This window comes from Rheinheimera hassiensis (assembly GCF_022436675.1).
Taxonomy (GTDB): Bacteria; Pseudomonadota; Gammaproteobacteria; order Enterobacterales; family Alteromonadaceae; genus Alishewanella; species Alishewanella hassiensis.
The window spans coordinates 1-57,671 of record NZ_JAKUJZ010000013.1 but is presented as its reverse complement, the minus strand read 5'-3'; the positions used below and the strand labels follow the sequence as shown (position 1 = coordinate 57,671).

The window sequence follows — 57,671 nt, the reverse complement described above, 5'->3', positions numbered from 1 at the left end:
AAAATATGCATGCCCAGATAGTGGCCAGTATTGCCTCGCCATCCGTGCTGCACCTTAAAAACATAGCGGCTTTGATAGTCTGGGTGCAGGTAGTTAGCTTGCTGCACTGCGCTTAATTGCTGCCTGTCTGCAACATTAGCCCAGGCGATGGCATGGCTACCTTCTATCAAGGCGAGTGTCTGTTGTTGCGCCTGCTTGACTTGCGATGCACTAACCGAGCTTTTATCACTAAGAGGCTTACTCAGTGGTGTGGCTATTTCAAGCGAAAATAAGGCTAAGTCATAGCTATCCTGCAGCGTTTGAAATGCTACAACGTCAGCACAATTTTTCAGCGTTAATATATTTTGCTTAAGATCTGCTGTCAGCTTTGGATCGGCATTAAGTAAATATTGGATATCTGCACTATGCACTTTTTGTTGCAGCAATTGTTGAAGCTTTAGGCGCTGATTATCCGGGGGCAATGCTGCATCAGCCAGGTCTGTATCTGCTTGCTTGCACTGCTGATAAAACCGGCGAAGCTCTTCTGAATAAAGCGCACTGCTGATAGCGGATTGTAGCGTTCTTCGCTCTGAACCAGAAAAAGTTGCCGTAGTAACAGGCATGGATAAAATGCCCAGCAGCGGAATAATAGAGATCATCTAGATAAGTACCCATTACAGAATATCTGCACCTTAGCCTGATTGACAGAAAAAAGGAAGCCGAAGTAGCTTCAGCTAGCGGAGGGGGGCAGTTTTTTGGGCTGATATAAATTCTGTAATATGCTGGCGAAACAGTGCCAGCGCGGAATTTTTGTTGTTAAAACCATATTGTGTAAGTAGATCAGGCCAACTGCTATGTTGCCAGTAGAGGCTACAAAGTGGCGCTGCCAACTCTGGCTGCAAGACGCGGTAGTGCCTGCAAAACCAGCGCTGCAGAATAGGGTCAATCAACTCGTAGGGCCTTTGGTTACGACAAAAGAGTGCTAACTGCTGCAATTCGGCCTCTGTTAGTGCCGGGATATCTGGCAAAGGTGTTGCCAATTGTAGTGCAAGACTGGCACTTAGCTGCGGATATTGGCCTGATAATGTCAGAAACAGGTTATGGCCAAACTGCCGGTTAAGTTGTGGTACTACCTCGCCATCTGCGGTAACGGGTTTTAGCATCAGTATGGAGTATTCTGCGCTGGCTTTATCTGAGCTGACCCCAAGGCGTATGGCCACATAGTCATTGAGCTGCCAGAACTGCAGCAGCTCTGTGCTAACGCCAAAGCTGGTACCAAGAAAATGGATGTTTTGCTGTTTGGCTTGTTGGCTAACAAACACAAGCAGTTTTGTTCCCAGGCCCTGCTTTTGTAACACCGGCTGCACAGCAATCCGCATTATGCGCCATAAGCTCAAGCTGGCAAGTTTAGGCTGAGCCAGGTGAAACGCCAGGCTTTGTGCCAGTAAATGGCCTTGTACACGGCGTTCACCGAGGTATATCTGATTAGCCAGCTCTGGCGGAATATCGCCCTCACTACTGATTAACACACAAGCCAGCACCTGGCTGTGTTGCTCCAGTGTCATGACCTGTAGCTGGGGGTTATCCAGCAGGGCGGCTAGATCTTTAATCTGAGTTTGATAATGTGCCAGGCTTAGCAGGCTAAATACTTGCTGCAGCTTGTTGGTGTTGTTCAGCCAATCTTTGGCCTGATAAGTCACCGCGCAGAGTTCATTATTCGCGGAATAGGTCAGTTCATTGCTGCTTTGCCGTAACAAAAAACAATTAAAGACTAATTGCTCCAGCGGGTCGGCCTGTTGATAGCGGATGGGCTGTTGTATTTGTAGTTTGCGCCAGCCGGGGCATTGCTGATTAAGATACTGCTGGAAGCGCAGCTGAAAGCCCCTGCCTGTGCCCTCATACCCATGCTCTGTAGTAGCAAATACGATGCGGCTAAAACGTTGCAGTAATTGTTGCAACACCGGCGTGGGTATAGTGGCCGCTTCATCGACTAATAACAGGTCGGCGGTTTGAGTACTACGCAGCAGTTCATCAAACGGAATAAACTGCAGGTTACTCTGTTGTGCTGCAGGAGCGAGCTGCGAAAAATGCGTTAAGGCAGTAGCCGCAGCTTGCGGTGACGCAGCAGTAATAAGCAGTTGTTTACCCTGTGCTGCCAGTTGTGCCGCAGCAATACCCAATGCTGCCGATTTTCCGCGGCCACGATCAGCTGCCAGCACCAGTGGGCGGCGGCGATGGCCACTAACAACGTGTAAGATTGCCGCAATTGCACCTTGTTGCTCTGCGGTAACGCAGGGTGCTGGGGCCTGATTGGGCTGTGCCATGGCTGGCCAGCTTAGCGGATCTGTAACATGTTGCTCATTAATAAAAAGCGCATTTTGCTGTTGTAACTGAGCAAGCAAGAATGACAAAAAGCCGCCCTGATGCGTAGCGGCATCCAGAGGGTAAGGTAACAGACTCTTATGCGCCGGATTAGCTTGTTGTTGCCACTTTGCAAACGGTGGGCAGAGCAGCAACCAGATACCGCCGGCTTTAACGCAACCGGCTGAAGCTGCTACCAGATCGGCGTTAAAGCCGCTGAACGCATTGATCACTAAAATATCGCATTCACTGCCTAGCAACTGATAATTGTGTTTGCCGGTTAAGTTAACGGCATCGGCAGGCGCCTCAGCACCAAGCCAATACAGCTTGTCATAGCCAATAGTGCTCAGCAGTGCCGTAGTGTGCGCCAGCAGAGACTCTGCTGTACCCTGCCAAATAACCGGCAAACGGATATGCAGCTGCGCGGCTTGTTGCTGCCACTGTTGTAGCTGAGCCAGCAGCGCAGTTAGCGGCATTTAGCCAACCGCCTGCAGCCGGGCATAAGCCGTGACCAGCCACTTGCTGCCCAGATCGTCGAAATTCACCTGAATGCGCGACTGGCTGCCGGTGCCTTCATAGTTAAGCACGGTACCTTCGCCGAATTTATCGTGCAACACCCGCTGGCCCAGCTTAAATCCGGTATTTTCAAAAGCGACGTGCGAGGCGGCGCTGCCAAAGCGGTTAAATTGGGTGGGCCGGCTAACCTGAGTGGTCAGGCGGATTTCTTCTACGTATTCCGCCGGAATTTCACGGATAAAGCGTGACGGCTTATGGTATTGCTCCTGACCATATAAACGACGGCTTTCGGCATGGGTTAAGTACAGCTTTTTCATTGCCCGCGTCATGCCGACATAACACAGCCGGCGCTCTTCTTCTAACCGGGTTGGGTCGTCGCCACTTTGCTGGCTGGGGAACATGCCTTCTTCCAGGCCGCAGATAAACACCAGCGGAAACTCCAGCCCTTTGGCACTGTGCAATGTCATCAATTGCACAGCATCCGAGTGCTCTTCGGCCTGGTACTCACCGGCTTCCAGCGCAGCTTGAGATAAAAAAGCCGCCAGTGGTGTCATATCTTCAGCGCGGCGCTCATCAAAGTTCTGACAAGCGGTAATCAGCTCGTTTAAGTTTTCAATCCGCGTTTCGGCTTTCTCGCCCTTTTCTGCCTGATACATAGCATATAAACCAGACTGCTTAATGGCATGTTCGGCTTGCTCATGCAGCGGTAACTCTTTCACCTGAGTATCTAACTGCTCAATTAACTGCATAAAGTTATCGATGGCAGAGGCGGCGCGCCCGGTAAGCAGCTTTTGCGCCAGCATTTGCTGCAGGCTTTGCCACAGTGTTTGCTGCTGAGCGCGGGAGTGCTCACGTACTTTATTTAACGTGGTATCACCAATGCCGCGCACCGGCGTATTAATAACACGTTCGAGGGCGGCGTCATCCTGGCGGTTATGCAGCAGGCGCAGGTAGGCCAGCGCATCTTTAATTTCCTGACGCTCATAAAAGCGCAGGCCGCCGTAAATACGATAGTGCAAACCTTCCTGAATTAACGCTTCTTCCAGTACCCGCGACTGGGCGTTGTTGCGGTATAAAATTGCTGCTTCGCTTAAGCGATCGCCCTGTTTGTGCCAATCGCGGATACGGCCGACAATAAAGCGCGCTTCGTCCAGCTCGTTAAAGGCGGTATATAAGGAAATAACTTCGCCCTGAGCGCCGTCAGTCCATAAGTCTTTGCCGAGGCGACCAGTGTTATTGGCAATCACAGCATTAGCGGCTTTTAAGATGGTTTCAGTAGAGCGGTAGTTTTGCTCCAGCCGCACGGTTTCAACGTCCGGGAAGTCTTTTAAGAAGGTTTGGATATTCTCTACCCGGGCACCACGCCAGCCATAAATAGACTGGTCATCGTCACCCACAATCATCACTTTGGCAGTGCTGCCGGCTAACAGGCGCAGCCACTGGTACTGAATGGCGTTGGTATCCTGAAACTCGTCGACCAGAATATGGCGAAAACGCTGCTGATAATGGCCGCGTACTTCGCTGTTTTGTTTTAACAGCTCAAAGCTGCGCAAAAGTATTTCGGCAAAGTCGACTAAACCTGCGCGGTCGCACATATCCTGATAAGCGGCGTAAATTTTTACCATCTGCTGCAGACTGAAATCGCCGGCGGCGTCGATCATGCCAGGGCGCAGGCCATCGTCTTTGCGGGCATTAATAAACCACTGAATTTGCTTTGGCGGCCAGTGTTTTTCATCCAGGTTCAGTGCTTTTAATACCCGCTTTACCAGCCGGTACTGATCGTCGCTGTCGATGATTTGAAAGCCCTGCGGCAAGCCGGCTTCCTGATAATGCGCCCGCAGCATTCGGTGCGACAAACCATGAAAGGTACCCATCCACAGGTTGTTTAAACTGACGCCTATGGTGCTTTCAATCCGGCTGCGCATTTCTTGCGAGGCTTTATTAGTAAAGGTTACCGCCAGCAAGCTGTAAGGCGCCACCCGTTCTACCTGCATTAACCAGGCTAATCGATGCACCAGCACGCGGGTTTTGCCACTGCCAGCCCCGGCCAGCACCAGCATATGTTGCGGTGATGCTGCCACCGCATCGTGTTGTTTATCGTTCAGCCCGTCCAGCAGGTAAGATACATCCATCAGAAAGTCTCGCTAAGCACAATGGCGGCCATTATAGCAGCCCTACGCCTTGCGCCAAGTAAAGTGAACTGCTTTTAGTGGATAAATAACCAGTTGTACTAATAAGAGAATAAGACTAAATGTTAAATATGTGTTTTTATTAGGTTGATGTTTTGCAGTGAGGTTTTTATACTGAGTTTCTAAAATTGAGGGAGTATCGAAAATGGCAGGGATTGAAGAGTGTAAGGCGTTGTGTGAAGACAATAAATTTTTGGCAGTGTTAGATGTTGCCAGAGGTAACCTCGGTATGCAGACAAGGTTAGCGCATGATCCTTTAACTGCAGATCCAATCAGAAAGCACAGATTTATCGGCCTTGTTGTTAGAAAGGACAAAAATGGTGAATATAAATTAGGGACGATAGGGACTGACGCATGGGATGGGCGCGAGTGCTTTCAAAATGGACTGGTTTGTACTTGGCGGGATATTTTCCAAGAAGTTGCTATTGTTGTCGCGGCACCGCCAAGTTATAGATTGACCAGTATTATGGGGCGAGTAACTGTCCATGACTGCAAACAGCTTTCCAGAAAAACTCAAACTCCCGTTTTTCTCGTTGGTACAGGTATGGATGCACTAAAATCTGTTTTTTACTGTGATGAGAGTACTTTCAAAAGGTTTAAATAATAATGAAATCGTTATATCTGGCTGTGTTAATTTTGTTGTCAGGATGCATTCATGCAACTGAAAAGTTTGACGCGGATGCATTTTACGGTAGCTCTGAGATACATCCCTCAAGTCTGATACAGTTGATTAGCAACCCTAATAATTTTTTAAATAAAAGAGTTACGGTTAACGGTTACTTTGCTAGTGCCGGTGATAGTTGGTTATACCTGACTTCTGAGCACGCCACAGTGCGTGACATACTGTCAGCAGTGAACATTTTAGATGACACTGAAACCGGTGAACTTAATGACACGGAATGTAACAATGGTTGGGTAGAAGTACACGGGTACTATCTTGCGGTGTTTAATAAAGAGCGCCGGGAGGTTCAAGGACGGTTAATTGTTGACCGGATGTACTCTTATACTAAGGGCAAGCATTGCTGGGAAAGAAAAAAGGCGTTTCCCTTAGAAATGCTCAATTGAGTGGTAAAAAGGTAATATGAATCAGATTCATACCTTATCAGCTGCTTTAGTGCTCGTTGGCGCACTCTTTCCTGTGTTATATGCTGCTTCAGAGCCAAAAACCTATCAGTTGCAAACTTCCGTCATTAGGTTAATTGCGGCGCCGGAAGAGCATTATGATAAAAATATTGTCGTAGATGGTATCTTTATTGGTTACAGTGAAAATAATCTTTTTTTCGACGAGCGGCACGCAGAATATTTATTACGCCCAATGAGTATTAATGTTCTAGATGACTCTGAAGACGAAGAGGGAAGTTTGTCTGTTTCGACGTGTAATGGTGAGTGGGTTGAACTATGGGGTACTTTTATTAAAGCCGTAGATCCAGACATTAGTTACTTTAAAGGTCGTTTAGTTGTTGATAAGGCCGTGTTACATAAAAATGGCGATACCTGCTGGCAGCGCACAAAGCCTTCATTTTTGGAGCAGAGAAAGTAGGCTTTTCACACCCTAGTTGGATAATAAATGCTTCAACTGCTGCACATCAGTAAGGCGGATATGCGGCAGTACTGGCACATTACTTTGATAGTGATCCAACCATGCCGCCTGACAACCGGCGCTTAGCGCGCCCATCACATCAGCGCGGTGGCTGTCGCCAATATGCAGTATTTGCGCAGGGGCTACCTGCAAGCGTGCAGCGGCTGTCATAAATAAATCGGTATAGGGTTTCATCCTGCCATCAGGGCCAGCCTGCAAACTGAATGCAAATAATTCGCCGATCCCCATTTTATTAATACAGGCATTACCATTGGTAATGGCGATTAAACGATACTGTTTTGCCAGCACACAGAGTAGCTGCGTTACTTCGGGCGACACGGTTATCCTGGTGCGGGCATCAAGAAAAGCAGCGTAACCTTGTTCGGCAGCGCGCCGCGCTTCAGTGCGGGGCAAGCCCAATTCAAGCAGACCGGCTTCAATACCCAGCAGACGCCAGCGGCCAACATCATGACGGATCTCAGGCTCAATACTGGCCAGCTTTAAGCGCTGCTGCCACCAAAACGCACTGTCTGTGGCTTTACTGGCCGGAGCCTGTTGCGCCAAAGCGTTCAGCATAGCCTGTTCGGCTGCGTCGATAACCGGTTTGTTGTCGTACAAAGTATCGTCTAAATCAAACGACAATACGCTAACCGGGCTTAGTGCTTTAAATAATTGCATATTCGCTACCATGTTGATGGCTGAAACACCTGCTGCCAGTTTACTGCCGCCAGATACTGGCTAAACCAGCTTAACGCCTGGCCATGGCTGTGTTTTTGCCACGCCATATACACCGGCACTTTGTCTCTGGGTATACTGCTGGCTTTGGCGATTAGTTCACCGCGTGCCAGTTCTTCGCTGATCAGATGGCGTGGCACAAAGCCGATACCCAAGCCTTGTTTTTGCGCGTCTATTTTTGCCTGCATATTACTGACAATAACGCGCTGCCGGGTATCGAACAAGCCGGACGATCGCTTGGGCGCGTCCAGTGCCGAGTCGGCTACAACAATGGCGGCAAACTGTTGTACATCTTCGATGCCAACAATGCGATCCAGCGCCGCCAACTGATGATGCGGCGCTACGACAAACACAAATTCCGCTTCACCCAGCGGCAGCAAATTAAACTGGCCCTTGGGTAAATCGCCGGATACACCAACGGCAATATCAGCCCGACCGGTTTGCAATGCTTCCCAGCCGCCGGCCATCACTTCTTCTTTTACCAGCACCTGGGTAATTTTGCCCAGCTGCAAAAACTGACCAATTACATCCAGCAGCGGAGCATTCGGAATAATGCTGTCTTTGGCAATCATTAGCTGGGTTTCCCAGCCGGTATCCAGCTGCTTTACCGCATTTTGCAGCTGGTTAGCGGCATGCAACAAGGTACGGCCCTGCTCCAGCAGCAACTGCCCGGCCGGGGTTAACTGGGCCCGCTGTTTGCTGCGGTCAAATAAAGCTACGCCTAAATCAGACTCCAGCTTGGCAATGGTGTAGCTCAAGGCTGAAGGCACCTTGTACAGCGCTTCAGCTGCGGCGGCAAAGCTGCCCTTGCGCTCTATCGCGTCCAGTGCGCGTAAAGCGTCTAAACTCAGTACGTTATGCATAGCAGGCTCATTTAAAGCTAAATTCAAATATTTTGAATAGTGTAGTCAAAACATTGCGCTTTTGCCGCAAAAATTATTTGGCTATAGTGACTACATCGACGCAAAGTGTGCTGTCGAGAGGCAGTAAACTTAACTTTAAACAATTTGACAGGTGACATTATGGCTACTTCAATCGTAAACAAAATTTTAAGCTCAAACGCCGGCATAGCTGCTTTAGCATTACGGGTTCCGGTTGGTATTATCTTTGCCGCCCACGGTGCGCAAAAATTGTTTGGCTGGTTTGGCGGCTACGGCCTGGAAGGTACCGGTGGCTGGATGGATAGCATAGGTTTATCACCGGGTATTGTAATGGCGTTTTTGGCCGGCGCAGCCGAGTTTTTCGGCGGTATCGCGCTGGTTCTGGGCCTGTTAACCCGCCCGGCCGCGCTGGCGCTAAGTATTGCCATGGTAGTAGCAATAGTGGCCGTGCATCTGCCAAACGGTATGTTTATGAGCAGTAACGGCTACGAATTTGGTTTAGCCTTACTGGCAGCCAGCGTATCGCTGCTGTTTAGCGGCGCCGGTAAAGCCTCAGTAGATAACTTGCTGGCGAAGCGGTTTAGCTAAGACTAAGTAATAAATAAAAGCGCCCGGTTCTGCCGGGCGTTTTTATTGGAGAGCTAAAAAAGGGAATCGGCTTGCCCTAAACCAACCGTTGAAGGCATGGATGCCTGAATCGAGCCTATAGGGACATATTCATGGCGTGTTGGTGTGGGCAAACCGGTTCCCGTGCAGGAGGCATAGCAAGATGTTGTTAGTTGGATTTCTTCTTTGCTCTTGGATGGGCGTTATCGTATACCTTAGCCAGGTGGGCGAAATCCAAGTGAGTGTAAACCTGGGTGGTGCTCAGGTTGGCGTGGCCTAAGAGTTCCTGCACGGCGCGTAAGTCCTGGCTGGACTCCAGCATATGGCTGGCGAACGAGTGGCGCAGCATATGCGGGTGTACGTGCTGGTTTAAGCCTTGTTGTTTGGCCCATAACTGTACCCGCTCGCGCACATGGCGGGTGCTGATACGTTTATGCTGCTTGCTGATAAATAGCGCATTGGCATCCTCTTCTGGCAGCTTGGCGCTAAACGCCGGCCGTTGTTTTAACCAGTCTTGTAAAGCGGCCAGCGCAATTTTACCTACCGGTACTATTCGTTGCTTACTGCCTTTACCTGTCACCCGCAGTAACTGCTGTTGCCAGTCGATATCGCTGATATCGGCATTGACCAGTTCTTCCAGCCGTAAACCGGATGAATAGAACAGCTCCAGCATGGCTTTATCGCGACAGGCGAGAATATCGTCATTGCTGTCAAAACTCAGCAGGTGGTTTAGCTGATCCACATTAAGGTTTTTTGGCAGGCTGCGTGCGGCCTTGGGTACTGATAAATACTGCGCCGGGTTATCACTGCGTTTATCTTGCGCCTGCATAAAGCGGTAAAAGCTGCGTAGCGCTGCTACTTTTAACGCTATGGTGCGTGGTTTGGCACCGCTGCGGCGTAGGCTAACAATATGCTGTTTTAACTGATCTTCTGTGATATTAAGCCAGTGGGCATCCGCATCAGCGATACTCAGCGCCAGTTGCTGTAACTGGCGCTGATAACTGTCCAGCGTTTTGCTGCTGTAGCCGCGCTCAAATTGTAAATACTGTAAGAAAGCCTGCAGCGGCTGTTGCCACTGCGGCGATAACGGGGTGTCAGGCTGCGTCATAACCCGGTAACAGCTGGGCTAAAATGCTGGCCAGATGGCTTATAAACAGCTTATCCATTGATGGCTGGAAGTGATCGTCCTGCTCGCTGCCAAAGGCCAGTAAAGCCAGCGGTTGCTGCTGGCTACTGATCAGGATCAGCGCCACCGAGTGAATATGCGAGGGAAACAAACCCTGTTGTTCTTCTTTATTTAACCGGCCTAAATAAATACCGTGCTGGTTAAGCCGGCGTGACAGCAACAACTGAAACGGGTTACGGCTTTGCTCGTCACTAAAGCGCAGTAACCGGCATTCCTGTACATAAGGCATGGCGGCAGCAAATTGTTGCAGGCTGTCTTGCGCATCCTGCAGGTTAGTTGCCTGATGCAACTGTGCCTGCAACTGGTTAAACGCCAGAAATATTTGTTCATTTTGCCGTGCGACTGACATTAACCGGGTAATGTCGTCTTCCAGCGCCTGAATTTTCTCGCGCTGCAGCTCCAACTGGCGCTCTACCAGCGACACACTGCCACGTTGCTGATGCGGTAAGCGTAGGTTGGCCAGCAGCTGTGGGTATTGCTGAAAAAATTCCGGGTGATCCTGCAGGTAGTCGTACACCACATGGGCGGCCAGCAGGTCTTTGTCCTTGGTAAGGCTATCTGTCATAGCTGTATTTGTCCGTCATAAACATGTTCTGCCGGGCCGGTCATTTTTACCGGTTGGCCCGGGCCATTCCAGCGAATTTGCAGGCTGCCGCCGGGTAAGTCTACCCGTACCTGCTGCTGTAATTTTTTTTGTAACTGGCCTACCACTACGGCAGCGCAAGCGCCTGTGCCACAAGCCAGTGTTTCGCCAGCACCGCGCTCCCATACTCGCAGTTTAATATGGCCTGGGGCGACTATTTGCATAAAACCAATATTGGCGCGCTCAGGGAAGCGTTCGTGGTGTTCAAACAATGGCCCTTGCTGGTGTACCAACGCCGTGCCGACATCGTCGACTTCTACCACAGCATGCGGGTTGCCCATCGATACTACGCCACAAAGAATAGTGTGTTCTTCTGCGCGCAGTATGTAGGTAATTTCCTGTTTTTGTGCTTTAAACGGCACCCGTGCCGGGTCCAGCTGTGGCACGCCCATATTTACTGTAACCTGGCCATCAGCCTCAACATACAGCATTATTTTGCCGGATTTGGTGCTAACGCCAATTTTATGCTTATTGGTTAAACCCCTGGCGCGGACAAACTTAGCAAAGCAGCGTGCGCCATTACCACATTGTTCTACTTCCGAGCCGTCGGCGTTGAAAATGCGGTAGTGGAAATCCAGCTCCGGATCATAAGGTGGCTCTACCATCAACAGCTGGTCAAAGCCAATACCGGTATTACGGTTTGCCAGTGCTTTAATCTGCTCTTTGGTCAGAAATACATTCTGGCTTACCGCGTCGACCATCATAAAGTCGTTACCCAGGCCGTGCATTTTGGTGAAATGTAGCAACATCAGCGCCCTTAATTAGTCGGTAATGATCTGTTCGCCACGCCATAAATCCTGCCATTGTTCGCGGGCACGGATTAAATGCACTTTTTCGCCATCAACCAGTACCTCGGCGGCACGTGGGCGGCTGTTGTAGTTTGAACTCATGGTAAAACCGTAGGCACCGGCTGAACGCACGGCGAGTAAATCGCCCTGAGCTATGGCCAGTTCGCGGTCTTTACCAAGAAAATCACCGGTTTCGCACACCGGGCCGACAATATCGTACAGTGCCGGTTTCGCCGTGGTGTTAATTTCCAGCGGCACTATCGCCTGCCAGGCACTGTATAGCGCCGGGCGGATTAAGTCGTTCATGGCGGCATCAACAATGGCGAAGTTTTTTTCCTGCCCCGGCTTTAAAAATTCTACTTTGGTCAGTAATACACCGGCATTGGCCATAATGGCGCGGCCGGGTTCCATTATCAGTTCCAGCTGTGGGTAGCTTTTTAGCCGTTCTACCACTTTACCAAGGTAATCGGCCGGCGAGGGCGGAGTTTCTTTATCGTAAGTTACGCCAAGGCCGCCGCCGATATCAATATGCTTTAACGCTATGCCATCAGTGGCCAAATCATCAATTAACGTCAGCAGCTTTTCCAATGCATCTAAAAACGGTTGGGTTTCAGTTAACTGCGAGCCAATGTGGCAATCTACACCTACTACCTCAAGGTGGCTGTAACCGGCGGCTTTCCGATAAATATCGCGGGCCAGCAGGATATCAATACCAAATTTATTGGCTTTTAAACCGGTAGAAATATAAGGGTGGGTTTTGGCGTCGATATCCGGGTTAACCCGGATAGAAATGGCAGCTTTTTTATCAATGCGGCTGGCCACCAGTTGCAGGCGGTCCAGTTCGGCAATAGATTCCACATTAAAGCACTTAATACCCAGTTCCAGCGCAAAACGCATTTCATCTTCCGTTTTAGCCACACCGGAGAACACCACTTTTTTCGCATCGCCACCGGCGGCAATTACCCGGCGCAACTCTCCGCCGGATACAATGTCAAAGCCGCTGCCCAGTTTGGCCAGCAGGTTTAAAATAGCCAGGTTGCTATTGGCTTTTACTGCGTAACACACCAAGCTATGCGGATGCTTTGATGCTGCGCTGGCAAAAGCCTGATAATGCTGGGCAATGGTAGCGCGTGAGTAAACATAGCAGGGCGTGCCAAATTCGGCAGCAATGCTGCTTAAGGGTTGGTGTTCCGCAAACAGGCGGTTTTGCTGATAATTAAAATGGTCCACGTTGTTCATCCGTTGGTTGGGTTGGATTAGCGTTGTTTTGCTGCGGTTCTGCCACTTCAGGTGCCGGTTGTGGTAAGGTAAGCGGACCTTTTTGACCACAAGCACTCAGCATGCTGCACAGCATAATGGCGGCAGCAACAGTTAACAGCGGACCTTTGGTTGTAAAAGCGTGCATGATGTTATTTTTTTATGGTGGTTGCGCTCTATAATCGCATCCTTGGCGATAAAAGCAAACAGGTGAAGCAGATGAATGACCTAGAATATGATGAATTGGCCGACAATACGCTGTTGGCAGTAGAGCAGGCGGTAGAAGATGCCGATGCTGATCTGGATTATGAATCGCATGGCGGCTTGCTTAGTATCAGCTTTGCCGACCGCAGCAAAATTATTATCAATAAGCAGCCGCCGCTGCACCAGCTGTGGGTGGCAACAAAATTTAACGGCCACCATTTTGAATGGCATGGCGATAAGTGGATTGATAACCGCACGGGGGCCGAATTCTGGCAACTGTTGAATGATGCTGCTGCTAAGCAGGCGGGTAAGCCTCTTGATCTGGCGCCTTAAGCGCGCTGACGTTTTGGAATGGTGTAATGGCGTTACTTCCTTTTGTTGATGTTAAAGCGCAGGGCGACACCCGCTCTGCAGTAGTATGGCTGCATGGTCTGGGCGATTCCGGCCACGGTTTTTCGCCTATAGTACCCGAGCTGCGGTTACCGGCAGATGCCGGTGTACGGTTTTTATTTCCGCATGCGCCAGAGCGCCCGGTTACCGTTAATGGCGGCATGCGGATGCGCGCCTGGTACGATATAAAAACCATGGATTTAGCCAACCGCGCCGACGAAGACGGCGTGCGTGAATCTGCCGCTGCAGTGCAGCAATTGCTGGATAAACTGATTCGCGATGGTATCAGCAGCGAGCGCATTATTCTGGCCGGTTTTAGCCAGGGCGGCGTTATAGCGCTGCATTTATTACCGCGTTTGCCGTATAAGCTGGCTGGCGTAATGGCGTTGTCTACCTATATGTGCGCGCCAGACAAGTTAAAACAAGAAGCTAGCAGCACAAATAAAGCCACTCCGGTTTTAATCGCGCACGGCAGCCAGGACCCGGTAGTGCCCATGGCAGCAGGGCAGCAGGCATTTCATACCCTGAAAAATACCGGTTTTAATGTCAGCTGGCACGAATACCGGATGCCGCACAGCGTATGTGCGCAGGAAGTGGCCGATATCAGCAGTTTTATTCAGCGGCGTTTACTGAACCCGATAGCAGGTTAATATGAACAACATTCGTATCGCAACGCGCAAAAGTGCGCTGGCGCTTTGGCAGGCAGAGTATGTTAAAGCTGAGCTGCTTCGCCATCATCCGCACCTGACAGTAGAACTGGTGCCGATGTCGACGCAGGGCGACAAAATTCTTGATACCCCGCTGGCCAAAATTGGCGGCAAAGGCTTGTTTGTTAAAGAGCTGGAACAGGCCATGCTGGAAGGGCGTGCTGATATTGCTGTGCACAGTATGAAAGATGTGCCGGTGGATTTCCCGCCTGGCTTGATGCTGCACACTATATGCCCGCGGGAAAACCCGCAGGATGCTTTTGTTTCTAATCATTTTAAAAGCTTAGATCAACTGCCGTACGGCGCCGTGGTGGGTACATCCAGCTTGCGCCGGCAGTGCCAGATAAAAGCCTGGCGGCCAGATTTAACTGTGCGCGACTTGCGCGGGAATGTTAATACCCGCCTGGCGAAGCTCGATAACGGCGAGTTTGCCGCTATTATTCTGGCCGCAGCAGGTTTGATCCGGCTGGGCTTTGAGCAGCGGATAGCCAGCTTAATGCCGGTAGAAACCAGCCTGCCAGCCAACGGCCAGGGCGCAGTAGGTATTGAATGTCGCAGCGATGATATTGCCGTGCAGCAACTGCTGACACCGCTGGAACACGCGCCAACCCGCAGTTGCGTGCTGGCCGAGCGCGCCATGAACCGTAAACTGCAAGGCGGTTGCCAGGTGCCTATTGGTGCTTTTGCCGTAATAGAAGGCGATAGTCTGTGGTTGCGTGGCTTAGTGGGGGCCGTGGATGGTAGCGAAATTATCCGCCATCAGTTGCGTGGCCCGGTAGCACAGGGCGAACAGCTAGGTGCCGAACTGGCAGAATACCTGCTGTCACAAGGTGCAGACCGTATTTTACAGGCGGTATATCAGGCTGCGCCATGACAGAGCGCACAGCAACAGAGGCCATACCGTTTTTAATTACCCGGCCGGCCGGTAAGGCAGATAACCTGCTGGCCTCGCTGGACGAAAGCGGCATTGCCTATTTGTATCAGCCGCTGATCACCACTGCCCAGATGGCGCTGAAATCGCAGGATCAACAGTTTTTGCAACACGCCGATATGCTGGTGTTTGTTAGCGTCAGTGCGGTAAGTTGTCTGCAAAATCAAACTGATGCTGCTTTACTTAACGCACCTTTATTTGCCGTAGGCCACACTACTGCATCGGCGTTACAGCGCTGGCTGGCGCGTGAAGTAATAGTACCTGAAGATCAGCGCAGTGAAGGCTTGTTGCAATTACCGCAGTTGCAACAGGTGGCAGGTAAACAAATAGTGGTAGTGCGTGGCAATGCCGGTCGCGAACTGATTAAGCAGGGCCTGGTAGCCCGCGGCGCAACAGTACGCTATGTACAAAGCTATAAACGCGTGCCGCTGCCGCTGGACGGCGCTTTGCTGTGCCAGCAGTGGCAGCTGGCGGGCATTCGTTGTATTGTGGCTACCAGCAATGAGATTTTACAGCAGTTATTCAGTGTGATCAGCGCCGGGCATCACCACTGGTTGCAACAGTGTGACTGGGTGCTGGTTAGTCCACGGATGCAAGACAGTGCTTTAGCGCTTGGTATCGCTGCTGAGCGTATTACGCTTGCCGATAATGCCAATGACAGTGCGTTACTGGCTGCAATAAGCCAGCTTAAGAGGGAATATCAATGAGTGACACCTTAGAGCGTGCAACAGAAGGGCGCGCAACAGAAATGGACGCGCCATTGCAGCAGTTAAAGCAACAAATAGAAACCGAACCTACTGTTCGCAGCAAGGGCAGCTTTACTGGTGGTTTAAGTTTATTGCTGGTACTGGCGCTGGGGGGCGGTTTAGCCGCAGGCGGTTACTACTGGGCATGGCCTCAATGGCAAAATTTGCAGCAGCAAACGCATACTTTGCAACAAAATCAGCAACGCTTAACCGATCAAAGCCAGCAACAACAAGACAGCAGCACACAACTGCAACAGCAGTTGCAAACAGAACAACAGCAGCGGCTGGCGCAGCTTGAGCAAAACCTGGTGCAACAACAGCAACAACTGGCAGCACAAAGCCAGGCACAAATTCAGGCGCTACGGCAGTTAGTGCAAGAGCGTGACAGTGCACCACCAAGACACTGGTTACTGGCAGAAGTAGAATATCTGCTGCAACTAGCGTCACAAAAAGTCTGGTTAGAGCAGGATTTCGCCACCGCCCGTTCATTATTGGCCAGTGCCGATGAAAAGCTGGCTAATCTGGACGACCCATCATTGTTACCAGTGCGCCAGGCTATAGCAGCAGACAACGAGCAACTAAGCCATATTACCCAGCCAGACCTAGCTAAAGTACATATTCAGCTGCAGCAAATGCGTAAGTTAACTATGACATTGCCGTTAAAGCAGCAGGACAAAGCCGCCCAACCTGAGCTTAAACCAGACACCGATATCCAGAACTGGCGCCAGACGCTGGGCTATTATTGGCAGCAAAGCTGGAGCAAATTAATTCAGGTGCGCACCGCAGTACCAGAAGATTACTTTAGTTTAACCGCCGAACAACAGCTGATGCTACGTGTGAGCTTAAATCAGCAGTTGCTGCTGGCGGAGCTGGCGGCAATGCAAAAACAGCCGCCGGTATATGCTGCAGCATTGCAGCAAGCCAGTGATCAGCTGCAACGTTATTTTAGCAGCGAAGATGAAACTGTGATGCAGTTAAGCCAGCAACTGGCCTCGCTGGCAGCGGTTGACATTGCAGTACCGCAGACATCGCCGTTAACCAGCCTGGCACAACTGCAGCAATATCAGCAACAACTGACGGAGAGCGGCTTATGATCCGCTGGCTATTGCTCATTCTGGTGCTTGCAGCAGCAATGCTGCTTGGGCCTTCGCTGGTAAACAACCCCGGCTATATCAAAGTGATTCTGGCCGGGCGGGTATTTGAAATGACCGCGCTGGGTTTAATCGTCGCGCTGGTATTAGCGGGTGTAGTAGTGTGGTTAGTGACTATGCTGCTGCGTAAATTATTGCGTTTACAGCATCTGTCATTTAACTTTTTCCGCTGGCGCCGCCAGCGTAAAGCCCAGCAGGCATTTGAGTTAGGGCTACAGGCTTATGCCAAACAGCAATGGCAACTGGCCAGCCAGCATTTAACCAAAGCCTGTGCCGATGACTTTATGCACAGCGAAAAGCGCCTGATGGCCGCTTATGCTGCGTTTTATGCCGGTAATGTCGCTTTGGCCAACAGCCATATTGAAACCATGACCGAAGACAACAGCAGTACGGCTTTTATCCAGGCTGATTTACAGCTACAGCAAGGCCAGGCCGCGCAGGCGTGTGTTTTGCTTGCCGAGAAAGTTAAAGCCGATACCGAAGATAAAGGTCTGGGCCAGTTGTATTTATATGCACTGCAGCAAGCCGGACAATGGCAGCAATTATTGCAGATGATACCGGCGGCGATTAATCAACAATGGTTTGATAAAGATAAATGGCAGCAACAGCGCTTTAATATTTATCCGGCGGCAATAAGCCAGCTAAGCCAGCAACAGCGTTTTGATGAAAGCGCAGAGTACTGGCAAAATTTACCGGCCAAAGAGCGTAAATCTACTGCCGCCAATATTGGCCGCGCCTGGGCACTGGCGCAAAGTGGCCAGAATGATGCGGCCGAAAAGCTGTTGCTAAGCCATTTACAACTGGCCGAGCTGCCGCAGTTGTTGCCTTACATCCGGCAAATACCGCTGGGTAAGTCGGTGCTGAAATTACGTAAACAAACCCAAAGCTGGTTGCGTGATCACGGCAGCAATGGCTATTTATATGCGCTGCTTGCCTATTTAGCACAGCAGGAAGGCGAGCTGGAGCAAGCCGAACTGGCACTGCAAAAAGCCCGGCAATACGAGCCCAAACTTGGTTGATAGTCCATGGCGGGTAACAGCCTGATCGGGCTGGCGGCGCTTAGCCCGCCACAAGCCAGGGTATTGCTGCTGGGCAGCATGCCCGGCGCCGCCTCGCTGGCGCAACAACAATACTATGCTCACCCGCGCAACCTGTTCTGGCCAATAATGGCAGAGCTTGCCGGGTTTTCTGCGCACTTACCTTACCCTGAAAAAGTCCGTGCACTTAACACCAGCGGCATTGCTTTGTGGGATGTAATTGCCAGTTGTCAGCGTGCAGGCAGCCTCGACAGCGCCATTCGTGATGAGCAGGTAAATGACTTTGCCGGTTTTTTTGCCGGCCAGCCCAATTTAGCAGCAATTGGCTTTAATGGCGGCAAAGCCTGGCAAAGTTTTAAACGCCATGTTTTACCATTACAAATTGTACCTGCGGCTACTAAGCTGATTGTGCTTCCCTCTACCAGCCCGGCCCATGCGGCGCTGGGGTTTAACGAAAAATTACAGCAATGGCAGCAGCTTAAACCTTTTTTACTTAACGTAAATTAGCGCTATGGCCACGGAATTAATTGCTGCTACCCTGGTCTGATATCAACTTAACCACCGCTGCATGGACTGCTAATTTTTGCCAGGTGTTATTTCTGCTGTAAAACGTTGGGCTGCCGATTATACCGGCGCTGCGCTGTTGGCTTTGCTGCTGCATGCGTTACTGCTGGCCTGTTTGTTACGGCTTGAGTTTACTCAGGTATCGCCGCCAAAACCTGCTGCGCCGGTAGTGTCGTACTTATACCAGCCACCACCAGTACAAGCTGTTGCAGCGCAGCCTGAAAGTAACGCCCCTGAGCCAGCGCCTGCTGTGTTACCCTCTGCGCTATCCGTAAAACCAGCGCCGGAAGTTGCTGCACCAGTTGGCACAGATAACCCCGCTACTCAGGCTGATGCTGTGAGCGAAAAACAGCCTTCAGCGGCTGTAGCACCCTTTTTGGCACCTTTTTCAGCACAGCCAGAGCAAAGCAGTGCTGCCGGGCTGGCTCAGCGCGCCTTAAGCAGTGCTGCAACACCGTCTGCCCGGGCGATAGAAGATGCCGCAACGGCCAGTTATCAGCAGTTTTTGCAGGCACAGCAGCAGCCGAAAATAACAGTAGAAAGGCGGCATCAGGAGTTAAGCGCCGATCCTGCGCAGCAGGTGATGGCACAAATGAATGACGGCAGACAGATTATCCGCACCAGGGACGGCTGTCGCATCGCCGACCCGACTAAAGACGGTTTTGACGGCCTGATGGCCTTAAAAACCGTACCGTGCGGTGATGAAGCAAAAACCAGCGAACTGTTAAAACAGGCGCTGGAAAAACATCTGAAGCGCTGATTATTGCTCTGCGATATGCTGCTCTAAACGGGCTTTCAGCTCGCCTTCAATGGCCACTGCTTTACCGGTTTTCTGATCCAGACAAACAAAAGTAACCTGAGCATCAGCAGCAATAGCATCTTTACCAGCAATGCGTACTTCTTGCGTTACCACCGCGCTTTTGCCGCCGACTTTGCTAAAGCGGGTGAGTACTTCCAACTGATCGCCCATCGTGGCCGCCACGCGGTAGTTAATATTAATATTTACAATGACCCAGGCCAGACCGTGTTTGGCAAACCAGTCGATATCGCCGCTGTCTTCCAAATAGCCCCAGCGGGCTTCTTCTAAAAACTCCAGATAACGGGCATTGTTTACATGCTGGTAAATATCTAGATGATATCCGCGTACTTTGATCAGGGTTTTGTGGCTCATGTTTGTGCTGTGTACTTATTTAAGATGCAATAATTGTGGCATAGTTTGACTGGCCAAACCAGTGATCCGTTGAGTTGATAAATGATACAAAGCATAAACAACGTTACAAATATTGATGCTTAAGGTAAAGTTTGATGCATATTACTTACAAAGAGGTTAGGGATGAAAAAGTGGCTATGGTTGGCATTATTGAGTTGTACCGCTGCGCATGCAGATATGCTCGAAGCGTTAAAAGCATATGATCAGAAAAATTATACTGAAGCGCAGCAGCAGTTTGCTGAGTTATTACCCTTAGCTAACGAGCTGGCAGCTTTTAATCTGGGGGCAATGGCTTATCAGGGCGAAGGGCAGGAAAAAGACCTTACCAAGGCTCTGGCGTACTTTATGCTGGCGGCAGAGTTAGATCACCCGCAGGCTAAAGATTTACTGGGCAAGATTAGTGCTAAAGCCTCTGAACAACAATTGGATTTGGCTACCCTGCAATATGAGCAATTGAAGCAACGTTTAGTGATTATTGAGCCGGCAGAGGAGTCACCTGATGATATCAATTTGCCGCAACCGGTTAAACGTGTACCTCCGGAATACCCCAGAAGTGCGTTAGCGAATGGTCTCTTTGGTTATGTAAAGCTGCGCTTTCTGGTAAACGAGCAAGGCGAAATTGTCGCTGTCGACACGCTGGATGCATATCCTGAAAATACCTTTGAAAAAGCCTCGGTAAGAGCAATAAAAAGGTGGCGTTATGAGCCAAGCGACCAGAAGCACTTGCTGCATGTGCGGCTGGATTATGCAATAGATGGCGGGGTTAAGCTGTCTACTGTTGAGAAAGTAATGGAAGAGCATAAACTTTGGGACTATGCGGTAGCTGGTGCACCACATTATCAGTTTGTACTGGGTACTTTGTTATCTTTGATTGGCGTGCAAAGTACAAATAGCTTTTGGTACGATTCTGGGCTGCCTTTGGCTACAACACCAGACTTTAGTATTTACAAGAGCAGAGCACGGTTAAAGGTCGACTTTGATGGCTTCTGGGGCAGTGCCGTTGTCCGTGTAGCAAAGGATGGCACCATCACAGAGCAAATTAGCTCAAGTATTGAGGATAAGAGTGAAATAACCAGCCTGGTAGGCTTAACGTTGAAAGGGAAGGTTGAAACAGATATTTATCGTATTGAACGGCTTTCGGTTAATGGCGTTTCTAAAGTAGTTGCTACGCCATCAATCCATACATCCCGCTCAATGTCCGGGATGTTTTGGTGGGAGCAGGCCGCCAAGAACGGCAATATTGAGGCGCAGCGTATTATGGCCGCTTATGATAAACAGTGGGAAGATTATTTACTGGGCAAAGATGATGCTGAAGTAATGGCCTGGACAGGAACCCGGCTTATTCTGGAAGGCCAGCGTGAGCAGGGTATGGCACTGTTAGAGCAAGCAATAGCAAAAAATTACGCGCCGGCAAAAGAAATGAAACAACAGTTTATGTAGCGTTAAGCAGGTTGAAAAAACGCCCGTTATGGGCGTTTTTTATGTCAGATATAGGCAAAGGCATCGGCAAACATATGCTCGCGCTGGGCGCCTTGTTCAATAAAGGCATTGCGCACTACGCCTGCCATAGCAAAAGGCCCGGCTACGTATATGTCGTAGGCATCCAGTGAGACAAAATCATTTAACACGGCTTCGTGTACCATGCCGCTGCGGCCTTGCCAGTTGTCATCCGGGTTTTGTACCACCGGAATAAAGCGGTATTTGCTGTTTTGTGCTGCCCAGGCCTGCATAATATCGGCATGATATAAAGCGTTTTGCTCACGCACGCCCCAATACATAAATACCGGCCGGTCAATATTTGCTGCTGCTATCGTTTGCGCAATACTGTAGATATAAGAGAAACCGGTACCACCGGCCAGTAAAATAAGTGGCCGCTCGCTTTCGGCGCGAAACTGGGCATTGCCTAAACCGATCTCAGCCTGCACCGGCTGTTGCAGCTGATGTTGTTGTATCAGATGTGCCAGTGCCTGGCTGGCGTAAGCATCGGCAACTGCGCCACCAATATGCAGTTCCAGCTGGCGCTGGCCCGGTATACTGGCGATGGAAAATGGCCTTTTATCGCTGTCGCTTAAACACAGCTGCAAATACTGGCCACTGGCAAAGCTGACCGGTTGTGCTGGCGTTAATAACACCCGGTTTACGGTTGGGGTGAGGGCTTCAATTAAATCTACATTACAGGAAATTGTTGTCATAGTGCTCTTCGCAATGGCCTTACGGCTTAGCCACGGATAAAAGGGTGGTGTAAAACCAGATCAGTTTTTGGGTAGGCTAAACAACAGTAGGTAAACTGCTGTTGTTTGTCCAGTTCGGTTAGCGGTTGCGGTTCGTTGTAGCGCACCTCACCACTTTTTAGCTTACAGACACAGCTGGTACACACACCCTGGCGGCAACGATGTGGAAAATCTATCCCATTACGTAGCGCTGCCGCAAGGATAGTTTCATCTTGCTGCACAGCAAAGCTCAGCTGTGCCGGTGTGATAGTAACCAGATAACTCACAGCGAGGTGTCCTTTAGCAACAGTGTAATACCCAGCGTTGGCCAGATATCGTCTATGCGTTGTTTTACTGCCGGGTCCATTACTATCGGTTCGCCCCATTCGCGCGTGGTTTCACCCGGCCATTTATTGGTAGCATCCATACCCATTTTTGAACCTAAGCCTGATACCGGCGAGGCAAAATCTAGGTAGTCAATCGGTGTGTTCTCTACCAGTGTGGTATCGCGGGCCGGGTCCATCCGGGTAGTGATAGCCCAAATGACATCCTGCCAGTCGCGGGCGTTAATGTCGTCATCGCAGACAATGACAAACTTGGTGTACATAAACTGGCGCAGGAATGACCATACCCCCATCATCACGCGCTTGGCATGGCCTGGATATTGTTTTTTCATCGTCACTATAGCCAGCCGGTACGAGCAGCCTTCGGGCGGCAGATAAAAGTCGGTAATTTCCGGAAACTGCTTTTGCAGTATCGGCACAAAAACTTCGTTTAGCGCAACGCCCAGAATGGCGGGTTCATCTGGCGGCCGGCCGGTATAGGTGCTGTGATAAATAGGATCTTTGCGCTGGGTAATATGGGTAACGGTAAATACCGGAAAGTTATCTACTTCATTGTAGTAACCGGTGTGGTCGCCGTACGGGCCTTCAGGTGCAATTTCGCCCGGTTCAAGGTAGCCTTCCAGCACAAATTCAGCGCTGGCCGGTACCTGCAAATCATTGCTGATACATTTAACTACTTCAGTATTATCGCCACGCAACAAACCGGCAAAGCCGTACTCTGACAATGTATCCGGCACCGGTGTTACTGCGCCTAAAATGGTGGCAGGGTCCGCGCCCAGCGCCACCGCTACCGGAAAACGCTGGCCAGGGTTGGCTTTTTGAAATTCGTAAAAGTCCAGCGCGCCGCCACGGTGCGACAGCCAACGCATAATCAGTTTGTTTTTACCCAGCAACTGCTGGCGGTAAATACCGAGGTTTTGCCGCTCTTTATGCGGCCCCTTAGTCACGGTTAAACCCCAGGTAATTAAGGGCGCGGCATCGCCGGGCCAGCAGGTCATAATAGGCAGTTGAGTTAAATCAACTTCATCGCCGCTAAGTACAACGTCCTGGCAGGGGGCTTTTTTCACCTGTTTGGGCGACATATTCAGCACCTGCTTAAAAATAGGCAGTTTGCTAAAGGCGTCTTTTAAACCTTTCGGTGGTTCGGGCTCTTTTAAAAATGCCAGTAGCTTGCCTACTTCGCGCAGGGCGCTGACGTTTTCCTGGCCCATACCTAAGGCCACCCGCTGCGGTGTACCAAACAGGTTGGCCAGTACTGGAATACGGCTGCCTTTGGGGTTTTCAAATAAAATGGCCGGGCCGCCAGCGCGCAGGGTGCGATCGGCAATTTCGGTCATTTCCAGTACCGGGTCTACTTCAGCGGTTACCCGTACCAGTTCACCACGTTGCTCCAGCTGTGCAATAAAATCACGTAAATCTTTGTATTTCATAGCGGCCTTTTAACAGCAAAAGGGCATAGTTACGCCACAAATGCCACTTAGATCAGAATGATGACATTATACAGCTCTGTGCTGCTCATGCCAGTTTTAGCCTGCTATGCGGCAGCGATGCTTAAACCGGGTATTGGCAAAAGTGCATATCGGGACAATATCACTGGCAAGATAGCGCTAACAACGTTAAAGTCAGATCATCAGATGGCTAAAGTTAACTAACAGTTTATGCAGTTTCCCGACAGTATTAAACAACAAACCTGCCGTGATTGTTTAAGCGGCGAGGCGCTGGGCTTTCAGATCCGTATGGCATTTCAGCCGATTATCGACTGGCAAACCAAAGCCGTATTTGGCTATGAAGCGCTGGTGCGCGGGCCGCAGGGCGAGGGCGCTGGCTGGGTGTTTCAGCATATTAATGACAACAACAAATACTACTTTGATCAGGCCTGTCGGGTAAAAGCCATCGAAACTGCGGCCCGCTTAGGCTGCAACACCTTTTTGCATATCAATTTTTTGCCTAACGCAGTATATAACCCCGACACCTGTATCAAAGCCACCATCGAGGCTGCCGATTTATACGGTTTTGACCTGCGCAGACTGATTTTTGAAGTAACCGAAGGTGAGCAAATCCCGGATAAAGCACATTTAAACCGTATTTTTCGCAGTTATGCCAGGCGTGGTTTTCAAACCGCTATTGATGACTACGGCTCAGGTTTTGCCACGCTTGATTGGTTGATTGAACTAAAGCCACATATCTTAAAGCTGGATATGCAGCTGATCCGCAATATAGAGCAAAACCCGGCCAAGCAATTTATTGTTGAGCAAACCATAGCGCAATGCGAATTGCAGGGCACCAAAGTGTTGGCAGAAGGCATTGAAAGTAAAGCAGAACTAGATTATCTGACATCAGCGGGTATTCGTTATTTGCAGGGCTATTATTTTGCCAAACCCCAGTTGGAAGTGCTGCTGGAAAGCTGGCAGATTAATAACCTGCAATAAGAAAGGCGCCTTCAAAAGGCGCCTTAGTTTGTCAGACAGGTGTTATCAGAAGTTGTAGCTTACTTTGGCATATATTAACCGGCCCGAACGGCCATACGGCGAGTAGTTCGAGTACGGGGTATTACCCGTGCTGTTTAACGACACCGGGAAGGCTTCAGGGTATTGATCAAAGATATTATCCATACCTACCGCCAGCCGCCAGCTGTCAGTGATATCCAGCCGGCCTTCAATATCTACCAGGGTTCTGGCACCCAGTGTAAAGTCAGTTGCTGCTGTGGTACCCGGTGTCAGTACTTCGCCATAACGGGTGGCCCGTAAGGTGGCACCAACCCGCTCGTGGCTCCAGTTTACAATAGCGCCCAGTTTGTCTTTCGGGTTGCCTTTTTCAAAGGTTAGCACGTTTACGCGGCCAAACAACTCAGGTGCCGGGTCCAGTGCGGCCAGTTCTTCAGTTTGTGGCGTGCGGGTAACTTTGGTTTCGTTGTAGTTAGCCACGAAGGTTACGTCAAAATCGCCCAGCGCATCGGTAGGTAATGCCCAGTTGACAACCAGGTCGATACCTTTGGTTTCGGTGTCTACGCCGTTAATAAAGAAACGGCCGCCACCTATGCCGATAAAGCCCTGATCAGTAAGGTAATCGCGCACATTCGCTGCGGTAAGGTTTTCTGACAGTACGATACGATCGTCAATATCAATCTGGTAGCCGTCAATAGTGATCGACACAGCACCTACGCGAAATACGGTACCTAATGACAGGTTAACCGACTCTTCGGCATCCAGAGGTTGAGCACCTAATGCCACTGCAACCGGGTCATTAACCGGAAAGGTCGTGATATCAAACGGCACGCCATTGATAAAGTTGGTAGAGGTGCTGGTAAAAAACTGCTGCTGCAGCGACGGAGCGCGGAAGCCATTCTGTAATGAACCGCGTAGCGCAAAACTGTCGGTAATATCGTAGCGCAGCGCCAGTTTACCGGTAACGTTGCTGCCAAAGTCTGAGTAATCTTCAGCCCGCACAGCTACAGAACCTAACACGTTATCAGTAAGGTTAGCTTCCAGATCGACAAACACACCTACCGATTCACGGCTTTCATTTACCTGATTGGCAGGCCTGAACCCCGGAAACACCTGGGCACCGGATTGGGTAGGGTTGCCGTTGGGCAGTAATACACCACCGTTGAGGTAAGAGCCGGGCTCACCGGCAAAAATAGTGTAGCTTTCACGGCGTAGTTCAACCCCTGCTGCCAGGTTAACGGGTGAGGCAAAAGCGGGTACATCAAATGACGTTACGGCAGAAAAGTTACCGACAACCTGGTCATAGTTAAAACCACCGGCATCAAACTCGGTTGCACTGCTGGGGCCAATTGAGCGGTTAACGGTGTTTTCAATGGTAAATTCCATTTCATTAAAGCCGTATACCACTGAAGCATCAAAGCTCCAGTCGCCCATATCCCATTCATAGCCTAAAGCCGAGCTGGTGTCGGTAACATCTGGGGCAATAATCGGCAAAAAGCCATCTGGGTGTACTTCAATAACGTTGCGATCGTCCTGTGCCCGGCGAAAGAAGCCGCCTGATTTTGCCGCACGGTCCTGATAACTCAGCCAGCTGTAAAACTTGCCCGGGCCAATATCAATGCCGGTATTTATAAACAGAGTAAATTGCTGCACTTCCGGTTCGCCATACCAGGCGTTAAAACGTTCTATGGTTTGTTCACGCGGGTCAAACTCACCATTTACCCGCGGGTATTGCTGGCGGTGATCATAACCACCGCGCTCGGTGCGATCAGCATCTTTATATTCAACGGCTACCGTAACAAAACCCTGATCGGCCAGATTAAAGCCTTTCCAACCCGATAAATTCATCGTTTCGCCATCGCTGACACCACGTTCTATCCGATCCGGCGCGCTCCAGTTGGCACCCGTTGGCGGCGGTGTAGTGGGCGTGGTGTAGTTACTTTCACGGTAACCATAAGAGGCGGTAAAATTGCCGCCTTCACTGGCTTCGCGCAGGCGTACGTTTAACACCCCGGCAATTGCATCCGAGCCATACTGGGCTGAAGCGCCGTCGCGCAGTACTTCAATAGCACTTACCGCACCCATTGGAATGGTATTCAGATCCACCGCTGACGAACCCCGGCCGACAGTGCCGTTTACGTTAACCAAAGACGCTGAATGGCGCCGCTTTGAATTAACCAGCACCAGTGATTGGTCTGGGCCAAGGCCGCGTAAGGTTGCCGGGCGGATGGTGTCAGTGCCATCGGCAAGGCCGGGGCGGGGGAAGTTAAATGACGGTAAAGCCACCGACAGCGCCTGGTTCAGCTCTGTAGTACCAGAGCGCTCCAATGTCACCGCGCTGACAATATCGATAGGTACGGCAGTATCCGATACCGAGCGGCCGGCTACCCGGGTGCCGGTTACCACAATTTGCTCTATTTTTTCGTCTTCTGCTGCGGCTGATCCAGCTTGCTGCGCAGATAACCCTGGGGTAATAAAAACTGCGGCAATAGCCAGTGTTAAGGGTGTAAGGGTAAAGTTGCGCATCTGTTTTTCTCCTGATTATTTTCAAAACCCTAGATGCCGTTGTAACCTTTGTCAAACAAGGCTTAGCGAGATCCAAAGTTGGCTACGCGCTTCAACTATTACTGCAGCAGACGACAAGCGTTTAACCTTATGGCAATATAGCAGTTATATTACAGACATCCAGAAGTCTTTATACCCGACTTAAATTGAAATGGTTTACTGACAAGGGCAGAGAAATGAAAAAAGATACCCGGCTTATTCATGCTGGCCGCAGCAAAAGTTATACCGGCAACGTAGTAAACCCGCCAGTGGTACGCGCCTCCACCATAGTGTTTGATACCTTTGCACAGTTAAAACATGCCACGCAAAATCGTGGTAACAGGGTGCCGTTTTATGGCCGTCGTGGCACCGATACCCATTTTGCCTTGCAAGAAGCCATCTGCGAGCTGGAAGGCGGCGCCGGTTGTGCGTTGTATCCGTGTGGTGCCGCAGCCATCAGCGGGGCACTGCTGGCATTTTTACAAAGCGGCGATCACCTGTTAATGGTTGACAGCGCCTACGAGCCAACACGCGGCTTATGCGACAAGCTGCTGGCCGGGCTGGGAATTGACATAAGCTATTACGATCCGCAAATAGGTGCGGCGATTAGCAGTTTAATAAAGCCCAATACCAAAGTAATTTTTCTCGAATCGCCGGGCTCGCTAACCTTTGAAATGCAGGATATTCCGGCCATTACCGCTGTGGCGCGCCAGCACAATATCGTCACTATTTTGGACAATACCTGGGCCTCGCCCATTTTATGCCAGCCATTTGAGCTGGGTGTAGATATCTCTGTGCAATCGGCCACCAAGTATATTGTCGGCCATTCTGATGTGATGCTGGGCACCGCCAGTGCCAATGCAAAACACTGGCCGCAACTGCGTGAACACAGCTATTTAATGGGTTATTGCGCCTCAGCCGATGACGCCTACACCGCACTGCGCGGTTTACGCACCTTGTCGGTGCGGTTAAAGCAGCACGAGCAAAGTGCGCTTAAAGTAGCCAACTGGCTGGCGCAAAGGCCGGAGGTTGAAGCCGTGCTACACCCGGCACTACCAACACACCCCGGCCACAGCATTTTCCAGCGTGATTTTAGCGGCAGCAACGGCTTGTTTTCCTTTGTGTTAAAGCAGGGCAGCCAGCAGCAGGTAGAAGCTTTTGTTGAAGGTATGGCGCATTTTAAAATGGGCTTTTCCTGGGGCGGGTTTGAGAGCTTAATTACCGCCACAATGAAAGTGCAAAACCTGCGCAGCGCCACAACTTGGCCCTACAGCGGGCCATTAATCCGCCTGCATATCGGCCTGGAAGATGTAGACGATTTACTGGCAGATTTGGATGCGGCTTTTGGACGGTTTAATCAGGCAAGCTGAGCCGGCGCTTGCACTGCACAATAAGCTGGCCGCGAACGCGGCCAGAAGAGTGGCTTTACCTAGTGACTCCGGGAAGACTTATATGTATGTTAGGCAACTTAGTCATCACTCAACAGTTGCTCAATTCTACGTGGATAATTATTAAGAAAATCTCTTGTTACAAAATAGTGCTCGGTTTCTTCATATGTAATTTCTGATATACCAGATTCACTGAACTTTAAAATCTTTGCGTTTGGATATGCAAGAAGAATTGGCGAATGCGTTGCAATTATGAATTGTGACTCATCTTTAACAAGATTATGAATTGCAGCAAGAGCTGCGAGTTGGCGCATTGGTGAGAGTGCTGCCTCTGGCTCATCTAATAGGTATAAACCATTGCCACGCAATTTATCTAAGAGCAAAGACATAAATGATTCACCATGTGATCTGGCATGAAGGGATTTATTGCCAAAGCCTGCTAAATAACCGACATCATCCATGTATGACGCAACATTAAAAAAACTTTCTGCACGTAAAAAATAACCATCTTTCGGCTTTTTAAAGCTTTTGATTGATTTTATATGGTCAAACAAGTCGGAAGTAGTTTTAGCTGTTTCTAGGTTAAAATTTTTTGTCCCACCTTCAGCACTAAAGCCGAGATTTTTAGCTATTGCTTCTAATGCCGTTGATTTGCCTGAGCCATTTTCACCTACAAAAAAAGTAACGTCAGAATGAAATTCAATTTTATCGAGGTCGTTTATTGCAGGGATTGCAAAAGGATATACAGACCAATCAATTTCATCTGAATTTTTAAATTGAATAGATTTCAAGTAAGGACGTGGATTCATATTTATCGCCTAAGACCTTTAACATCCGAAAGCCTGCTAACGTCCGACTGCTGCCGTTTGATGCTCATTGAGCCTTCTCCCCAGCCCGGCCAGATTAGCTAGCCATGGACCCCGACGCTTTTTTCAACTCAAGCATACCTTGTTCTACAGACTTCACAGGGATGTAATCCAGCTCTCTTCTCGCTTTATCTATTGTAAATGTCACTTCGACAGCGGATGTCGCAAACACCTGCCTATTCAACGAACTTTGTAAACGCCCCCCCGATAGTCTAAAAGCGAGGTCGCCCAGTTGCGCAAGTGCTTTGACCAGCCAGCGTGGAACTGTTTTATCCGGTGCTGCTATATCTTGAGTGGCTAAGAGTTGGCTTACAAAATCACGAAAACGCTGCGGCTGCTCGTCACTGATAAAGTAGATCTCCTTATTGCTGCCGAATTCGGCTGCACGACTGATGCCCTGGCAAAGATTGTCTATATGAGTTGTCGACGATAAATAGTCTCCTCCTGCTATCCAAGCAAATTTATCGGATTTCACAGCAGCAACCAGCTGAGGTAAGGCTGTAGTGTCACCCGATCCCCAGACAAATCTCGGCCGCACCACAACAACTTCAAACTGATCTCCCGCTTGTTCAAGTGCGCTCTGCTCTGCTACAGCTTTAGTGTACGAGTAAGCACCGGCAAAACGACGAGGTAAAGGATGCGTTTCATCGGCCATCACCAGTGGCTTTCCTGTAAGCAAAACAGATTCCGTACTTATGTACACCGCTCTTTTTACCCCAGCTTCGCGGGCAGCTCTAAAAAGACCTGTAGTTCCTTCGACATTTGTCTGCCACTGCTGTTTAGATCTATAGGCATGTGAAGTATCTGCCGCGGCGTGGATCAACAAATCGCAGCCTTTTAAAGATGAGAACCAACCGGACTCAGATAAATCGCCTTTGATTGGCCTGGCGCCAAGTTCTTGCACGCGACGCTCTGCATCACTGCTCCTGACCAGTGCCAAAACCTCGGCGCCTGCGGCCAGATAATGTCGAATAATATTCTGGCCCACAAATCCACTGCCGCCGGTAATAAACACAGAACGTTTGCTCATTGCCATCAGTAAATTTTTTTCACTTTTGTTCATTGCCGGTCTCTCCGCTCTGTGGATTCTGCTCCGTTAGCCAACTAATTTCTTGCAATATTTGTTGTCTCTCCTGAGATGACCATTTATAAAAATCCAGGAAATCCAGAAATTTAAACCCTTCGAGCGCCAAATACGCCAGTAGAGCCCCCCGAGGTTTTTCAGAGGAGGCAAGGATACGACCAATCATTTGGCTCTGATGACTTTGCATTGTTTTCCTAAGCTCAGTGTTCAGGATCATTGCCGAACTGAGATTGAGGGCTACGGGCCTGAATTCTTCAGGTGGAGGGGTCTTAGCCACTTCAATTCGCCCTTTCAGCGCGATATTGTGGATATCCCCAAGACTCTGTTCAGCCTGGCGATGAATTTCATCGTCGCGCAGCATAGCTCGCGTAACCAAAGCTTCTAATAGCGCCTGCTTGGTTTTATGCACATACAGTACGCTCGCCTTACTAACATTGGCCTGTAAAGCCACAGCATCAATAGTCAGTTTGGCAACGCCGATCTGGCTCATCACCTGCTCGGCAGCATCCAGAATGCTATCGGTACTTATTACTTTTTTTCGGCCCATCAGCTCCTCCCTTATTTTTAACCATCCGGTCGGATATTAACAGGGGGATTGCAAAGAAACAATATTTACAGCCACTTAGATATGTCGCAGATATTAATTAACAGAGATAGTCTTTAGCGTGAGGGGGGCATCAGGTTTACCCGCTTCAATGCAGGAAGGTTTTGCCTGTAAAAAATCCAGTGCTGAAGTGATGGTTGGATAATTTCGATCTGCCCTCGTTTATTAGAAGCAGCGTTTAGCCGGTTTAATCGGGCAAGCTGAGGTAGATTATTGAATTAACAAGGGAGTTTAATTTTCTACTAAACAGGCTAATTCAAGCAGCAGCGGTGATTTAAGAAACCGCTACTTTTACTTAGCCACGTTCTAAGCTATTTCACGACTTTGAATTTCGACAATCGCTGTTCTTTATCAATAGCGATATCTTCAGCCACCGTTTTTTCTGGCATTAAGTCACTGGCTTTTTCCGGGCCGACAGATCTTCCAACACCAACATCGTGACATTCTTCAGGAATATCAGCGTTAAAAAGCTCTTCAGCTCTTTTTTTTAATTTTTCCAGCAGCCATTCGTCAAATTCAGGCGTACCTACAGGCGGTTTTTCGATATGCATCAGTTACCTCACAAATTACGCCACAAGTACGTTGGCACGTTGCTAGCCTTGCCTTGTCGCAACGTAAAGCCAAAGCTTTCGTAGTACTTTACAACATTAGCATTCACAGGCCGCATTATGCGAATTTGTTCAGCACCAATAAGAGACGCATATGCTTCACATGCTAAAACGGTAATTTCAACAACCTTGCGCTTTAATGGATGATTTTCAGGAGCCCCCTCTAAAACGTCAAGCCGCATTTTAGAACCGTTGTACGTTGGTTTGCCGACAGATAAACCGCATAGCTGTGTATTGGCATACCAAATTGCCAAGTCGAATCGCTTGGGGTGGCGATAAGCATATTTTCTAAAACCTGTGTCTCCGCTCCAGCTCCACACGGCATCATCGCTGCGAGCCAGGCTAGCCTCCCACCTTTCAGCATGAGCAAGTGATAAAGAGTCTATTTGCCTTAGCGAGACTCTGTCAGCGTAGGTTGGTGAAATTACTTTCTGCGCCATTTCCAGGCTCTTTGCTCTAAATTCATCATAGTGTTTTTCAGTAAGTGCATGCGAGGCTTGCATATGTATTTATCCTTTGATTTAAAATTTAGATGGTTTTTGGTTTGCATTTAAATTTCAAAAAATAAACTCATAAATAACTTTTGACTTTGGTTTGGTCTTATAGCAACGAAATAGCTGTTTCTATTGCATAACCGCGAAGGTAACGGTTTGATACTTATCGAGCAGGTACAGCAGGGGGGCGTTTGATGAGGCAGGCGACTGGCAGATAAAGCAGTTTATCTTGCTGATGGACAACAGACTGGCCGCCAACGCGGCCAGAAGAGCGGTTTTACCTATTGACTCGGAGAAGGCTCATATGTGTTATGTGCTTAAATTTACATTCCTAAATCATTCCTTGCATCAGCTATATCATCGGCTGTTGGCCAATTATGGCCTCGTTCTACAGCAAACCGAGCCGCCAATTGTTCTAATCTATCATTAGCTGATACAGGTATAGATCTTGGTGTAGTGCCTTGCATATACGTTACGTCTTGCATTTGCCCCATCATCGCTACGAAAGAACTACTAGCTTGCTGTCCCTCAGTAGTTTGTGCGCTCCCCTGAAAACTAGGTTGAAACGCATATCCTAAAGTGTTTAATTGTCCTGCTGCACTTGGGTTCCCGGATTCGAGAAGTGCCCTCTGATCATCTCTGTATGTATCTGCAGAAAAGCCTGATGCACCAACGGTACTGCTAGTACCAGTACCAACATGAGCCCGATGAGCCCCATGGACTTCTTGATAAGCGTGTGCTTCTCTTTCAAATCGACCAGATTCTCTGCGAGACTGCCCGGATGTTTCATTTAAAACTGCAAATCCATAATAATGTTCAGATTGATGGGTGTCGCCACTTACCGCTTGTCCAAATTCATCAGTTAATCTTTGTTGTTCACTACGACGAGCCCCATGCTGTCCGATACCATAGGCTCGACCATTATAATTACAAATGCTGCCATCATCACATGCAACGTTATCGCAGTGATCACACTGACGTTGTATTACCGATTGCAATGGGGTAGTTTGAGAGCTGGTGTGAGTTAATTTCTGAAAAGCCCTTAATTGCTTTACTCGTGAACTACTATTCGCCATCTCATGCAGTTTTCGCATTTGACTAGCTTCATGTCGATTATCTACAAAACGAAAAGTCGACGTGCCGCTGGTTTCTCTTTTGGCGTCAGTATTTACAGCAGATTTGTTTTTATTTTCATGCATTTTGTCAGCGTGAGTTTTCATTTCCAAATGCTCCCATATTAAGTGCAAAACCAAGAGTGCGACGGTACACGCCCAGCTCAGCGGGCAATTGGAGCGCAGCGTTAATTGATTCGCTGCAGCTGTTTGTTATAAACCGTTTACTTTGCAGTCGAAAATATTACTTGTTCCGCTAAATATTTTACCAAAGGTATGTATTTTAGTATGACATCTGAATCGCCACCCGCAAGTTGTTGATAAAAAACTCAGGCGTAATTACTGGAGCGTTAACCAGTTATATTTACTTGGTTTGATGGCCGTTTTATTTGTCGCCTAGTACTGAGGTGTGGGCAGTTAAGCAGGCGACGTTGGCCGCCTGCTGCTTTGGTTAGAAACTACATTTATTTACGCCGGCGTTGGCCAGTACGTGGGCTTTTACCTGGTTGGTGGCTAACAGGTTAAAGCTGTACGGCAGGTTTAGTACGGCTGTGGGCTGTACATTTGGCCCGGCGATAATGCCGTCGCTGGGGTATTCCTGCCAGGTAATATTGCTAAAGCTATTACCGCGGGTGTCCCAGTAACCGTAGCCGCTGGAGTAAAACGACACTATCGGGTTTTTCGCGTTTTCAAACACATTGTTTTCAATGCGAATTACCGCACCCATCCGGCTGTTAATACCGGTGTCCTGAATGTCGTTGTAATAGTTATTGTAAATATGGCCCTGGCCAAAGCGGAACAGCGGCAGGCGTGAATTTACCTTATGCCAGTAGTTGTGGTGAAAGGTAATACGGCGATTGTAGTTGTCGGAATCACTGTTGCCCCAAAGCGAGGTTTTCCAGCTGTCGTGCAGGTAGTTGTAAGAAATAGTTACGTTATCAATATCCTTTTTACCGCTGATTAGCTCGTCGTAAAAATCTTTACCCACATCCAGGCTGTTGTACACTTCGTTGTGGTCAATCCAGATATTACGCGCCGGGCCTTCAATGGTAATGGCGTCTTTATCGCCGGTGTTAACGTAGCGTAGTTTAAGGTTGCGGATAATCACGTTATTAGCGCGGAATATTTTAATACCGATACCATCAAACAAGGCATTGTTGCCCACACCGATAACACTAACATTATCCATGTCTTTTATATCAAACTTACTGACCCCGCCAGAGTTACCCGGCGTAATAGTGCCGTTAACGCGGATCGTTAGTGGCCGGTTTAAATCACGGTTTTGCAGTGCCGACACTATCTGAGCGCCGGTGCTTACCGTCACGGTAACTGCATTGCTGCCGCTACCGCCGGTAGTGCCGCCGTTAAGCGAGGCATAGCCTTGTGGTGATGCAGCACAAGAGGTGACCGGGCCTGGTTCAGGATCGGTAGGGTCCGTTGGGTCAGTAGGGTCGGTTGGATCTGGCGGGTTGCCGCCACCGCTGTTCATATAAACTTCAAACTCTGCGATACGCGGCGTACCGCTGGCGGTCAGTATTTCCAGGTTGAGTTTTTTCGTGCTTACTGTGCTGAAGTTAACCGTTCTGTTGCTGCCTATGCTGGTACCGGTAGCCAGTACCGCGCCGTTGTCATTATTCACCAGCCGCCAGCTGGTTACATTGCTACCTTGCTCACGCAGTATCACCTGATTAGCGCTGATAGCGCTGCTCCATTTAACCGACACCCGTTGCCCGCTATTGCTGGACGGTTGCCAGTAGCTTTGCAGATCGGCGTCTTTTACATCACCATAACTGACACCGCTGGCTTTGCTGGAACCGTCAGCACCAGCACCCGGGCCGGTAATTGCCAGATTATTTGCCTGTGCCACAGTGCTGAATGCCAGCGCAGTAGTTAACACCGACAAGCGTATTGCTTTGCCATATTGCATTTGCCTTATCCTCTGTTGATTTATTTTTTATAGCACCGCTGTTATTGCCGGTGCGGGTTAAGCCTGCAACAGAGGTCTGATACTGGCTATTCCATATCTGGAAGCTGGAGTGGATATCAGAATTTTTCCGCAGGGCTAAAACCAACACCTTGATCATAAAAGGTAAATTAAAAGTAATTTTTAGCATGTAATAAATTTATCAGGCAGGTTTTTCTGCTGATGCAGGCCCTTGGGTAATTGATCTGCCCATTGGCTGACATACAATGGCGCAGCGATTAAATTTGAGGTGCAGCATGAGCAGTGAAGTAGTAACAACAGCGCCGTCGGTACACCAGCGGTGTAAGCAATTTATTGAAAACAATACCGTGCAGCGGCTGTTGTTGGCGTTGATTTTAATTAACGCTGCCACACTGGGGCTGGAAACTATGTCGGGCGTGATGGCCGTAGCGGGGCCGGCAATTTACCTGCTGGACCAGGCCATTTTAACGGTGTTTGTAGTGGAGATTCTGCTGCGGCTGTATGTGCACCGGCTGGCCTTTTTTAAAGATGCCTGGAGTATGTTTGATTTTATCGTGGTGTCTATTGCGTTGCTGCCTGCCAGCGGGCCGTTTTCGGTATTGCGGGCGCTGCGTGTGCTGCGGGTACTGAGGGTGTTAACTTTTGTGCCATCAATGCGCAAAATTGTCGGCGCTTTGGTGCAGTCACTTAACGGCATGTTGTCGATTGCTATGGTGCTGGGCCTGGTGTACTACGTAGCAGCAGTGATGGTGACCAAACTGTTTGGTGAAGCCTTCCCAGCTTGGTTTGGCAGTTTAGGGGCATCACTTTATACGCTGTTTCAGGTTATGACGCTGGAAAGCTGGTCTATGGGCATTGCCCGGCCGGTGATGGAGCAGTTCCCTTATGCCTGGCTGTTTTTTGTGCCCTTTATTCTTATTGCGACCTTTACCATGCTGAATTTGTTTATCGCAGTAATTGTTAATGCAGTACAAAGTATGCACGATGAAGAGCATCAGGCCGAACACGACGCCGATAAAGCCACGCAACAGCAACTGCTGCTACAGATGCAGCAATTGCAACAGGAATTGGTAGCACTGCGCTCGCAGTTAAAAGCACCTACTGCAGAATAAAATCTTCCAGTGACTGGCCGGTTAATTTGCCGATCTGCCGGAAAATATACCAGACGGAGCCCAGCAGCATAATCATGCTGGGCACCACTATTACCGGGTAACTAAGCCAGGTCATCCGGCCCAGCTCTTCAGCATAAGCGGTGGTGCCTGGCTGGCTTACCACTATGGCTTTAGCCAGCACATAATTCAGTACCGATGACATAAAGAACGACGCGGCAACAATATAGCCTGCCCTTGCCATGCGCCGGTCAAACTCTGCGCTGTTATTTTGCGCTGCTAAAGCCTGATGCAGTTTATCGGTATCCAGCAGTTCGGGGTTGATCAGTAGCTTTTTTACAAAAGGATAGGGCGTGTATTGGCTTACCAGCACGATAATGCCAATTAAGCCCGGGATCAGTGCTTCTTTAATAGCAATATAAGAAGGGTCGAGCTGCAGTAAACTAATACCACCGGTCAGTAATACGCTGACAATACCCAACACCGAAAAAAAGTTAACCTTGCCGGATTGCTTTAGCTCCCACACACCAAACAGCAGCGGAAATGCCAGTGCGATCACCACTGCCCATACCGGCCCCAGCGCATCTTCACCGCTAAAGCGGCTTAAAACTACCGCCGGGATCACAACGTTAATCAGTAAATTGCTAAAAAAGCCTGATTTTTTCTGCTTAGCAGGTGCGGTTGGGTATTGCTCAGTTGTCATGGTGCTTACCTTAATCTGTATTGTCGGCAGTATACCAAGGTTTTACCTTTTGCCCAGCAGCTAAGCTGTCAGGCTATCTGGCCAAACAGCTCTGCCAGTGCCGCGCGGTGGCGGCGTGACATGGTAAGCAGTGTGCCGCATTTTAACACTACTTCGGCATCGCCTTTATCGCCGGGGCGTAATTCAATGATGTCGCTTTTACGGACGATAGACGAGCGGTGAATACGCGCGAAGACGGTTGGGTCCAGTTTGCTTTCTATCGTAGCCATGGTATCGCGCAGCAGGTAGCTTTTTTGCTGTGAATACACATGAATATCGACATAATTACCGGCACTTTCAATCCAGCTGATATCGTTAACTTCAACAATACGCAACCGGCCCGGATCACGTATCGTTATACGCTCCAGATATTCAGCGCTTGGCGTTATGTTTTCAGCACTGCGGCTGAGTTTGCCAATAATGATGCCACAGGCTTTAAATAAAGCCTGTTGAAACCGCTCAGCACTAAAGGGTTTTAGCAGGTAATCTACTGCGCTTAGTTCAAACGCGGTAACAGCGTGTTCTGCATAGGCACTGCAAAAAATAACCGCGGGTTTACTGGCCAGTTGTTTAAATACATTCAGGCCATCCAGCCCCGGCATTTGGATATCAAGAAAAATAATATCCGGCTGAAGCAGCTCTGCTAAGCGCAGGGCATCGTTGCCATTATCTGCCTCCGCGGCAATTTCAAATTGCTGCTGCTGACTTAAAAGGTGTCTTATGCCAGCCCTGGCTAAAGGTTCGTCGTCCACTATTAAACAGCTTAGTTTCATATCCGACTCGGGAAAATTAACAGCGTGGAACAGCTCTGACCAGGTTAATGAGAGTCAGTTCCCTGTCCCATGGGGCTTAAAGGGCGCGCAGTGTAGCAGAGGCCGTTAAGTTACCAAATAGCGTTGGCCTTAATTTCTGTGGCTTTAGCGGCAATTTTTACAAATTTATACAGCATAGTGTGCCGGCACTGCATTTCCCTCTGTTTGTCACAGTAAACCCCGTATTGGCGTATTTGTGCTGGTATCGGCAACAAAAGCACAGTAGCGTCAGCGCCGGAAAAACCACCACTTATAACAACGGCAGCCTCATTGAGGGCTTCCAGGGGGAATAACATGAAAAAATCTATCATCGGCAAAGCAGTGCGCTTTGCTTTACTGGCTGCGCCAGTATCTGCAGTTGGTTTCAGCTCTGTGGCAGTAGCACAGGAAGAAACAGCCAAGGTTGAACGTATTGAAGTAACCGGTTCGCGTATTCAGCGCCAGGACATGGAAACCGCATCACCTATTACTGTAATTGACGCAGCAGCTATCCGCATGGAAGGTTTTACGTCGGTTGATCAGCTGTTGCAGGCGCAAACCTCTATGGCAGGTGCTGCAGTGGGCTCAACCACCAACAACGGTGCTGACGGTGTTGCTCAGGTAGACTTACGAGGTATGGGTTCACAACGTACCCTGGTATTGCTGAACGGCCGCCGTATGGTTAACTCTGGCTCAGGTGCTGACAGCGCAGTAGACTTAAACTCAATCCCGGTAGCGATGATCGCCCGCGTTGAAATTTTAAAAGACGGCGCTTCTGCAGTATATGGCTCTGACGCCATTGCCGGTGTGGTAAACATTATTACCAAAAAAGATTTTGAAGGCTTTCAGGTTGATTTAAACGGCAGCAGCACAGACAAAGGCGACGGTGAAACCGGTGAGTTAAGTGCCTTGTATGGCTTTAGCACTGACCGCGGTAACTATACCTTTGGTGCGGCTTACTCAGACCGTAAAGGCGTGATCCAATCTGATCGTGACTGGACCAAGCCAGGAAATAGCTCATTTATTCCTCAAGGCGGCTTGGTCGGTGATGCGTTCGATGAAAATGGTCAGCGTATACCTAATGGTTCCGGTGGTTTTGAACAAGAAGTGAAAGCGAACGTTAATGGTCAGTGGAAGCCGGTTAGCGGTTATGACTTTACTCAAGATAGCTGGTACCAGACACCAAGTAAACGTTACAGCCTGTTTGCCAATGCTACACAAGAGCTGGCTAATGACTTAGTATTTACTGCCGATGCGCTGTACACCAAACGTAAGTCAGATCAGCAATTGGCTGCTCAGCCAGGCGATATTCTACTGGATGTCTGCGGTGCGCCAGGTGCTGATCTGGTTCAATGTATTACGCTGACACCAGGCATGATTGCTGGTGGTATTACAGCAGATGGTACTGGCCGTGTGAACTACCGTCGCCGCACTAACGATGTTGGCCCGCGGGTATATGAGCAAGACACTGATACCTTACGTTTATCGGCTGGTTTAGCCGGTACGCTGGATGTTCACACCGGTATGAACTGGGACGTGTCTTACACCTTTGGTAAAAACGAAGCAGACACTTCAGTAGCTAATTCAATTAACGCCGTAAATATGGCTGATTCTGTGTATGCCAATCAGGCTGCCTGGTTTAGCGGTGCGCCATTAACACCGGCTATTGTTGATGATATCGGCTACTTTGAGCAAGCCAACGGTGGCAATAAGCAGCATATTGTTGCCGGTGTATTAAGCGGTGATTTATTTGATTTAAGCGCGGGTGCAGTGGGTTTTGCTGTGGGTGCTGAATACCGTCGTGACAGCGGCTTCTACAACCCGGACCCTGTAATTGTAGCCGGTGAAGGCACTGCAGCCCAGCAAGATCCTACTAATGGCAGTTACGATGTTGTGTCGTTCTATCAGGAAGTTAGCGTACCATTCAGTGAAAAACTGACCGGTGAATTTGCGCTGCGCTTTGACGATTATTCTACCTTTGGTAAAGCCAGCACCTGGAAAGTGGGTTTAACCTATGAACTGTCAGACGAGATCATGTTCCGTGGTGTAGCCGCTACCGGTTTCCGAGCGCCTAATGTTAGCGAGCTGTTCGGTGGTAACACAGGTTCTTATGATTATCTGGATGATCCATGGGGTAATGAGCAAGACCCGCAAATTCTGGTGAACTACACTTCTGATGCCAATATTCAGCCGGAAGAGTCAGAATCTTTCACTGCTGGTGTGGTGTTATCACCTGCAGAAATTGAAGGTCTGTCAATGACAGTGGATTACTGGCGCTTTAAAGTATCAAACGCTATTACGCGTTTAGATGCACAAGCCGGTTTAAATAACTGTTTTGCCGGTGATGTTACTGCCTGTGAAACCTTCCTTATTACGCCAGAGGGTGATTTATCTAACTTCACCAACCCGTTAACGAACGTAGGTGATCAGGATACCAGCGGTATTGACGTAAATATTGCCTATCGCTTTGAAGGCTTAGGTTTAACCTGGAATATCAACAACGACACCACCTGGTTACTGAAGTTTAAGCAAGACGGTCTGGATTACACCAACACCATCGATGGTAACTTCGGTGGCTATGCCGAACTGCGTAACAACTTCAGCATTCAGGCAGGCCAGGGCGACTGGAACGTAACGTACTTTAACCGTTACATCGGTAAAACAGAGTACTTAGCCGACGGTTCACGTATTGACGCCGTGCTGTACCACAATATTGCTGCCAGTTACTTTATTACTGATGGCCTGAGTGTATCGCTGGGTGTGAAAAACCTGACCGACGAAGAGCCTTCACGTGTTGCTAACGGCAGCGACGGCGGCACAGTGCCGGAAGTATTCGACACTATCGGTCGTCAGATCTACGGTGGCGTAACTTACAAGTTCTAATTTTGTTGTAATACCAAACCCGCCACAATGGCGGGTTTTTTGCTTTCAACTTTCTGGTTATTTGGTATTACCAATTCTGTTGCCGCTTTTGTAATCAATCATTGTTGAGTACCAGTGCATAACGCGCTAGGGTGGTGCAACATGGGTAACAGAGGCAACGAGAATGGATCATTACGCAGCATTAAAAGCCAATGTGGGCTTGCTGGGGACAAAGCTGGGCGACACTATCCGCAGCCAATTGGGCGATGCACTGCTGGAGCGGGTAGAACAGATCCGGTTGTTATCCAAGGCGGCACGCCAGGGTGATGAATCACAGGCCGACAAGCTGAAGCAGGTACTGCGCAGTTTAACTGATGACGAATTATTGCCGGTAGCACGTGCCTTTGCCCAGTTTCTGAATTTAGCTAACCTGGCTGAACAGCACCACACCATCAGCCGTATTGGCCACACCAGTATTGAAAAACCTGAGCCGCTGCAGGAGTTATTCAGTTTGTTGCAACAGCAGCAACTGGACAGCAGCAAAGTTGAGCAGGCAGTAGCCAATTTATCAATTGAACTGGTGCTGACTGCACACCCGACGGAAGTGTCGCGGCGCACACTTATCCATAAACTTACCGAAATTGCCGCCTGTTTAACTGAGTTGGAGCAAGAGCTAAGTGCAGCGCAGCAACAAAAAGTAGAGCTGCGTTTAAGTGAGCTGATTGCCCAGGCCTGGCATACCAATGAAATTCGTGAACAACGGCCAACCCCGGTAGATGAAGCTAAATCGGGCTTTGCTGTAATAGAAAGTTCGCTGTGGCAGGCGATACCCGACTTTTTGCGTGAGCTGGATACCAAGCTGATCGATGCTACCGGCAAGGGGCTGGCGCTGGACGCCGCGCCGGTGAAGTTTTCCTCCTGGATGGGCGGTGATCGCGACGGTAACCCTTTTGTTACCGCTAAGGTTACCCGTCAGGTGTTGTTACTCAGCCGCTGGAAAGCGGCAGACTTATTTGCTAAAGATCTGGATTTACTCAGCAGCGAATTGTCGATGTATCAGGCTAATACAGCGCTGCGCGAAGTCGCCGGTGATGCCAGTGAGCCTTACCGGCTGGTGCTGAACAAACTGCGCACCGGTTTATTGCACAGCCGCGACTGGTTAACTGAAGCGTTAAAACATGACCGTTTGCAACGGCCTAACGATTTAATCTGGCATAACCAGCAGTTACTTGAGCCCTTGCTACTGTGTTATCAGTCGTTACTGGATTGCGGTATGGCTGTTATTGCCAACGGCAAGTTACTTGATACCCTGCGCCGCGCCTATGCTTTTGGCTTAACCCTACTAAAACTGGATATCCGCCAGGACGCTGGCCGCCATGCGCAAGTGTTTGGCGAATTAACCCAGCATCTGGGGCTGGGCGATTATGCCGCCTGGGACGAAGGCGCCCGCCAGGCGTTTTTACTGGCCGAGCTGGCCAACCGGCGGCCATTATTTCCGAAAAGCTGGCAGCCGTCTGCTGATGTGCAGGAAGTACTGGATACCTGCGATATTGTTGCCCGCCATGGCAGCGAAGCGCTAAGCACCTATGTTATTTCAATGGCCGGTAAACCGTCTGATGTACTGGCTGTGCAACTGTTGTTAAAAGAAGCTGGTATCAGCTTCCCGATGCCGGTAGCGCCATTGTTTGAAACCTTAAGCGATTTACAAAATGCACCGGATTGTATGCGAAAGCTGCTTAGCATCGACTGGTATCGTGGTTACATTAACGGCAAACAGGAAGTGATGATTGGTTACTCCGATTCTGCCAAAGATGCCGGGGTATTTGCTGCTGCCTGGGCGCAGTACAGTGCTCAGGAAGCGCTGGTAGCCATTTGCCAGCAAGCCAAGGTGCAGCTTACGCTGTTTCATGGCCGCGGCGGCACAATCGGCCGTGGCGGCGGCCCGGCACATGCCGCTATTTTATCGCAACCGCCGGGTTCACTGGCAGGTGGTTTGCGGGTAACTGAGCAGGGCGAGATGATCCGCTTTAAATTCGGCTTGCCGCAATTAGCCGAGCGCAGCCTGGCGTTGTATGCAAGCGCCGTGCTCGAAGGCCTGCTATTACCTCCGCCGGTGCCAAAACAAAGCTGGCGCGACTTAATGCAACAACTGGCAGATGATTCCTGTGAGGTTTATCGCGGTGTGGTGCGGCACGATAAAGACTTTGTGCCTTACTTCCGTGCAGCCACGCCCGAGCAGGAGTTGGGCCAGTTACCGCTTGGCAGCCGCCCGGCCAAACGCAACCCCAGCGGTGGGGTGGAAAGCCTGCGGGCAATACCTTGGATTTTCGCCTGGTCGCAAAACCGCTTAATGTTACCAGCCTGGCTCGGTGCCGGCGGCGCCTTAGCCAACGCTGCCAAGCAGGATAAAGCCGCTTTGCTGGATGAAATGCAGCAACAATGGCCGTTTTTTGCTACCCGCATGTCGATGCTGGAAATGGTGTTTTTAAAAGCCGACAGCGAAATAGCCGCTTATTATGACAAAGTGCTGGTGCCGGACGAGCTGAAGCATTTAGGCCAAAGCCTGCGCAGCCAACTGGCCGATGATCGGCAGTTGCTGCTGAAGCTTATTCATAGCGATACGTTAATGGCAAAAGAAAGCTGGATCCGTGAATCAATAATGCTGCGCAATACTTATGTTGACCCGCTGCATATACTGCAGGCTGAGTTGTTATATCGAGTGCGGCACCAGCCCGAGCGGGTAAACCCGATGATCAGCCGGGCGTTAATGGTTACCATCGCCGGTATTGCCGCGGGTATGCGAAATTCCGGTTAACAGGCTCGTCAGCAACGTAAAAAACCGGCATATTTGCCGGTTTTCTTTTTTCCGGACCGGACGCTCAGTTGTAATTGGCCGGCTGCTATAGTTAGAGTGCTGTTATCTAAAGCAAAACCGGAGAACGAATGAAAGCACTGCTAGTAGCCGTTATATTGTTTTGGCTGCCAGGTTATGGCATTGCCATGCCCCAGGATGATACCGAAGCGGCACCCATTAAGGTGGTTAATGCCACTCAGGATCAGGCGATAGCTGAGCGCCTGCGCGCTATTACCACCTCGATAACCGGTATGGAACATATTGAGATCAATGTGCAGGCCGGTGTGCTGACACTGAGCGGCGAAATCGGCAATACACAATTGAAAAGTGACGCTGGCGCCATTGCCAGCCGGCTGGAGGGTGTGGTGTATGTGCAAAACCAGTTGCAGGAACAACTGGCCGTGCGCTCCCGCCTGGAGCCTGCCGCTGAGAAATTCCGCGAAATGCTCAGTACCACGGTACAAATGCTGCCTTTGTTATTGCTGGCAGTGTTAGCGGTATTCGTATTTGCGCTGGCGGGTAGTTGGCTGTCTGACCGCGGTGCTTTGTTGCGTCGTTTCGGGCTAAGCGAGCTTGCCACCAATCTGGGTATGCGCTTTGTCCGCTTAATTATCACCAGTATTGGCATTCTGATCGCCCTTGAGTTACTGGATGCTACCGCGCTGGTCAGTGCCATGCTGGGAGTAGCCGGGGTTATTGGGATTGCGCTGGGTTTTGCTTTTCGCAATATTGTAGAAAACTACCTGGCCGGTGTTTTGCTAAGCACCCGCAATCCTTTTGCCATTGGTGATGCTATTCAGGTAAACGATATGACCGGCAAAGTAATGCGGTTAACATCGCGTGATACCGTGCTGATGACACTTGATGGCAACCACTTACGCATTCCTAACAGCCTGATTATTACCTCGCCGATGACTAATTTCTCCCGTAATCCTTTGCGCCGGTTTGAATTTAACGTTGGCGTGTCAGTTGATCTCGATTTACTTGTGGTGCGCCAGCTGGCTATTGCAACCTTGCAGGCTATGCCGGGTATTTTAACGGAGCCCAGGCCCCGGGTGCTGGTGCAGGAGTTAGGCGACAGTGCCGTTACCGTGCGCGTATTTGCCTGGATTGATCAGCAGGAAACTGACTTTTTAAAAGCCCGCAGTGAAGCTATCCGGCTGGTTAAAGCCGCCTTCGATCACGCCGGTATTGAAATGCCAGAGCCGATTTACCGCATCCATATGGCTGAAACTAACGCTGGACAAGACATAAAACCCGTGCAGCCGCTGGCTGCAGCCCCTGCTAAACCTTTGCAGCCTGAAGCGATGGTAGACGTTAGTACTGATGACAGTATTGAGCAGCAGTTTAATGCTGAATTAAGCCAGTCAGACGAGGAAAACCTGCTACCGGCGGCCAAAGAAAGTGGCGCCGGTTAGCAGCTAGATTAACCTTGTGTGCGCGGCACAAAGTCCAGCACGGTAGCGTTAATGCAGTAGCGCGGGCGGCCATTGGGGCCGTCGTTAAACACATGGCCTAAATGAATGCCGGATACTTTGGCGCGAATTTCTGTGCGGCGCATACCATAGCGGTTATCCGCTTTTTCAATGACCGCACCGTTAACGGCTTTGGTAAAGGACAGCCAGCCGGTGCCGGAGTCAAAGCGGTCGCGGGTGTCAAATAGCACTGCGCCACTGAGTTTATCAATAAAAACGCCATCGGGGGTGTTTTTAAAAATTTCATATTGCTGACAAAAGCGGCCGTCGGTACCTTCATCAAAGGCGACGTTAAAAGCTTCGCTGTCACCGAGTTTAAACTTACCCAATAACAGGTAAAACTCGGCCGGGTTTAAATAGCCCTGACGACCAAACACTTCTTTGCCGTTCTCAAGCAATATAATGGTCGGTGTAGCCCAGGTAGCGGTTTTCAGCGTTAAACCGTCCAGCTGGCTGGCATAACGAAACTGCAGCGGAATATCGCCGCTATAACTGTTAGCGACGTCAGCTTTAAATTTTTCACAGTACGGGCAATAGTTTTCAGAATCTATCACCAAAATGTGCTTACCGCTTAGCAGCGCGCTGTTATCCACCGCTGCTGTTTGCGGCTTGTTGTCGTTGGCAAATCGCACACCGGTGCTATGATCCGGGCAGTAGCCGTTAGGGTTTTTCGCGATATAGTCCTGATGATACTGCTCTGCCGGGAAAAACGCGCGTAACGGCTTTATTTGTGTGGTAATGGCACCGTAACCGGCTTTGCTTAGTAATAACTGATATGCGGCCTGCATCTGTTGTGCAGCATCAGTCTGCGCCTGGCTGTTAGTCAGGATAATTGAGCGGTACTGAGTGCCGATATCATTGCCCTGGCGGTTTAGCTGGGTCGGGTCGTGCATTTCAAAGTAGTGCTGCAGTAAAGTAGTCAGGCTGATTACTGCCGGGTTATAACTAATTTGCACCACTTCGGCATGGTTGTTCGGGTTATGCTGGTTGCGCTTTTGCGTAATAGTGCGATAAGTAGGTTCGACACCATTGCCATCGGCATAGCCGGATACGGCATCAATTACACCATCCATGGCTTCAAAGCGTTTTTCTACCCCCCAGAAACAACCAGCACCAACAACGATAGTGTCGCTGTGATTTGTAGCCGGCATAGTGTTGTCCTGCGCCTGTGCGTTGCTGCCAAGCAGCATTAACGCTGTGAAGAGTTTTAATAACGTGGAGCGGGCCATAATTACCTCTGCCTGTTGTTACGTTGTACTGCTTACGTAACAGACAGGCAAAAGGTGCATTTGCTTTCAGCCTGGGGTTAATTCAGTCTGGCGAAATCGGTAACATGCTGCAGTGTTTGCTCAATATCAGCACTGCTTATTTGCAGATGGCATACCCAGCGTACGCGTTTAATGGCACCGTTGGTGCTCTGGTAATTGCTGCTGGTAAGCCTGATGCCGCATTCAGCCAGATAGGGCAGCAAACGCTCTGCCAGCTCAAGACTGAGGTCGGTAAATAAAATATTGCTCTGTACCGGCAAAACGCTAATCTGGCCCTGCAGTGCCGGTAGCTGCGCCGCCAATACGGCCAGGCCATCGGCTAAACGTTGGCAATTAGCATGGTCGTCTGCCAGACGATTAATATTGTTCTCCAACGCATGCAGGCCAGCCGCGGCCAGAATGCCGGTTTGGCGCATACCACCGCCGAGCATTTTGCGTACCCGTTTAGCCCGGGCGATAAAATCAGCTGAGCCCAGCAATAACGACCCTACCGGGCAGCCTAAACCTTTAGATAAACACAGCGATACCGAATCAAAACCCGCGCACAGCTGACGTGCCATTTGCTGTGGTGTAACATTATGTTGTGGTGCCAGCACCACAGCGGCATTCATCAATCTGGCACCATCAATATGGCAGGCCAGGCCTTTATCTTTTGCCAGTGCCGCCACATCACGCATATAGCTAAGCGGTAAAACCTTACCGCCAACGGTGTTTTCAATCACAATTAAGCGCGTGCGGGCAAAATGCGGATCGTCGGGTTTTATTGCTGCGGCAATATCGCTTAGCAACAAGGAGCCGTCGTTTTGCAGCTCGAGCGGTTGCGGCTGAATAGAACCTAATACCGCCATGCCGCCGCCTTCCCATTTGTAGGTATGCCACTGCTGGCCAACGATGGCTTCATCACCGCGCTGGCAATGGCTCATCATGGCAATCAGATTAGTTTGGGTGCCACTGGGCGCGAACAGCGCCGCTTCAAAGCCAAGCATATCGGCAGCGTAACGTTGTAATTCCAGCGTGGTGGGATCGTCGTTAAATACGTCATCGCCTAAGGCTGCGTTGAACATGCGCTCTTTCATGGCAAGAGAGGGTTGGGTTACGGTATCGCTGCGAAAATCCGGCATGTGTTGCTCCAGAAAAATACTATGGCGACAGACTAAGTGGGGCAAAGCAAGTGTGCAATCAGAATCGATAAAAGCGCAGATTTATTCGCTGGATAAAAGTGATGTGAACGCCATAGGGAGAAGCGGTTTGCTCTAAGCCAACCGTTGCAGGCCAGGATGCTGACAAATTCGCAGGGAGCGAACTTGAACAGCTATGCTGGTCCGAAGGATAAACTTCATGGATGAAGTTTATAATCGAGCCCCCAAGGATGGGTTTACGGCGTGTTGGTGTGAGCAAACCGGTTCGTCCAATGCAGACGAACCGGCTGTTATACCTAACTCAACAATTAATAAAAGCTGATTTTAAAATCAACACCAAAGGTGCGTGGCTCGTTAACAAAACCAGTCAGGTTGTTAAAGTCTACTGCGCCTTTTACATTGTCCTGGTCTGTAATGTTACGGCCAAAAATACCCACTTCATAGTTGCTGTTGTAGTTGATATAAGCGACACGTAAGCCTGCTTCGTGCTGATTATCTGTTTGAAATTCAGCTGACTCATACAGGAACAGATTGGTTTTACCTTGCAGCGCAACGTCTGTATAAACATAGATCTCGCCACTGGTTACCGGATAACTATAACGGGCATTTAATGTCAGAATAGTTTCAGGCGCCTGTGCGAAAGGGTTGCCATCAATAAATGGCCTGCCGTCTGCGTTAACAGGGTCCAGAATTGTACAATTACCAAAGCCACAGCCACCTACTACAGTGTTGCTGTCTTTAAACTCGGTTTTGTTGTAGCTAAAACCGCCACCTACGCTCAGGTTCGGCAGTATACGGTAATCAAAATCTGTCTCAAAACCGTAACCGACACCCTTATCAGCGTTATCAAGCGTATTACCATTTAGCTCGCCACCGATAACAGATATTTGTATATCATCAATAGTGTAATAAAACACCGCTGCGTTCAGGCGTAAGGTGTTTTGCAACAAATCACTTTTCACACCAAACTCATAGGACATAATAGTTTCTGCGTCAGCCACTGTTGCAGGCTCTGCAAAAGCAATATTACGGCCCTGAATAGATTGAGCGCGGAAACCGTCAGCCACTCTGGCAAATACGCTGGTTTTATCTGTCAAACGGTAGTTAGTACTTAACTCCCAACTAATTTGGTCGTCTGTCACTTTCAGTGGATCATTGTTTGGTACAGTAGTGCTTAACGTCTTTTCGTCATCAGTGTAACGAACGCCAGCCGTGACATTCCAGTTGTCATCTATTTGATAAGTGCCCTGGCCAAAAAGTGCCCAGCTGGTATTGCCGTGAAAAACCAGAGCCGGATCAATAGCACCGCCAACGGTATTTACACCAAAGCTTGAGTCAAAGTAGAAACCGCCGACTTGCCAGCTAAAAGCATTATCTGTGTCACTGGCTAAACGGATTTCTTGTGTGTACTGCTCAAGGTCGTTTAGCTCATCCCGGGTGGCCGATGGAAACGGGATAAAGCCTGGCCCTTCCATAGTGCCGCCGTCGACGTCGCTTTGTGAAAAGCCCGCAGCTGTTTCGTATGATGAAATGCTTGTTAATGTCATGCCATCAAGCATAAAGTCAAATTTCAGCGATCCGCCCCAGCTATCATACTCTTGCGGGTTGTTTACTGTTGCATCATAGAAAACCGTGTCTCTATCGTAGTTTTCATTTAAATTATTGCTGCCTTTGGTAAACACGTTGGCACGGAACATTGATGCTGTACCGGCATAATTGCGGCTATGCAGATTTAGTAAGGCGTTAAAGTCAGCGGTTTCATATAAAAACTGTACTCGTCCAGCCCGTTCCTGATAGCCACCCATTGCATCGTTTTCGCCAAGGTAAGCGTTATCAATCCAATCGCTACGGTTTTGTGACAACAATGAAATCCTGGCGGATAACTCATTGGTTAGTCCACCACCAACAGCGCCTTCCAGATTTAACTGGCCTAAAGTGCCTACAGTTGTCTTCACATAGGCATCATAGTCCTGGCGCGGTTTTACACTGTCAAATTTAATAATGCCGGCAGTGGTGTTACGGCCGAATAACGTGCCTTGTGGGCCACGAATAACCTCTACTTGCTGCACGTCAAACAGCGGGAAGCTTTTTAAAATCACGTTCTCCATCACTACGTCATCCATAATAATGGACACCGGTTGTGATGCAGCTAAGTCAAAATCGGTATTGCCTAAACCACGGATATAAAAGCGTGGTGCAACACGGCCGTTAGAAGACTCGGCATACAGGCCTGGCACCTTGATGGCCAGCGCGGTAATGTCATCTCCAGAAGAGAAAATGCTGTCAAACTTTTCGCCAGACAGGGTGGCGATAGAGATCGGCACTTCCTGAATACTCTGGCTGCGCTTTTGCGCGGTAACAGTAATGGTTTCCAGTTCCTGCTGCTTGCCGCTTTGGTCTTTGTCACTTTCCTGTGCCAGTAACACAGGAGAAAAACCAACAGCTGCACTAAACAGGCCGACCTGAATGGCCGCTGACAACACCGACTTAGTAAATAGCTTCATTAAGATGAACCTTTTGTTGAGGATTGCGATTTTTTTGTGTGCGTTTATTAACGCTTAATTTGCTGGAGTGACCACAGCATTTGTTACGTTTAAACGGGCTTAATATAGCATTTTGTCGCAAAAAATACTCAACTTAGCGGAGTTTTGGGGTTATTTTGTCGGCGGCATGATCAAAAGCAGTGTAGGCTCGTATCGATACATAAATGCACTATTTGAGAGCGTTATATGAGAGATCTATATACGTGAAAACTATATACGTAAGAACTATATACGTAAGAACAATGCGCAGTGTAATTTTTCTATTGTTTTACTGCCTGATGCTAAGCAGTGGGCACGCCGCAACAACGGGCTGGCAAACGGCCAAACACCTTAAAGCAGAATTGGTAAGTGAGTATCAGCAGGTAACACCGGGGCAAACTGTGCGGCTGGCGCTGCATTTTGTGCCTGATGAACACTGGCATACTTACTGGCAAAACCCCGGTGACTCGGGCCTGGCGACCAGCCTAAGCTGGCGGCTGCCTGAAGGCGTAACGGCTGGTAATATTCAATGGCCGACGCCACACGCTATCGCTATACCGCCGTTAGTAAATTACGGTTTTGAAGGCAACACAGTTTTGCTGTCTGATCTTCACATTGCGGCTGATTATGCCTCTGACACTATTGATATTCAGTTACAGGCCGACTGGCTGGTATGTGAAGAAATCTGTATTCCAGCCGAAGCACAATTTCGCCTGATGTTGCCGGTGGGCAGCAATGCTATTTTAGCAGATGAGCAGAGCGCTTTATTTCGCCAGGCACAACAGCAACGGCCGCAGCCGCTTAATATCAGTGGCCAGTTTGATACCTCCGGCGGGGCTTTTTCTGCCGTAATCGATTGGCAGCAGACAGACATAACGGCATTTTTTGTTGCGGCCAGTGAGTTGGTTGATCATGCAGCAAAGCAGCAAATCAGCCAGCAGGGCACGCAGCTACTGCTGCAGCAACCGCTAAATACCTATTTTTCCGGCGTGGAAGATCAAATTGAACTGGTATTGATAAGCGCCGATACCGCCTACAGCGTGCAACTGACAAAAGGCGGACAACTGGCAGGTAATGAAAAAGCCGCTGTCGAAATTCTGGTAACTCAGGGTCAGCAAAGCAGCACGGCGTTGTGGTTAATTTTACTGATGGCCGCAGCCGGCGGCCTGATCCTGAATTTAATGCCCTGCGTATTCCCGATATTGTCGCTAAAAGCGCTGAGCATTGCGGCTAACAGCACACAACAGGCACAGCAAAAGCGTGATGCGCTATTCTACAGTGCCGGAGTGGCACTCAGTTTTGTTGCCTTGGCGCTGCTACTTATTACGTTGCGTGCCGCAGGTGCGGCTATTGGCTGGGGCTTTCAGTTACAAAGCCCTTATATGGTAGCGTTGCTGGTTTATTTGTTGTTTGCGCTGGGCTTAAGTTTATCCGGTGTTGTGCAGTTTGGCTTGGGCCTGATGAACACCGGCGGCGCCCTTACCGCCGTTAAAGGTGGCAAAGGCTCATTTTTTACTGGTGTACTGGCAGTCGTGGTGGCCAGCCCTTGCACTGCGCCCTTTATGGGCTCTGCACTGGGCTATGCGGTAACCCAAAGCGCCCCGGTGGCCCTGCTGGTATTTGCGGCGCTGGGGTTGGGGATGGCGCTGCCGTTTTTGTTGCTGGCTTTTGTACCGGGTTTTGCCCGGCTATTACCCAAACCCGGTGCCTGGATGGACACATTAAAGCAGGTGTTGGCGTATCCGTTATATTTAAGTGCTGTCTGGCTGCTGTGGGTATATGGCCGTCAGGTCGGGGTTGATGCGCAGGCATTGCTGTTAATTGGTCTGGTGTGTGTGGCCGCAGCATGCTGGTTATGGGGCCGTAAGCAACTGGCTCAGGTTGGCCGCGTTGGTGCAGGTTTTGCGCTGTTGCTGGTGCTGCTTGCTTTGGTGTTACCTGTGCTGGCGCCCAAACAGGCAGTACCACAGACGCAAAGCAATGATACACAACACTGGCAGCCGTGGTCTGCCGCTACACTTAAGCAACTGCGTGAACAGGGTAAGCCGGTGCTGGTTAATATGACTGCAGATTGGTGTATTACCTGTCTGGTAAACGAACGGATGGCGCTAAACACCGATAGCAGCAAAGCCGCGCTGGCGTTGTACGATGTGACTTACTTAAAAGGCGACTGGACACTGCGTGACAGCGCTATAACAGAGTATTTACGGTTGTATCAGCGTGATGGTGTGCCGTTGTATGTGTTGTACTGGCCGGGGCAGCCGCCACAAGTGCTGCCACAGATTTTAACCCCTGACACTTTGCCGCAGACGTTAGCGCGACTGAGTAGTCAACCTTAACGGCCTGCCTGGCCCGGATAATACAGGAGTAAACATTATGAAATTACATCATCTGGTACTGTCTGCCTCGGCAGCATTATTGTCGCTGGGTTTAAATGCGGCACCACAAGTAGGCACGGCGGCCCCTGACTTTACTGTGGTGGATACCAAAGGTAATAGCCATAGCTTAAAAGATTTTGCCGGTAAAAATGTGGTACTGGAATGGACTAACCATGATTGCCCGTTTGTAGTGAAACATTACAGTGGCAATATGCAGGCACTGCAGAGTGACCTGACAGGGCAGGATGTCGTATGGCTTACTGTTATTTCTTCGGCACCGGGTAAGCAGGGCTACGTTAGCCCGGCCAAAGCGGACGAACTTACCGCCAGCCGCAATTCAGCACCTACGGCCGTGGTATTTGATGAAACCGGTGCAGTAGGTAAAGCTTATGACGCCAAAACCACACCACATATGTATGTCATCGATAAAGCTGGTGTGCTGCAGTATATGGGGGGTATCGACAGTATTCCGTCTGCCAAAGTGGACGATATCAGCAAAGCCACACCACTTTTTGCCAACGCCGCCAAAGCGGTACTGGCCGGTGAAAAACCCGATCCGGCAGTAACCAGGCCTTATGGTTGCAGTATTAAGTATTAATTAACCAACGGCACAGAAACCACGGCCAGATAAATGGCTGTGGTTGTTTCATGCGATGAATAGTAACTGACATACAGTTTAGTGCCCTGCAGCACCATACCGGCATAACTGCAATCGCCGCCGGAAGGCAGGGAAAGGGCTTCACTCAGCTTACCGGTTTGCCGGTCAATCCAGCATAAACTGGCGCGTACTTTGTCATCGTATAAACGCACGCAGGCCAGCAGGCGGCCATCCGGTAGTTGTAAACACTGCGGGCCACCAATACGGCAACCACTGTCTTGCCAGTGCCAGTCAGTGTAGGGTGGCTGGCTGCTGCCAAACAGGCCATGTTCCGGATCACGGCGTAGCAGGCACAGTGCCGTGCCATCGTTTTCAAACAGCAGTGCGCTTTCGTTGGCATAGCTGCCGCTGTAAATATCGCTAACGGCAGTAAAACTGTTGCTATCTGTGCTGTTGTACAGCCGGACAAATCGGGGCTGGCCTACCTTGTACCCCAAGGCATACAGCTTTTGCTGCCATGTCATGCGCCACAGCCAGATATTAGGCTCACCTACTGGCTGCGGCTCAGACCAACAAATACCATCGTCAGATTGCCAGATATATGACTGATGGCTGTGCTGGGTTCTGTCATGTAAGGCACCTGCACCCAATAGCAGCAGAGTGCCGGCCGGGGTGAGGCTGAATTTTGCGTCGCGTAAATCGGCGTCTGGCATGCTAATAAGTGCAACACTGTGCCACTGATTACCGTTGCTACTTTGCAAAATGCGAAAGGCACCATCGGGCGAGATATGATCGCTGCCTTCACGGAATACGCACCACAGCGCGCCGTTAAAGGCAATCAGATCAGTAAAGGCGTTGTGTGGCGCCTGTTGCCAGATGTTTTTAACACTTTGCAGTATAAGAGAAGTCATCTGGCAGTTTCCGTCCGGGTTAATTTTGTTGGTATCGTACCAGCGTAAGCACTTGTTCTGTACCTGCAAGCTCGTTGCGCTGCATAATCAGTTCGCGGCCCAGCTTCAGCGCTTTGCGCTCGCTTTGCGCGCGTAAGGTACCATCGTTAATGCTGTCCAAATCGGCAACATGGGCCAGGCCAACTGTGCGACGGATTAGCTCACAACCAGCATAACCCAGAGCATCGGCAAACACCTGCTGTATAAAGCGTTGTTGGTATACGCTGTTTTGCAGCGTGGGTTCACGGCATTCATTGCTCATTAGCTGTTTAAATTGCTTTTCAAAGTTCTGCCACAGGGTTTGCACTTGCGACAACAGATAATCCTGATGGCGCTGGCGTGCTTCAGTGTCTTGTGTCAGGCCGAAATGGCCAAGGTAGTTCAACAGCAAATTACCTATCAGGCTGCCAACATCAAAGCCAATCGGGCCATAAAAGCCAAATTCAGCATCGATCAGTTTACAGTTATCGTCGTTAATAAAGATGCTGCCGGTATGCATATCGCCATGCAGTAGTGCCTGTGGCTTAGACAAAAAGCCAGCTTTTAGTTGTGCTACTTCTGCTTGCAGGGCTTCGTCATGCCATAGTTGCAGGGCGTCATTGCGTATTTCGCTGTGAATATTATTCCGTTCGTGGTTGCAGTAAGGGTCGGTAAAGAATAAGTCTTCAGTAATCAGGCACAGCTCCGGGTTTAAAAACTGGCCGACCTGCTGCTTTTTATTCGGGCCTGTTAAGGCGAAATCACTGGTGTAGTAAAGCGTATTCGCCAGATAGGTCGCCAGCTGTGGCGCCAGATGTTCAAATTGTTTACCGGCGATAAGCTCGGTGCGCGCAATGCGGTAATCTTTTAAATCTTCCATCAGGATGGCGGCAAGTGTGGCATCGTAATGCAGCACTTCAACTGTATGGTCCGGGCACAGTTTGCGGTGTTTTAACAGCACTTCAGCCTCAATGCGGGCCCGGTCTACTGTCAGCGGCCAGCTTTCGCCTACACAGCGGGCATAAGGCAGCGCCTGTTTTACAATAAGGCTGGTGCCTTTGTCGTTTTCAACCCGAAATACCAGGTTCAGATTGCCGTCACCAAATTCTTCGCTGCTTAATTTACTGTGATCGCCAAACAGGCCGCTGTGCTCATCGGCAAAGCGCATTGCATCGTCAGTGGTAAAGGTACGGTAGTCTGTCATCCTGGCTCTCATCGCTTGTGTTGAAAATAGCAGGGCTGCATAATCGCAAACCTTATAGACGTCTGCAACGCTAAACAGGAATAAGCTATGAAAAACTTAACGGCACTAAGCCTGAAAACCGAGCAGGGTAAGCTGTATGTGCTGGATCAGACCTTACTGCCACAACAGCAGAAATGGCTGCTTTGTCAGACAGTTAACGACATGGTTACCATGATTAAAGCACTACAGTTACGCGGTGCGCCTGCTATTGGTATTGGTGCTTGTTTATTATTGGCCTACCGGGCCAGCGTTGGCGACAGCCGTGAGCAGTTGTTACTGGATACCGAAGTATTGCGCGCAGCCCGGCCTACGGCAGTTAATCTGATGAATAACCTCGACAGCATGATAGCTGCACTGGCACAGAGTGATTTTAAAACAGCTGCTATTGATTGTGCCGGGCAACTGTTCGCTGAAGATGTGCAGTTATGCTTGAATATGGCGCGCCATGGCGCCGCTTTGGTACAACAGGGCGAACAGCTATTAACGCATTGCAATACCGGTGGTCTGGCCACGGCCGGTGTAGGTACTGCCCTTGGCGTAATTAATCTGGCACATCAGCAGGGTAAAAATATCCGCCTGTGGGTAGATGAAACCCGGCCATTGCTGCAGGGCGGGCGTTTAACAGCCTGGGAATGTCAACAACTTGGCATTCCGTATCAGCTGATTTGCGACAATATGGCCGCCATGCTGATGGCTCGCGGGCAGGTGGATCGTGTTTTTGTCGGCTCCGATCGCATCGCTGCCAATGGTGATTTCGCAAATAAAGTTGGCACTTACTCACTGGCGGTGCTGGCGCATTATCATAAGGTGCCGTTCTACGTGGTGGCGCCGCATACCACGGTAGACTTAGCTTGCAGTGATGGCAGCGCAATACCGATAGAGCAGCGCCATGGTGATGAAGTGCGCGGTGTCAGCGGCGCTTTTGGTAAAGCAATATGGGCACCGGAAGATGCGGTGGTATTTAACCCGGCGTTTGATGTTACACCCGCAGCGCTGGTTACCGGCTGGGTGCTGGATACCGGCGTTTACTCACAGGCTGATATCGCCGCCGGGGTGTTAAAATGTAATGCAAAAAACTAGTTCAACAATATAAAAAAACAGGCCCTTGAATTAAAAATATTCGTATGCACGATCTCGAAAGCCTGTTAAGAAATAATATGCCTGATATTTATACGCTAAGTTGGATAGTTCTATATAAAATACGTTCACCTAGCTTTGTGGATCTTAGGCGGCATTCAGCGTATCCATTCATTTCTGTATAGGCGCCAAGTAGTTCATTATTTGTCAGAGAAGATATGCCGCTAAGCTTGTTACCAATTCCATTAATAGATGTCCCCAACTTTATTCCACTATCACCACTGACTGACATCCACCAACGGTCGTGTATAATAGGGTCACTTGAACTCTCCTCACCGAAAAATATGAACTTAATATATGGTGATTTCCCCGGAGAGACAAATTCCCGCCAATGGTTTTCTACATAAGAATCCAAATCGAAGTGACCAGATTCATTGCAAGATTTCATTAGCTCTTTATATTGATGTAAGCTAGATAGCAATGTGATCTCTGTAGAACTGTTTCTGTTAATGGCATCAAATATAAATTCTAAGTCAGAAAGCGTGAAATAAGGCTCAGATATTAATATAGAGTTTAGATTATTACTGCTTACCCAATTATATATAAATCTTTCAGCTGTCTCTTTGGAGCAGTCATCAATACTCAAAAAAATATTTTCGCTATTTCCAATGGTATTTGGCAGGGATATATGATGACTTATATTGTAGAGACTGCAAAAAAACTTTGAGTTTTCTATTATAGCTGAAAATACAGATTCTAAATTATCTTTAGTTTTACTGTTAGAGCCATTTAACGTATCTCCATAAGCAGAAATAAAATAGCTAAGTAAATTAAATAATTGAACATTATCTAGTTCCGAGACATTTTTAAGGAAGCTGAAAAGTTCCTGATTTCTTCGTTTTGCTGCTTTATTTGCATTCAGTAGTCCAAGTTCTTTTACACAGAAGCTAGAGAATTTCTTTGCTAGATTCCGTTTAAGCTGAATGCTTCCTCCTGATGAAAAGCTATCTTCCAAATTTTTATTTTCTTGGTGTTGTTTGAGCTTCTCTTGAATAAGATGTGTTTTAGCTTCATCGTTAGCGGTCAATGATGACAGTGATGATGCAAACTGTGCATCCAAAGAAAAACAGGCTTCGATAAGATCTTGGCGCTTTCTGTTTGAGTGGTAGTCATTCTCCGCAACACTAAGTGAAAGTGCTTCCTTGAGGCAGCGTTTAACAGTTTGCATACATATAGACCGTCCGCTCTCACCAAGTACATCATAAAGATCTAGTCTCTCACTTATAATATCAATTGCTTCAATCCTAAATAACTGTTCCTAACAGTAGATCACTAAGGGAAAGGAACTCAATGCGGTTTGCGCGATCAGATCGGTCGCCAA

Annotated in this window: 52 protein-coding genes (1 of these 52 running past the window's edge); 22 read left to right on the top strand and 30 right to left on the bottom strand. The window is 49.4% G+C overall.

The window, feature by feature from the left end; genetic code table 11:
* The 3 genes from MJX74_RS21030 to uvrD form a co-directional block, all read right to left on the bottom strand.
* Window positions 1-638, bottom strand: partial view of a hypothetical protein gene (locus MJX74_RS21030; protein WP_240225019.1) — the 5' portion only. It extends 169 nt beyond the left edge of the window; the window shows 638 of its 807 coding nt (coding positions 1-638); it begins with the start codon at window positions 636-638; the stop codon falls past the left edge of the window.
* 75 nt (window positions 639-713) lie between these two features.
* Window positions 714-2,816 (bottom strand): tRNA(Met) cytidine acetyltransferase TmcA, encoded by a 2,103-nt coding sequence (locus MJX74_RS21025; protein WP_240225018.1) that lies wholly within the window; start codon window positions 2,814-2,816, stop codon window positions 714-716.
* Window positions 2,817-4,988 carry a DNA helicase II gene (gene uvrD / locus MJX74_RS21020; protein ID WP_240225017.1) on the bottom strand — a complete coding sequence of 724 codons (2,172 nt, stop codon included), beginning with the start codon at window positions 4,986-4,988 and terminating at the stop codon, window positions 2,817-2,819.
* A gap of 202 nt (window positions 4,989-5,190) precedes the next feature.
* Between uvrD and MJX74_RS21015 the strand changes: the two genes are divergently transcribed.
* The 3 genes from MJX74_RS21015 to MJX74_RS21005 are packed head-to-tail and all read left to right on the top strand — an operon-like array spanning window position 5,191 to window position 6,585.
* A complete protein-coding gene (locus MJX74_RS21015; protein WP_240225016.1) occupies window positions 5,191-5,649 on the top strand; it encodes a hypothetical protein in 459 nt (152 codons plus the stop codon).
* A gap of 2 nt (window positions 5,650-5,651) precedes the next feature.
* Window positions 5,652-6,110 carry a hypothetical protein gene (locus MJX74_RS21010; protein ID WP_240225015.1) on the top strand — a complete coding sequence of 153 codons (459 nt, stop codon included), beginning with the start codon at window positions 5,652-5,654 and terminating at the stop codon, window positions 6,108-6,110.
* 16 nt (window positions 6,111-6,126) lie between these two features.
* Entirely contained in the window at window positions 6,127-6,585 is a 459-nt protein-coding gene (locus MJX74_RS21005; protein WP_240225014.1) for a hypothetical protein, read from the top strand.
* A 12-nt stretch (window positions 6,586-6,597) separates the two neighbouring features.
* On the opposite strand, the gene MJX74_RS21000 is transcribed toward MJX74_RS21005, so the two are convergent.
* Window positions 6,598-7,302: an HAD-IA family hydrolase gene (locus tag MJX74_RS21000; RefSeq protein ID WP_240225013.1), complete on the bottom strand. Its 705-nt coding sequence runs from the start codon at window positions 7,300-7,302 to the stop codon at window positions 6,598-6,600.
* Between the two features lie 5 nt (window positions 7,303-7,307).
* Window positions 7,308-8,222: a LysR family transcriptional regulator gene (locus tag MJX74_RS20995; RefSeq protein WP_240225012.1), complete on the bottom strand. Its 915-nt coding sequence runs from the start codon at window positions 8,220-8,222 to the stop codon at window positions 7,308-7,310.
* Window positions 8,223-8,381: 159 nt separating this feature from the next.
* On the opposite strand from MJX74_RS20995, the gene MJX74_RS20990 reads away from it, so the two are divergent.
* Window positions 8,382-8,828, top strand: coding sequence for a DoxX family protein (locus MJX74_RS20990; protein ID WP_240225011.1), 447 nt, complete (start codon window positions 8,382-8,384; stop codon window positions 8,826-8,828).
* A gap of 187 nt (window positions 8,829-9,015) precedes the next feature.
* Here the strand turns inward: MJX74_RS20990 and xerC are convergent, their stop codons facing one another.
* Genes xerC through lptM form a run of 5 tightly spaced genes read right to left on the bottom strand, consistent with a single transcriptional unit; the run spans window position 9,016 to window position 12,868 of the window.
* Window positions 9,016-9,954: a tyrosine recombinase XerC gene (gene xerC / locus MJX74_RS20985; RefSeq protein ID WP_240225010.1), complete on the bottom strand. Its 939-nt coding sequence runs from the start codon at window positions 9,952-9,954 to the stop codon at window positions 9,016-9,018.
* Window positions 9,941-10,597 (bottom strand): DUF484 family protein, encoded by a 657-nt coding sequence (locus MJX74_RS20980; protein WP_240225009.1) that lies wholly within the window; start codon window positions 10,595-10,597, stop codon window positions 9,941-9,943. Before MJX74_RS20980 ends, xerC begins: the two co-directional genes overlap by 14 nt.
* Window positions 10,594-11,424, bottom strand: coding sequence for a diaminopimelate epimerase (dapF, locus tag MJX74_RS20975; protein WP_068237721.1), 831 nt, complete (start codon window positions 11,422-11,424; stop codon window positions 10,594-10,596). The genes MJX74_RS20980 and dapF overlap by 4 nt, the downstream gene beginning before the upstream one ends.
* Before the next feature lie 12 nt (window positions 11,425-11,436).
* Complete coding sequence (gene lysA, locus MJX74_RS20970; RefSeq protein WP_240225008.1) at window positions 11,437-12,693, bottom strand: diaminopimelate decarboxylase; 1,257 nt, start codon at window positions 12,691-12,693, stop codon at window positions 11,437-11,439.
* Window positions 12,680-12,868 carry an LPS translocon maturation chaperone LptM gene (gene lptM, locus MJX74_RS20965; protein WP_068237718.1) on the bottom strand — a complete coding sequence of 63 codons (189 nt, stop codon included), beginning with the start codon at window positions 12,866-12,868 and terminating at the stop codon, window positions 12,680-12,682. The genes lysA and lptM overlap by 14 nt, the downstream gene beginning before the upstream one ends.
* 71 nt (window positions 12,869-12,939) lie before the next feature.
* Between lptM and cyaY the strand changes: the two genes are divergently transcribed.
* The 8 genes from cyaY (at window position 12,940) to MJX74_RS20925 (ending at window position 19,210) form a co-directional block, all read left to right on the top strand.
* A complete protein-coding gene (cyaY, locus tag MJX74_RS20960) occupies window positions 12,940-13,257 on the top strand; it encodes an iron donor protein CyaY (protein ID WP_068237789.1) in 318 nt (105 codons plus the stop codon).
* Between the two features lie 26 nt (window positions 13,258-13,283).
* The gene (locus MJX74_RS20955; protein WP_240225007.1) at window positions 13,284-13,964 is read left to right on the top strand and encodes an alpha/beta hydrolase; all 681 of its coding nucleotides are present in this window, start codon (window positions 13,284-13,286) and stop codon (window positions 13,962-13,964) included.
* A gap of 1 nt (window position 13,965) precedes the next feature.
* The gene (gene hemC, locus MJX74_RS20950; protein WP_240225006.1) at window positions 13,966-14,895 is read left to right on the top strand and encodes a hydroxymethylbilane synthase; all 930 of its coding nucleotides are present in this window, start codon (window positions 13,966-13,968) and stop codon (window positions 14,893-14,895) included.
* A complete protein-coding gene (locus tag MJX74_RS20945) occupies window positions 14,892-15,659 on the top strand; it encodes a uroporphyrinogen-III synthase (protein ID WP_240225005.1) in 768 nt (255 codons plus the stop codon). Before hemC ends, MJX74_RS20945 begins: the two co-directional genes overlap by 4 nt.
* Complete coding sequence (locus MJX74_RS20940) at window positions 15,656-16,792, top strand: uroporphyrinogen-III C-methyltransferase (RefSeq protein ID WP_240225004.1); 1,137 nt, start codon at window positions 15,656-15,658, stop codon at window positions 16,790-16,792. The genes MJX74_RS20945 and MJX74_RS20940 overlap by 4 nt, the downstream gene beginning before the upstream one ends.
* A complete protein-coding gene (locus MJX74_RS20935) occupies window positions 16,789-17,868 on the top strand; it encodes a heme biosynthesis HemY N-terminal domain-containing protein (RefSeq protein WP_240225003.1) in 1,080 nt (359 codons plus the stop codon). The genes MJX74_RS20940 and MJX74_RS20935 overlap by 4 nt, the downstream gene beginning before the upstream one ends.
* A 6-nt stretch (window positions 17,869-17,874) precedes the next feature.
* The gene (locus MJX74_RS20930; protein WP_240225002.1) at window positions 17,875-18,393 is read left to right on the top strand and encodes a DNA-deoxyinosine glycosylase; all 519 of its coding nucleotides are present in this window, start codon (window positions 17,875-17,877) and stop codon (window positions 18,391-18,393) included.
* A 76-nt stretch (window positions 18,394-18,469) separates the two neighbouring features.
* On the top strand, window positions 18,470-19,210 hold the full coding sequence (locus tag MJX74_RS20925; protein ID WP_240225001.1) for a hypothetical protein: 741 nt from the start codon (window positions 18,470-18,472) through the stop codon (window positions 19,208-19,210).
* Here the strand turns inward: MJX74_RS20925 and MJX74_RS20920 are convergent, their stop codons facing one another.
* A complete protein-coding gene (locus MJX74_RS20920) occupies window positions 19,211-19,621 on the bottom strand; it encodes an acyl-CoA thioesterase (RefSeq protein WP_240225000.1) in 411 nt (136 codons plus the stop codon).
* Between the two features lie 162 nt (window positions 19,622-19,783).
* Here MJX74_RS20920 and MJX74_RS20915 point away from each other — a divergent pair, with 162 nt between their 5' ends.
* A complete protein-coding gene (locus MJX74_RS20915) occupies window positions 19,784-21,100 on the top strand; it encodes a TonB family protein (RefSeq protein ID WP_240224999.1) in 1,317 nt (438 codons plus the stop codon).
* 44 nt (window positions 21,101-21,144) lie between these two features.
* On the opposite strand, the gene fre is transcribed toward MJX74_RS20915, so the two are convergent.
* Genes fre through ubiD form a run of 3 tightly spaced genes read right to left on the bottom strand, consistent with a single transcriptional unit; the run spans window position 21,145 to window position 23,644 of the window.
* Complete coding sequence (fre, locus tag MJX74_RS20910) at window positions 21,145-21,852, bottom strand: NAD(P)H-flavin reductase (RefSeq protein WP_240224998.1); 708 nt, start codon at window positions 21,850-21,852, stop codon at window positions 21,145-21,147.
* A gap of 26 nt (window positions 21,853-21,878) precedes the next feature.
* The gene (locus MJX74_RS20905; protein ID WP_092796882.1) at window positions 21,879-22,157 is read right to left on the bottom strand and encodes a 2Fe-2S iron-sulfur cluster-binding protein; all 279 of its coding nucleotides are present in this window, start codon (window positions 22,155-22,157) and stop codon (window positions 21,879-21,881) included.
* Window positions 22,154-23,644, bottom strand: a complete 1,491-nt coding sequence (gene ubiD, locus MJX74_RS20900; RefSeq protein ID WP_240224997.1) for a 4-hydroxy-3-polyprenylbenzoate decarboxylase — start codon at window positions 23,642-23,644, stop codon at window positions 22,154-22,156. The genes MJX74_RS20905 and ubiD overlap by 4 nt, the downstream gene beginning before the upstream one ends.
* Before the next feature lie 228 nt (window positions 23,645-23,872).
* Here ubiD and MJX74_RS20895 point away from each other — a divergent pair, with 228 nt between their 5' ends.
* Window positions 23,873-24,643, top strand: a complete 771-nt coding sequence (locus MJX74_RS20895) for an EAL domain-containing protein (protein WP_240224996.1) — start codon at window positions 23,873-23,875, stop codon at window positions 24,641-24,643.
* Window positions 24,644-24,688: 45 nt separating this feature from the next.
* Here MJX74_RS20895 and MJX74_RS20890 read toward each other — a convergent pair whose 3' ends face one another.
* Complete coding sequence (locus tag MJX74_RS20890) at window positions 24,689-27,184, bottom strand: TonB-dependent receptor plug domain-containing protein (RefSeq protein ID WP_240224995.1); 2,496 nt, start codon at window positions 27,182-27,184, stop codon at window positions 24,689-24,691.
* Window positions 27,185-27,399: 215 nt separating this feature from the next.
* Between MJX74_RS20890 and MJX74_RS20885 the strand changes: the two genes are divergently transcribed.
* Window positions 27,400-28,572 carry a cystathionine beta-lyase gene (locus MJX74_RS20885; protein WP_240224994.1) on the top strand — a complete coding sequence of 391 codons (1,173 nt, stop codon included), beginning with the start codon at window positions 27,400-27,402 and terminating at the stop codon, window positions 28,570-28,572.
* A 98-nt stretch (window positions 28,573-28,670) separates the two neighbouring features.
* Here MJX74_RS20885 and MJX74_RS20880 read toward each other — a convergent pair whose 3' ends face one another.
* The 7 genes from MJX74_RS20880 to MJX74_RS20850 form a co-directional block, all read right to left on the bottom strand.
* On the bottom strand, window positions 28,671-29,399 hold the full coding sequence (locus MJX74_RS20880; protein ID WP_240224993.1) for an AAA family ATPase: 729 nt from the start codon (window positions 29,397-29,399) through the stop codon (window positions 28,671-28,673).
* A 94-nt stretch (window positions 29,400-29,493) separates the two neighbouring features.
* Complete coding sequence (locus tag MJX74_RS20875; RefSeq protein ID WP_240224992.1) at window positions 29,494-30,519, bottom strand: NAD-dependent epimerase/dehydratase family protein; 1,026 nt, start codon at window positions 30,517-30,519, stop codon at window positions 29,494-29,496.
* The gene (locus MJX74_RS20870; RefSeq protein ID WP_240224990.1) at window positions 30,506-31,087 is read right to left on the bottom strand and encodes a TetR family transcriptional regulator; all 582 of its coding nucleotides are present in this window, start codon (window positions 31,085-31,087) and stop codon (window positions 30,506-30,508) included. Before MJX74_RS20870 ends, MJX74_RS20875 begins: the two co-directional genes overlap by 14 nt.
* A gap of 368 nt (window positions 31,088-31,455) precedes the next feature.
* Window positions 31,456-31,695, bottom strand: coding sequence for a hypothetical protein (locus MJX74_RS20865; protein ID WP_240224988.1), 240 nt, complete (start codon window positions 31,693-31,695; stop codon window positions 31,456-31,458).
* A gap of 8 nt (window positions 31,696-31,703) precedes the next feature.
* A complete protein-coding gene (locus MJX74_RS20860) occupies window positions 31,704-32,255 on the bottom strand; it encodes a hypothetical protein (RefSeq protein WP_240224986.1) in 552 nt (183 codons plus the stop codon).
* A gap of 314 nt (window positions 32,256-32,569) precedes the next feature.
* Complete coding sequence (locus MJX74_RS20855; RefSeq protein ID WP_240224984.1) at window positions 32,570-33,466, bottom strand: hypothetical protein; 897 nt, start codon at window positions 33,464-33,466, stop codon at window positions 32,570-32,572.
* 343 nt (window positions 33,467-33,809) lie between these two features.
* Entirely contained in the window at window positions 33,810-35,285 is a 1,476-nt protein-coding gene (locus tag MJX74_RS20850) for a pectate lyase family protein (RefSeq protein WP_240224982.1), read from the bottom strand.
* A gap of 293 nt (window positions 35,286-35,578) precedes the next feature.
* Between MJX74_RS20850 and MJX74_RS20845 the strand changes: the two genes are divergently transcribed.
* Window positions 35,579-36,415, top strand: a complete 837-nt coding sequence (locus tag MJX74_RS20845) for an ion transporter (protein ID WP_240224980.1) — start codon at window positions 35,579-35,581, stop codon at window positions 36,413-36,415.
* Here the strand turns inward: MJX74_RS20845 and MJX74_RS20840 are convergent.
* Window positions 36,402-37,115 (bottom strand): VC0807 family protein, encoded by a 714-nt coding sequence (locus MJX74_RS20840; protein WP_240224978.1) that lies wholly within the window; start codon window positions 37,113-37,115, stop codon window positions 36,402-36,404. The genes MJX74_RS20845 and MJX74_RS20840 overlap by 14 nt on opposite strands.
* Before the next feature lie 68 nt (window positions 37,116-37,183).
* Window positions 37,184-37,927, bottom strand: coding sequence for a LytR/AlgR family response regulator transcription factor (locus MJX74_RS20835; protein WP_240224976.1), 744 nt, complete (start codon window positions 37,925-37,927; stop codon window positions 37,184-37,186).
* A gap of 333 nt (window positions 37,928-38,260) precedes the next feature.
* On the opposite strand from MJX74_RS20835, the gene MJX74_RS20830 reads away from it, so the two are divergent.
* The 3 genes from MJX74_RS20830 to MJX74_RS20820 all read left to right on the top strand — a co-directional run bounded on the left by MJX74_RS20830 (window position 38,261) and on the right by MJX74_RS20820 (window position 45,079).
* On the top strand, window positions 38,261-40,828 hold the full coding sequence (locus MJX74_RS20830) for a TonB-dependent receptor plug domain-containing protein (protein WP_240224974.1): 2,568 nt from the start codon (window positions 38,261-38,263) through the stop codon (window positions 40,826-40,828).
* Window positions 40,829-40,991: 163 nt separating this feature from the next.
* On the top strand, window positions 40,992-43,622 hold the full coding sequence (ppc, locus tag MJX74_RS20825; RefSeq protein WP_240224972.1) for a phosphoenolpyruvate carboxylase: 2,631 nt from the start codon (window positions 40,992-40,994) through the stop codon (window positions 43,620-43,622).
* Between the two features lie 128 nt (window positions 43,623-43,750).
* Window positions 43,751-45,079 carry a mechanosensitive ion channel family protein gene (locus MJX74_RS20820; protein WP_240224970.1) on the top strand — a complete coding sequence of 443 codons (1,329 nt, stop codon included), beginning with the start codon at window positions 43,751-43,753 and terminating at the stop codon, window positions 45,077-45,079.
* 8 nt (window positions 45,080-45,087) lie between these two features.
* On the opposite strand, the gene msrA is transcribed toward MJX74_RS20820, so the two are convergent.
* The 3 genes from msrA to MJX74_RS20805 form a co-directional block, all read right to left on the bottom strand.
* A complete protein-coding gene (msrA, locus tag MJX74_RS20815) occupies window positions 45,088-46,365 on the bottom strand; it encodes a peptide-methionine (S)-S-oxide reductase MsrA (RefSeq protein ID WP_240224968.1) in 1,278 nt (425 codons plus the stop codon).
* A gap of 77 nt (window positions 46,366-46,442) precedes the next feature.
* Complete coding sequence (ltaE, locus tag MJX74_RS20810; protein WP_240224966.1) at window positions 46,443-47,525, bottom strand: low-specificity L-threonine aldolase; 1,083 nt, start codon at window positions 47,523-47,525, stop codon at window positions 46,443-46,445.
* 326 nt (window positions 47,526-47,851) lie between these two features.
* Window positions 47,852-50,047, bottom strand: coding sequence for a TonB-dependent receptor (locus tag MJX74_RS20805; RefSeq protein WP_240224964.1), 2,196 nt, complete (start codon window positions 50,045-50,047; stop codon window positions 47,852-47,854).
* Between the two features lie 281 nt (window positions 50,048-50,328).
* Between MJX74_RS20805 and MJX74_RS20800 the strand changes: the two genes are divergently transcribed.
* Complete coding sequence (locus MJX74_RS20800) at window positions 50,329-52,404, top strand: protein-disulfide reductase DsbD family protein (RefSeq protein WP_240224962.1); 2,076 nt, start codon at window positions 50,329-50,331, stop codon at window positions 52,402-52,404.
* A 37-nt stretch (window positions 52,405-52,441) separates the two neighbouring features.
* On the top strand, window positions 52,442-53,041 hold the full coding sequence (locus MJX74_RS20795) for a thioredoxin family protein (RefSeq protein ID WP_240224960.1): 600 nt from the start codon (window positions 52,442-52,444) through the stop codon (window positions 53,039-53,041).
* Here the strand turns inward: MJX74_RS20795 and MJX74_RS20790 are convergent.
* Both MJX74_RS20790 and mtnK read right to left on the bottom strand, forming a co-directional pair.
* Window positions 53,038-53,952, bottom strand: coding sequence for an exo-alpha-sialidase (locus MJX74_RS20790; protein WP_240224958.1), 915 nt, complete (start codon window positions 53,950-53,952; stop codon window positions 53,038-53,040). The two genes, MJX74_RS20795 and MJX74_RS20790, sit on opposite strands and share 4 nt — an antisense overlap.
* Before the next feature lie 19 nt (window positions 53,953-53,971).
* Window positions 53,972-55,174 carry an S-methyl-5-thioribose kinase gene (gene mtnK / locus MJX74_RS20785; protein ID WP_240224956.1) on the bottom strand — a complete coding sequence of 401 codons (1,203 nt, stop codon included), beginning with the start codon at window positions 55,172-55,174 and terminating at the stop codon, window positions 53,972-53,974.
* An 87-nt stretch (window positions 55,175-55,261) separates the two neighbouring features.
* Here mtnK and mtnA point away from each other — a divergent pair, with 87 nt between their 5' ends.
* On the top strand, window positions 55,262-56,293 hold the full coding sequence (gene mtnA, locus MJX74_RS20780; protein ID WP_240224954.1) for an S-methyl-5-thioribose-1-phosphate isomerase: 1,032 nt from the start codon (window positions 55,262-55,264) through the stop codon (window positions 56,291-56,293).
* Between the two features lie 88 nt (window positions 56,294-56,381).
* Here the strand turns inward: mtnA and MJX74_RS20775 are convergent, their stop codons facing one another.
* Window positions 56,382-57,518: a hypothetical protein gene (locus MJX74_RS20775; RefSeq protein WP_240224952.1), complete on the bottom strand. Its 1,137-nt coding sequence runs from the start codon at window positions 57,516-57,518 to the stop codon at window positions 56,382-56,384.
* Window positions 57,519-57,671 lie beyond the last annotated feature (153 nt).

Bases quoted from the DNA above. Each gene is read 5' to 3' on its own strand.
- MJX74_RS20880 (WP_240224993.1), bottom strand. From the start codon at position 29,399: ATGAATCCACGTCCTTACTTGAAATCTATTCAATTTAAAAATTCAGAT.
- MJX74_RS20870 (WP_240224990.1), bottom strand. From the start codon at position 31,087: ATGGGCCGAAAAAAAGTAATAAGTACCGATAGCATTCTGGATGCTGCC.
- ubiD (WP_240224997.1), bottom strand. From the start codon at position 23,644: ATGAAATACAAAGATTTACGTGATTTTATTGCACAGCTGGAGCAACGT.
- MJX74_RS20800 (WP_240224962.1), top strand. From the start codon at position 50,329: ATGCGCAGTGTAATTTTTCTATTGTTTTACTGCCTGATGCTAAGCAGT.
- MJX74_RS20860 (WP_240224986.1), bottom strand. From the start codon at position 32,255: ATGCAAGCCTCGCATGCACTTACTGAAAAACACTATGATGAATTTAGA.
- MJX74_RS20875 (WP_240224992.1), bottom strand. From the start codon at position 30,519: ATGAACAAAAGTGAAAAAAATTTACTGATGGCAATGAGCAAACGTTCT.
- MJX74_RS20805 (WP_240224964.1), bottom strand. From the start codon at position 50,047: ATGAAGCTATTTACTAAGTCGGTGTTGTCAGCGGCCATTCAGGTCGGC.
- MJX74_RS20895 (WP_240224996.1), top strand. From the start codon at position 23,873: ATGCAGTTTCCCGACAGTATTAAACAACAAACCTGCCGTGATTGTTTA.
- lptM (WP_068237718.1), bottom strand. From the start codon at position 12,868: ATGCACGCTTTTACAACCAAAGGTCCGCTGTTAACTGTTGCTGCCGCC.
- dapF (WP_068237721.1), bottom strand. From the start codon at position 11,424: ATGTTGCTACATTTCACCAAAATGCACGGCCTGGGTAACGACTTTATG.
- msrA (WP_240224968.1), bottom strand. From the start codon at position 46,365: ATGGCCCGCTCCACGTTATTAAAACTCTTCACAGCGTTAATGCTGCTT.
- MJX74_RS20835 (WP_240224976.1), bottom strand. From the start codon at position 37,927: ATGAAACTAAGCTGTTTAATAGTGGACGACGAACCTTTAGCCAGGGCT.
- MJX74_RS20820 (WP_240224970.1), top strand. From the start codon at position 43,751: ATGAAAGCACTGCTAGTAGCCGTTATATTGTTTTGGCTGCCAGGTTAT.
- MJX74_RS21000 (WP_240225013.1), bottom strand. From the start codon at position 7,302: ATGCAATTATTTAAAGCACTAAGCCCGGTTAGCGTATTGTCGTTTGAT.
- mtnA (WP_240224954.1), top strand. From the start codon at position 55,262: ATGAAAAACTTAACGGCACTAAGCCTGAAAACCGAGCAGGGTAAGCTG.
- MJX74_RS20845 (WP_240224980.1), top strand. From the start codon at position 35,579: ATGAGCAGTGAAGTAGTAACAACAGCGCCGTCGGTACACCAGCGGTGT.
- MJX74_RS20930 (WP_240225002.1), top strand. From the start codon at position 17,875: ATGGCGGGTAACAGCCTGATCGGGCTGGCGGCGCTTAGCCCGCCACAA.
- cyaY (WP_068237789.1), top strand. From the start codon at position 12,940: ATGAATGACCTAGAATATGATGAATTGGCCGACAATACGCTGTTGGCA.
- MJX74_RS20955 (WP_240225007.1), top strand. From the start codon at position 13,284: ATGGCGTTACTTCCTTTTGTTGATGTTAAAGCGCAGGGCGACACCCGC.
- MJX74_RS21015 (WP_240225016.1), top strand. From the start codon at position 5,191: ATGGCAGGGATTGAAGAGTGTAAGGCGTTGTGTGAAGACAATAAATTT.
- ppc (WP_240224972.1), top strand. From the start codon at position 40,992: ATGGATCATTACGCAGCATTAAAAGCCAATGTGGGCTTGCTGGGGACA.
- hemC (WP_240225006.1), top strand. From the start codon at position 13,966: ATGAACAACATTCGTATCGCAACGCGCAAAAGTGCGCTGGCGCTTTGG.
- MJX74_RS20945 (WP_240225005.1), top strand. From the start codon at position 14,892: ATGACAGAGCGCACAGCAACAGAGGCCATACCGTTTTTAATTACCCGG.
- MJX74_RS20885 (WP_240224994.1), top strand. From the start codon at position 27,400: ATGAAAAAAGATACCCGGCTTATTCATGCTGGCCGCAGCAAAAGTTAT.
- MJX74_RS20990 (WP_240225011.1), top strand. From the start codon at position 8,382: ATGGCTACTTCAATCGTAAACAAAATTTTAAGCTCAAACGCCGGCATA.
- MJX74_RS20855 (WP_240224984.1), bottom strand. From the start codon at position 33,466: ATGAAAACTCACGCTGACAAAATGCATGAAAATAAAAACAAATCTGCT.
- MJX74_RS21005 (WP_240225014.1), top strand. From the start codon at position 6,127: ATGAATCAGATTCATACCTTATCAGCTGCTTTAGTGCTCGTTGGCGCA.
- MJX74_RS21025 (WP_240225018.1), bottom strand. From the start codon at position 2,816: ATGCCGCTAACTGCGCTGCTGGCTCAGCTACAACAGTGGCAGCAACAA.
- MJX74_RS20865 (WP_240224988.1), bottom strand. From the start codon at position 31,695: ATGCATATCGAAAAACCGCCTGTAGGTACGCCTGAATTTGACGAATGG.
- MJX74_RS20935 (WP_240225003.1), top strand. From the start codon at position 16,789: ATGATCCGCTGGCTATTGCTCATTCTGGTGCTTGCAGCAGCAATGCTG.
- MJX74_RS20995 (WP_240225012.1), bottom strand. From the start codon at position 8,222: ATGCATAACGTACTGAGTTTAGACGCTTTACGCGCACTGGACGCGATA.
- xerC (WP_240225010.1), bottom strand. From the start codon at position 9,954: ATGACGCAGCCTGACACCCCGTTATCGCCGCAGTGGCAACAGCCGCTG.
- MJX74_RS21010 (WP_240225015.1), top strand. From the start codon at position 5,652: ATGAAATCGTTATATCTGGCTGTGTTAATTTTGTTGTCAGGATGCATT.
- ltaE (WP_240224966.1), bottom strand. From the start codon at position 47,525: ATGCCGGATTTTCGCAGCGATACCGTAACCCAACCCTCTCTTGCCATG.
- MJX74_RS20790 (WP_240224958.1), bottom strand. From the start codon at position 53,952: ATGACTTCTCTTATACTGCAAAGTGTTAAAAACATCTGGCAACAGGCG.
- MJX74_RS20775 (WP_240224952.1), bottom strand. From the start codon at position 57,518: ATGCAAACTGTTAAACGCTGCCTCAAGGAAGCACTTTCACTTAGTGTT.
- MJX74_RS20850 (WP_240224982.1), bottom strand. From the start codon at position 35,285: ATGCAATATGGCAAAGCAATACGCTTGTCGGTGTTAACTACTGCGCTG.
- uvrD (WP_240225017.1), bottom strand. From the start codon at position 4,988: ATGGATGTATCTTACCTGCTGGACGGGCTGAACGATAAACAACACGAT.
- MJX74_RS20795 (WP_240224960.1), top strand. From the start codon at position 52,442: ATGAAATTACATCATCTGGTACTGTCTGCCTCGGCAGCATTATTGTCG.
- MJX74_RS20890 (WP_240224995.1), bottom strand. From the start codon at position 27,184: ATGCGCAACTTTACCCTTACACCCTTAACACTGGCTATTGCCGCAGTT.
- fre (WP_240224998.1), bottom strand. From the start codon at position 21,852: ATGACAACAATTTCCTGTAATGTAGATTTAATTGAAGCCCTCACCCCA.
- MJX74_RS20840 (WP_240224978.1), bottom strand. From the start codon at position 37,115: ATGACAACTGAGCAATACCCAACCGCACCTGCTAAGCAGAAAAAATCA.
- MJX74_RS20980 (WP_240225009.1), bottom strand. From the start codon at position 10,597: ATGACAGATAGCCTTACCAAGGACAAAGACCTGCTGGCCGCCCATGTG.
- MJX74_RS20940 (WP_240225004.1), top strand. From the start codon at position 15,656: ATGAGTGACACCTTAGAGCGTGCAACAGAAGGGCGCGCAACAGAAATG.
- MJX74_RS20920 (WP_240225000.1), bottom strand. From the start codon at position 19,621: ATGAGCCACAAAACCCTGATCAAAGTACGCGGATATCATCTAGATATT.
- MJX74_RS20915 (WP_240224999.1), top strand. From the start codon at position 19,784: ATGAAAAAGTGGCTATGGTTGGCATTATTGAGTTGTACCGCTGCGCAT.
- MJX74_RS20830 (WP_240224974.1), top strand. From the start codon at position 38,261: ATGAAAAAATCTATCATCGGCAAAGCAGTGCGCTTTGCTTTACTGGCT.
- mtnK (WP_240224956.1), bottom strand. From the start codon at position 55,174: ATGACAGACTACCGTACCTTTACCACTGACGATGCAATGCGCTTTGCC.